The sequence below is a fragment of the Bradyrhizobium sp. SZCCT0148 genome, assembly GCF_018129985.1.
Classification (GTDB): domain Bacteria; phylum Pseudomonadota; class Alphaproteobacteria; order Rhizobiales; family Xanthobacteraceae; genus Bradyrhizobium; species Bradyrhizobium japonicum_H.
Genome location: NZ_JAFCKT010000014.1, coordinates 56,358 through 114,028, shown reverse-complemented (window position 1 = coordinate 114,028; position 57,671 = coordinate 56,358). Strand labels below are relative to the sequence as shown.

General features: G+C 60.1%; 45 protein-coding genes and 1 pseudogene (2 of these 46 cut by a window edge). 13 read left to right on the top strand and 33 right to left on the bottom strand.

What is annotated here, in order from left to right:
* From JQ580_RS28850 to JQ580_RS28770, 17 genes are all read right to left on the bottom strand, one after another.
* Positions 1-1,494: the 5' portion of an SDR family NAD(P)-dependent oxidoreductase gene (locus JQ580_RS28850; protein ID WP_212283995.1), read on the bottom strand. Its footprint begins 420 nt before the window's first position; the window shows 1,494 of its 1,914 coding nt (coding positions 1-1,494); the start codon lies at positions 1,492-1,494; its stop codon lies beyond the left edge, outside the window.
* A 377-nt stretch (positions 1,495-1,871) separates the two neighbouring features.
* Positions 1,872-3,344, bottom strand: a complete 1,473-nt coding sequence (locus JQ580_RS28845; protein ID WP_212283993.1) for an aminotransferase class I/II-fold pyridoxal phosphate-dependent enzyme — start codon at positions 3,342-3,344, stop codon at positions 1,872-1,874.
* Positions 3,345-3,354: 10 nt separating this feature from the next.
* A complete protein-coding gene (locus JQ580_RS28840; protein WP_212283991.1) occupies positions 3,355-3,978 on the bottom strand; it encodes an acetyltransferase in 624 nt (207 codons plus the stop codon).
* Positions 3,968-5,104 (bottom strand): UDP-N-acetylglucosamine 2-epimerase, encoded by a 1,137-nt coding sequence (gene neuC, locus JQ580_RS28835; protein ID WP_212283989.1) that lies wholly within the window; start codon positions 5,102-5,104, stop codon positions 3,968-3,970. The genes JQ580_RS28840 and neuC overlap by 11 nt, the downstream gene beginning before the upstream one ends.
* A complete protein-coding gene (gene neuB, locus JQ580_RS28830; RefSeq protein ID WP_212283987.1) occupies positions 5,101-6,132 on the bottom strand; it encodes an N-acetylneuraminate synthase in 1,032 nt (343 codons plus the stop codon). The genes neuC and neuB overlap by 4 nt, the downstream gene beginning before the upstream one ends.
* Complete coding sequence (locus JQ580_RS28825; protein WP_212283985.1) at positions 6,129-6,830, bottom strand: acylneuraminate cytidylyltransferase family protein; 702 nt, start codon at positions 6,828-6,830, stop codon at positions 6,129-6,131. The genes neuB and JQ580_RS28825 overlap by 4 nt, the downstream gene beginning before the upstream one ends.
* A gap of 12 nt (positions 6,831-6,842) precedes the next feature.
* Positions 6,843-7,490, bottom strand: coding sequence for an imidazole glycerol phosphate synthase subunit HisH (gene hisH / locus JQ580_RS28820; protein WP_212283983.1), 648 nt, complete (start codon positions 7,488-7,490; stop codon positions 6,843-6,845).
* Positions 7,490-8,251, bottom strand: a complete 762-nt coding sequence (hisF, locus tag JQ580_RS28815) for an imidazole glycerol phosphate synthase subunit HisF (RefSeq protein WP_212283981.1) — start codon at positions 8,249-8,251, stop codon at positions 7,490-7,492. Before hisF ends, hisH (JQ580_RS28820) begins: the two co-directional genes overlap by 1 nt.
* A gap of 25 nt (positions 8,252-8,276) precedes the next feature.
* Positions 8,277-9,593 (bottom strand): N-acetyl sugar amidotransferase, encoded by a 1,317-nt coding sequence (locus JQ580_RS28810; protein ID WP_212283979.1) that lies wholly within the window; start codon positions 9,591-9,593, stop codon positions 8,277-8,279.
* A gap of 164 nt (positions 9,594-9,757) precedes the next feature.
* A complete protein-coding gene (locus tag JQ580_RS28805; protein WP_212283977.1) occupies positions 9,758-10,996 on the bottom strand; it encodes a glycosyltransferase family 4 protein in 1,239 nt (412 codons plus the stop codon).
* A 105-nt stretch (positions 10,997-11,101) separates the two neighbouring features.
* On the bottom strand, positions 11,102-12,244 hold the full coding sequence (locus JQ580_RS28800) for an N-acetyl sugar amidotransferase (protein ID WP_212283975.1): 1,143 nt from the start codon (positions 12,242-12,244) through the stop codon (positions 11,102-11,104).
* A 109-nt stretch (positions 12,245-12,353) separates the two neighbouring features.
* Complete coding sequence (locus tag JQ580_RS28795; RefSeq protein WP_212283973.1) at positions 12,354-13,115, bottom strand: AglZ/HisF2 family acetamidino modification protein; 762 nt, start codon at positions 13,113-13,115, stop codon at positions 12,354-12,356.
* A complete protein-coding gene (gene hisH, locus JQ580_RS28790) occupies positions 13,109-13,726 on the bottom strand; it encodes an imidazole glycerol phosphate synthase subunit HisH (protein WP_212283971.1) in 618 nt (205 codons plus the stop codon). Before hisH (JQ580_RS28790) ends, JQ580_RS28795 begins: the two co-directional genes overlap by 7 nt.
* On the bottom strand, positions 13,723-15,168 hold the full coding sequence (locus JQ580_RS28785) for a hypothetical protein (protein ID WP_212283969.1): 1,446 nt from the start codon (positions 15,166-15,168) through the stop codon (positions 13,723-13,725). Before JQ580_RS28785 ends, hisH (JQ580_RS28790) begins: the two co-directional genes overlap by 4 nt.
* The gene (locus JQ580_RS28780) at positions 15,169-16,107 is read right to left on the bottom strand and encodes a Gfo/Idh/MocA family protein (RefSeq protein ID WP_212283967.1); all 939 of its coding nucleotides are present in this window, start codon (positions 16,105-16,107) and stop codon (positions 15,169-15,171) included.
* A 23-nt stretch (positions 16,108-16,130) separates the two neighbouring features.
* A complete protein-coding gene (locus tag JQ580_RS28775) occupies positions 16,131-17,144 on the bottom strand; it encodes a Gfo/Idh/MocA family protein (RefSeq protein ID WP_212283965.1) in 1,014 nt (337 codons plus the stop codon).
* Positions 17,145-17,867: 723 nt separating this feature from the next.
* Positions 17,868-19,760 carry an ABC transporter ATP-binding protein gene (locus tag JQ580_RS28770; RefSeq protein WP_283814005.1) on the bottom strand — a complete coding sequence of 631 codons (1,893 nt, stop codon included), beginning with the start codon at positions 19,758-19,760 and terminating at the stop codon, positions 17,868-17,870.
* Positions 19,761-19,921: 161 nt separating this feature from the next.
* Between JQ580_RS28770 and JQ580_RS28765 the strand changes: the two genes are divergently transcribed.
* Complete coding sequence (locus tag JQ580_RS28765) at positions 19,922-21,922, top strand: acyltransferase family protein (protein ID WP_212283961.1); 2,001 nt, start codon at positions 19,922-19,924, stop codon at positions 21,920-21,922.
* 279 nt (positions 21,923-22,201) lie between these two features.
* Here the strand turns inward: JQ580_RS28765 and JQ580_RS28760 are convergent, their stop codons facing one another.
* The 4 genes and pseudogenes from JQ580_RS28760 to JQ580_RS34005 form a co-directional block, all read right to left on the bottom strand.
* Positions 22,202-23,299, bottom strand: a complete 1,098-nt coding sequence (locus tag JQ580_RS28760) for a DegT/DnrJ/EryC1/StrS family aminotransferase (protein ID WP_212283958.1) — start codon at positions 23,297-23,299, stop codon at positions 22,202-22,204.
* Positions 23,296-23,760 (bottom strand): acyltransferase, encoded by a 465-nt coding sequence (locus tag JQ580_RS28755; protein ID WP_212283956.1) that lies wholly within the window; start codon positions 23,758-23,760, stop codon positions 23,296-23,298. The genes JQ580_RS28760 and JQ580_RS28755 overlap by 4 nt, the downstream gene beginning before the upstream one ends.
* Complete coding sequence (locus JQ580_RS28750; RefSeq protein ID WP_212283954.1) at positions 23,736-25,694, bottom strand: hypothetical protein; 1,959 nt, start codon at positions 25,692-25,694, stop codon at positions 23,736-23,738. Before JQ580_RS28750 ends, JQ580_RS28755 begins: the two co-directional genes overlap by 25 nt.
* A gap of 913 nt (positions 25,695-26,607) precedes the next feature.
* Positions 26,608-27,876 (bottom strand): annotated as a pseudogene (locus JQ580_RS34005) (M10 family metallopeptidase); the annotation flags it as partial.
* A 257-nt stretch (positions 27,877-28,133) separates the two neighbouring features.
* On the opposite strand from JQ580_RS34005, the gene JQ580_RS28740 reads away from it, so the two are divergent.
* The 3 genes from JQ580_RS28740 (at position 28,134) to JQ580_RS28730 (ending at position 31,267) form a co-directional block, all read left to right on the top strand.
* A complete protein-coding gene (locus JQ580_RS28740; RefSeq protein ID WP_249134504.1) occupies positions 28,134-28,346 on the top strand; it encodes a hypothetical protein in 213 nt (70 codons plus the stop codon).
* Between the two features lie 800 nt (positions 28,347-29,146).
* On the top strand, positions 29,147-30,340 hold the full coding sequence (locus JQ580_RS28735; RefSeq protein WP_212283952.1) for a CaiB/BaiF CoA transferase family protein: 1,194 nt from the start codon (positions 29,147-29,149) through the stop codon (positions 30,338-30,340).
* Positions 30,341-30,781: 441 nt separating this feature from the next.
* Positions 30,782-31,267 carry a hypothetical protein gene (locus tag JQ580_RS28730; RefSeq protein ID WP_212283950.1) on the top strand — a complete coding sequence of 162 codons (486 nt, stop codon included), beginning with the start codon at positions 30,782-30,784 and terminating at the stop codon, positions 31,265-31,267.
* A gap of 1,155 nt (positions 31,268-32,422) precedes the next feature.
* Here the strand turns inward: JQ580_RS28730 and JQ580_RS28725 are convergent.
* From JQ580_RS28725 to JQ580_RS28710, 4 genes are all read right to left on the bottom strand, one after another.
* Complete coding sequence (locus tag JQ580_RS28725; protein ID WP_212283948.1) at positions 32,423-33,289, bottom strand: outer membrane protein; 867 nt, start codon at positions 33,287-33,289, stop codon at positions 32,423-32,425.
* 158 nt (positions 33,290-33,447) lie between these two features.
* Positions 33,448-34,965 carry a tripartite tricarboxylate transporter permease gene (locus tag JQ580_RS28720; RefSeq protein WP_212283946.1) on the bottom strand — a complete coding sequence of 506 codons (1,518 nt, stop codon included), beginning with the start codon at positions 34,963-34,965 and terminating at the stop codon, positions 33,448-33,450.
* Positions 34,966-34,976: 11 nt separating this feature from the next.
* A complete protein-coding gene (locus tag JQ580_RS28715) occupies positions 34,977-35,519 on the bottom strand; it encodes a tripartite tricarboxylate transporter TctB family protein (protein ID WP_212283944.1) in 543 nt (180 codons plus the stop codon).
* A 150-nt stretch (positions 35,520-35,669) separates the two neighbouring features.
* On the bottom strand, positions 35,670-36,656 hold the full coding sequence (locus JQ580_RS28710) for a Bug family tripartite tricarboxylate transporter substrate binding protein (protein WP_212283942.1): 987 nt from the start codon (positions 36,654-36,656) through the stop codon (positions 35,670-35,672).
* Positions 36,657-36,940: 284 nt separating this feature from the next.
* On the opposite strand from JQ580_RS28710, the gene JQ580_RS28705 reads away from it, so the two are divergent.
* Positions 36,941-37,294 (top strand): hypothetical protein, encoded by a 354-nt coding sequence (locus tag JQ580_RS28705; protein ID WP_212283940.1) that lies wholly within the window; start codon positions 36,941-36,943, stop codon positions 37,292-37,294.
* Positions 37,295-37,548: 254 nt separating this feature from the next.
* Positions 37,549-38,049, top strand: a complete 501-nt coding sequence (locus tag JQ580_RS28700; protein WP_212283938.1) for a hypothetical protein — start codon at positions 37,549-37,551, stop codon at positions 38,047-38,049.
* 452 nt (positions 38,050-38,501) lie between these two features.
* On the opposite strand, the gene JQ580_RS28695 is transcribed toward JQ580_RS28700, so the two are convergent.
* Positions 38,502-39,299, bottom strand: a complete 798-nt coding sequence (locus JQ580_RS28695) for an enoyl-CoA hydratase/isomerase family protein (RefSeq protein ID WP_212283937.1) — start codon at positions 39,297-39,299, stop codon at positions 38,502-38,504.
* Between the two features lie 60 nt (positions 39,300-39,359).
* Complete coding sequence (locus JQ580_RS28690) at positions 39,360-40,559, bottom strand: pyridoxal-phosphate-dependent aminotransferase family protein (protein WP_212283935.1); 1,200 nt, start codon at positions 40,557-40,559, stop codon at positions 39,360-39,362.
* A gap of 206 nt (positions 40,560-40,765) precedes the next feature.
* On the opposite strand from JQ580_RS28690, the gene JQ580_RS28685 reads away from it, so the two are divergent.
* The gene (locus JQ580_RS28685) at positions 40,766-43,774 is read left to right on the top strand and encodes an FAD-binding and (Fe-S)-binding domain-containing protein (RefSeq protein WP_212283933.1); all 3,009 of its coding nucleotides are present in this window, start codon (positions 40,766-40,768) and stop codon (positions 43,772-43,774) included.
* Positions 43,767-44,195: a GlcG/HbpS family heme-binding protein gene (locus tag JQ580_RS28680; protein ID WP_094972570.1), complete on the top strand. Its 429-nt coding sequence runs from the start codon at positions 43,767-43,769 to the stop codon at positions 44,193-44,195. Before JQ580_RS28685 ends, JQ580_RS28680 begins: the two co-directional genes overlap by 8 nt.
* A 133-nt stretch (positions 44,196-44,328) precedes the next feature.
* On the opposite strand, the gene JQ580_RS28675 is transcribed toward JQ580_RS28680, so the two are convergent.
* The gene (locus tag JQ580_RS28675; RefSeq protein WP_212283931.1) at positions 44,329-45,111 is read right to left on the bottom strand and encodes an enoyl-CoA hydratase/isomerase family protein; all 783 of its coding nucleotides are present in this window, start codon (positions 45,109-45,111) and stop codon (positions 44,329-44,331) included.
* A gap of 168 nt (positions 45,112-45,279) precedes the next feature.
* On the opposite strand from JQ580_RS28675, the gene JQ580_RS28670 reads away from it, so the two are divergent.
* Positions 45,280-46,650: a caspase family protein gene (locus JQ580_RS28670; protein ID WP_212283928.1), complete on the top strand. Its 1,371-nt coding sequence runs from the start codon at positions 45,280-45,282 to the stop codon at positions 46,648-46,650.
* Here JQ580_RS28670 and JQ580_RS28665 read toward each other — a convergent pair.
* The gene (locus JQ580_RS28665; protein ID WP_212283926.1) at positions 46,647-48,749 is read right to left on the bottom strand and encodes a molybdopterin oxidoreductase family protein; all 2,103 of its coding nucleotides are present in this window, start codon (positions 48,747-48,749) and stop codon (positions 46,647-46,649) included. The two genes, JQ580_RS28670 and JQ580_RS28665, sit on opposite strands and share 4 nt — an antisense overlap.
* Before the next feature lie 234 nt (positions 48,750-48,983).
* Between JQ580_RS28665 and JQ580_RS28660 the strand changes: the two genes are divergently transcribed.
* The 4 genes from JQ580_RS28660 to JQ580_RS28645 are packed head-to-tail and all read left to right on the top strand — an operon-like array spanning position 48,984 to position 53,265.
* Positions 48,984-49,958: a tripartite tricarboxylate transporter substrate binding protein gene (locus JQ580_RS28660; protein ID WP_212283924.1), complete on the top strand. Its 975-nt coding sequence runs from the start codon at positions 48,984-48,986 to the stop codon at positions 49,956-49,958.
* Between the two features lie 12 nt (positions 49,959-49,970).
* Positions 49,971-50,441: a (2Fe-2S)-binding protein gene (locus JQ580_RS28655; protein ID WP_212283922.1), complete on the top strand. Its 471-nt coding sequence runs from the start codon at positions 49,971-49,973 to the stop codon at positions 50,439-50,441.
* The gene (locus JQ580_RS28650; RefSeq protein WP_212283920.1) at positions 50,438-52,570 is read left to right on the top strand and encodes a xanthine dehydrogenase family protein molybdopterin-binding subunit; all 2,133 of its coding nucleotides are present in this window, start codon (positions 50,438-50,440) and stop codon (positions 52,568-52,570) included. The genes JQ580_RS28655 and JQ580_RS28650 overlap by 4 nt, the downstream gene beginning before the upstream one ends.
* Entirely contained in the window at positions 52,567-53,265 is a 699-nt protein-coding gene (locus JQ580_RS28645; protein WP_212283918.1) for a molybdate ABC transporter substrate-binding protein, read from the top strand. The genes JQ580_RS28650 and JQ580_RS28645 overlap by 4 nt, the downstream gene beginning before the upstream one ends.
* A gap of 139 nt (positions 53,266-53,404) precedes the next feature.
* Here the strand turns inward: JQ580_RS28645 and JQ580_RS28640 are convergent, their stop codons facing one another.
* The 4 genes from JQ580_RS28640 to JQ580_RS28625 all read right to left on the bottom strand — a co-directional run.
* Positions 53,405-54,664 (bottom strand): hypothetical protein, encoded by a 1,260-nt coding sequence (locus JQ580_RS28640; RefSeq protein WP_212283916.1) that lies wholly within the window; start codon positions 54,662-54,664, stop codon positions 53,405-53,407.
* Between the two features lie 391 nt (positions 54,665-55,055).
* Complete coding sequence (locus tag JQ580_RS28635; protein ID WP_212283914.1) at positions 55,056-55,862, bottom strand: SDR family NAD(P)-dependent oxidoreductase; 807 nt, start codon at positions 55,860-55,862, stop codon at positions 55,056-55,058.
* A gap of 21 nt (positions 55,863-55,883) precedes the next feature.
* Entirely contained in the window at positions 55,884-57,176 is a 1,293-nt protein-coding gene (locus JQ580_RS28630) for a TRAP transporter large permease (RefSeq protein WP_212283912.1), read from the bottom strand.
* On the bottom strand, positions 57,167-57,671 hold the 3' portion of the coding sequence (locus tag JQ580_RS28625) for a TRAP transporter small permease (protein WP_212283910.1). Its footprint extends 47 nt past the window's final position; 505 of the gene's 552 nt are visible here — the last part of the coding sequence; the start codon falls outside the window, past its right edge — the gene reads right to left on this strand; its stop codon occupies positions 57,167-57,169. The genes JQ580_RS28630 and JQ580_RS28625 overlap by 10 nt, the downstream gene beginning before the upstream one ends.

Below are 57,671 nucleotides of genomic sequence, written 5' to 3'. Positions count from 1 at the left end.
GCGGACCATGTCGGGATGCGTCACCGTGACCGGCCCGCCGGCCTCGATCTGGGCCTTGAACTTCGGGACCACCGAGCCGTTCGAGGCCAGCACGTTGCCGAACCGGACCGAGATCAGGCGCATCGGCGGCTTGGCGCCGTGCGACCCGGCAGCGAGATCGTGATCCAGCGCCTGGCAGTACATCTCGGCAAAACGCTTGGTCAGGCCGAGCATCGACACCGGCTCGATCGCCTTGTCGGTCGAGATCATCACCATGGCCTCGGCGCCGGCGGCAACGGCGGCATCCGCGACGTTGATCGAGCCGAAGATGTTGGTCTTGACGCCTTCACTCCAGTCGCGCTCGAGGATCGGCACGTGCTTGAGCGCGGCAGCGTGGAATACGATGTCCGGCTTGAATTCGGTCATCAGGCGCGTGATGCGCTCGCGGTCGCGAATGTCGGCAATCCGCCCTTCGATCTCGGCGGACGCGCCCCGCGCGGCGAGCGCTTCGGTGATCGCGTAGAGCGCCGGCTCAGAGTTCTCCACGATCAGGAGCCGCGCGGCGCCGAAGGCGACGACGCGCTCGCAGATCTCCGACCCGATCGAGCCGCCGCCGCCGGTGACGATCACCGCCTTGCCGTTGATCAGCGCTTCGAGGCGCGCATAGTCGATCGTCTCGCTCGGCCGCAGCAGGAGGTCCTCGACCGCGACGGCCGTGAGCCGCGGTGCATCGCCGCTCTCGAGCGAGGGCATCCGGTTGACGATCACTCCGAGCTTGCGCGCCCGCATCAGGATTGATTCCGGACGCGCTTCCGGCTCGAATGCCGAGGGCGTCATGACGAGGCGGGCGATGGGCTTGTTGCGCCTTATTAAGTCGGCGATGACGTCCTCGACGTCGTCCACACCGCCCAACACCGGCACGTTGCGGATGAACTGGCCGCGATCCGCGATCGACGGCGACAGCACGCCGACCGGCCAGATGCGCTTGATTGCTCCGCTCTCGATGCCGCGCAGGAGCACCTCGGCATCCGCGGCGCGACCGATGAGCAGCGTCGGTGCCGCTTCTCCGTCTCGCGCATGACGTCGCACTCGCGTATAGCGGAAGTAGCGGTAGGCCATGCGCAACGCGCTGAGGAAGGAGATCTCAAGGAACCAGTAGAGAACGATCGTCGCTTTGCCAAGGAAGAAGGCGCCGCGGACGTTGGGGGCAACGAAGATGTAGTCGAGCACCAGCAGGGCGACCGTCAGCACGGTCGCGACGCGGATGATGTTCAGCGCGTCAGGCAGCGAGATGAAGCGCCATTTCGTCGTGGTCAGGTTGAAGATGAAGAACACGACCACGCTGAAGGCGAGGAAGTAGGGCAGGATCTGGAACAGCAGCGGCAGTCGGTCGAAGAAGCCATCGCCGCCCTCGAATCGCAGATAGAAGGCGGCAAAAAGCGCCGCTGCGGTCGCCAGCAGGTCGTGGAGCGCAATCAGGAGATTGCGCGAGGTAAGGTGCGAAAAACGCGTCATCCGCCGACCGATGAAAACCCAGTTAGATGCAAGCTGCCCTGGGCTGATAGCCCATCTGCGCTAAACTTGCCAGCGGCCGCTCAAGAACCAGCTTCCCGATCTTCTCCGCCTTTTGAGCCACGCTGACGAAGTCGACCCACCACTACTCAAAAGCTGACGGCTTTACCAGTCCGGCCTCGGTAGCGGCCTAGCTTGCCACCCTCCACTCCGCATAATTGTCACCCATAAACCTGCTCAGGGTATGGTCGTCGACCTCCTTACCAACCACGCTCGCGTAAATCGATCGCCTGGCTCAACTGAGCCGTCGCGGCAAAATGCTCAACATCGTGCGCCTCTGCACACCGGGGAGAAGCGACGCAGAACGGCAGCCAAGAGGCCTACGCCAAACGTCTACCAATCTTCAACACCGCATCGGCGACTCTATCGATCTGTTGCATGGTGAGGTTGGAACCTGACGGAAGGCAAATTCCACGCTCAAAGATGTCATTTGATATATTGGTATTACCATGGCCGAAGAAGACACACGACGCGAAAACCGGCTGGAGATGCATCGGTTTCCAAATTGGACGCGCCTCGATGAATTCATCTGACAAATGTCGGACTAGTGACTGGCCAGTTAACCGTGAACCCGGGGCCAAGCACGCTGCCGAAATCCAATGCGTGGAATAACTCCATTCCGGCTCAGGCATAAGTTCAATCCAGCTTTCATTCGCGAATGCCTCGCGGTACCGCCGGAAGATGTTGCGACGCGCTTGAACGCGCTCATCGAGCACCTTGAGTTGACCTCTTCCGACACCCGCAAGAATGTTGCTCATCCGATAATTGTAGCCGATTACGCTATGCTGATAATGGGGAGCGGGGTCGCGTGCCTGTGTCGCAAGAAAACGAGCTCGATTGGCCAACTCCTTTTCGGATGTGACCAGCATACCTCCACCTGAGGTCGTAATGATCTTGTTGCCGTTGAATGAATAGATACCAAGCCTTCCGAAAGTACCTGAATGCCTGCCCCGATATTTTGCGCCGAGCGACTCCGCGGCGTCCTCCACCATCGGCACCCTATACTTTTCACAAAGCGCCACTATGGGCTCCATGTCTGCGCTTTGACCGTAAAGATTGACTACGATGACCGCCTTTGGCAGCCGACCATTTTTGCGCGCGTTCTCTAGCGCTCGTTCAAGCGCGATGGGCGACATATTCCAACTATTTGGTTCGGAATCGATCAGCACAGGTTCCGCGTTTTGATAAACAATCGGATTTACGCTCGCCGCAAAAGTCAGCGAAGAGCAGAAAACGCAGTCTCTGGCACCGACGCCCAAGAGCACAAGAGCAAGATGGATCGCGGCGGTGCCCGAGCTAAGCGCAACGGCACTATTCGCCCCAACCAACTCCGCAAGCTCCGCCTCAAAGGCATCGACGTTCGGCCCCAGAGGAGCAATCCAATTCGTTCGGAACGCCTCTTCCACATAATTTCGTTCAGCCTCTCCCATGTGCGGTGTTGAAAGCAGTATTTGCTCGTCAATGCCTCGGCGCTCTATAAGATCGACGACCCGGCCTGAAACATCCACCACAGGAAGATGATCTATGGTGTGCTTCTGCATCAGTTCGAGCGCAGCTCGTCGGGTTCGATTTTCTTGAACAACGATGGACTGGCGCTCCGATATGCTTACGAGCGTCTGCTCGAGCGAAGCGCCCTCGAGTAGGAGCCTACGCAGATCGCCATCCGTCACCGTACGCTCGAATTTGCGGTCATTCTCGACCAGGAGCAAGACGCCAAGACCGCTGCGATCAAGCATGTCGAGCGCATTGCGCAGGGTAGATTGGCGTGTAATGCAAATTCCCGAAATATCCATGAAACAGTCCTCAGCGGATTTTGCGGGCTGGCACACCCGCATAAGTTGTGCCAGGGGGAACATCTACCGTAACGACGGCACCGGCGCCAATTGTTGCGTCGTCGCCAATCGTGATGCCCGGAAGTATATTTGCTCCCGCGCCAATGAAAACTCGCAATCCAAGCCGCACATTGCCAGCCAGTGTTGCACCTGGAGCAACATGGCAGTGACTCCGAATTTGGCATTCATGATCGATGATCGCGGAATGGTTGATTATCACACCTTCAGCGACAGTCGCTGCGGGCGCAATAACGGCTCGAGCGGCCACGAACGCACCGTCTGCGAGGTCAACGTCTCGGGCGATCGTCGCGCTCGGATGGACAATGGTCGATGGCAATCCACCGCGCGCTTTCAACGCCTCGAAGATTCTAGCTCGAACGTCGTTGCGGCCGATCGAAACATGAAAGCGCTGTGCGGTCCTGTTGATGGTCGCATCTAAACGTTCGATGGTTAGCCCCAGAAACCTCTTGCCTACCCGGCTGGCGGCTTCGTCTGCTACGCAAACATTGATCTGCGGCTCGCGACACTGCAGTGCATCGAGAACCACCATGCCGTGGCCGCCCGCTCCAACCAGAAGATAACGCTCAATAGACATTGGTCTTCGCCGAAGAAGCGCCGGCAAGATCGATTCCGGCAAGCAGATTGATAATGCGTTCGCCCGCTTGACCATCGCCATAGACATTGGTCCCGTCGAACCGCGGTGATGAGAGCGCGGCCTCGATTGCACGATCGAGATCGTTGCGATCACTAGTGCAGTCGAAGACATTCGAGTTGCGTTGACGCAGGTTCTGCCGTGATCCGACGTTGACGACAGGCGTTCCAAAACTCGCGGCCTCGATGATGCCGGCACTTGAATTACCCGCCATCAGATTCGTCTTGGCTAACCAAGACAAGAACTCATTTCTAGGCAAATTGGTCGCCAGATAAATTTCGCCTGCGGCGGCACGGTTCTCTAGCATCCGCCTCACCCCTGCGCTTCCTGCATCCGAATTGGGCCTTAGCGCAACGACCTGAAGGTTCTTGGCCAGCATGGCATCAACGATATTCCTCGCATGTTCTTCGGAAGAGGCGGCCTCCTGCAGCACGGGGTGGTAGACGAAGAGGCCGACCAGGCCGTGTGGATCGAAACCGACGCGCCGGCAGAGGTCCTCGCGCCTGACCAGAATAATATTGTTCACATCGTCCAGTCCAGGCGCACCGACGACAGAAACGCGATCGGCAGCCTCGCCCATGCGGACCAGCCGCTCCCTGCTCTCCTCAGTTGCGACAAAATGAAAATGGGCTAGCTTCGAAATTGCGTGTCGTACCGGCTCGTCAACAGTGCCAGATCGCTCTCCGCCATGAATATGGGCGACGGGGATGTCGAGATGCATCGCAGCTAGCGCTCCGGCCAGCATTTCCCCGCGGTCCCCTAGTACAAGAACCACGTCCGGTTGAATCGCCTGGAGTGCACTGACGAAACCGATCAGCATACGTCCTATGTTGCTGGCCATGAGTGCGCCGGACGGTACACCTGTCTCAACTGTTACGCGTGCCACGATCGGCAGAGTCGCCTCCTCGATCTGCCTAACGGTGAAGCCATGTTCCACCATCAGGTGCATTCCGGTAACGATAATCGATAGCTCAAAGGTGTCTGAAGCGTGGATACGCTGCAAGGTCGACTGCATCAGGCCGAAATCCGCGCGAGTGCCTGTGATGTAGCAAACTTTGCGAGGTCTCATGCGAGGTCCGACCAGACTAGCGTCTCTCCCGCCGCGATCGCGCGCGCCGTTCTCATCCCAATTACCTTGTCGAGGCCGATCGGCGGGATACCGGTCCCTGGCCGCATTAGGGCAACGTCTTGTCGGACAATTGGGACGCCCGCATCGAGCGCACGGATGGCGGTGACACTCCGGCGCACCAGATCCCGCACCGGCAATTCGGAGGGCGTCGGGGCCTTAATAGCGGAACCCAGAGCTTGCTCGATATCGCGGATTTGCCGCACCAACGCTGCAAGGTGATTGGGCTCGAGGGAGGCCTTGTGGTCGGGGCCGGGTAGCCCGGAGTCAAGCGTAAAATGCTTTTCGATGACACTCGCACCCAGCGCGACGGCGCCAGTCGAGACCGCAAGGCCCAGCGTGTGATCGGAGTATCCCACCGGCAGGCCGGTGGCTCGCGCCATGGTGTTCATGGCCCGCAAATTGACGTCGGCGCTTTCGGCCGGATAGTTTGAGGTGCAATGCAGAAGGGTCACGATGTCGCCGATCCGCTCGGCGAAACCACGGCTCTCCCGCACCGCGCGGATGATCTCGATAGCGGTGACAACTTCCTCGAGTTCAGCCATCCCGGTAGAAACGATCAGCGGCAAACCCTTGGACGCCATGTGCCGGAGCAGCGGCGCGTTGGTAATTTCGCCGGAGGGGACCTTGATGCGCTTGATGCCGAGCGCGACCAAAAAATCGAGCGATTCGTCATCGAATGCCGTGGACATGAACTCGATACCGAGTTCGGTACAGCGTGCGAACAAGCGCCGGTGCAGACCCTCCGACATCTCAAGCGCCTTGAGCATGCTATGCTGGTCGCCGTCGCCGGTCGCCTGTTTCTGATACTCGGCCTTTTCGGCGCCCTTGCGCGTCAGCTTGTCGGCGGAAAAGGTCTGGAACTTGACCGCATCGGCGCCGCTTTTGGCGGCGGCTTCGACCAATTCCACGGCCATTTTCTCGTCGCCGTTATGATTGACGCCGGCCTCGGCGATGATAAAGGTCTTCATGGCGATTTGCCGTAATGTTTTGCCAGGGCCTCAGCGGCGACCCAGTCTGCCTCGGTATCGATATCGACCGCCTCGCAAGGCTGGTCGCAGAGCACTCCGACCGTGCGGGGAGGGAAAAAACCTCCCTGCGCTTCTAGCACAGTCGAGCGGATCAGGTACATGTTGCCGGCGATATAGACCACAGGCGGAAGTTCCTGCGACCGCAAGGTGATTTGTTTGCCTTCGGCGAACGGTCGCAGTTTGCCGCCCTGCTCCCAATGGAACGCATGATTCGGATGGGGATGGGCCGGCGCCACGCCGATCACAGCATCGGCGACGCCGCGATCGATATGGGCGAAAGCTTCAGTCCAGCGTGGCGGCTCGCGGACCGGCGAGGTCGGTTGCAGCAACGCGACCAGATCGAAGCTGTTTCCGATTTGCCGCTCCCGGGCCAGGATGTCGAGCGCCACCGCCGCGGAGGTCGCCGTGTCGGTGGCAAGGGCCGCCGGCCGCAGGTATGGTACATCGACGCCTTCGGCCCGGCTCGCATCAGCGATCTCTTCGGCGTCGGTGGAGACGATGACCTTGTCGAACCGCTGCTGCCGTTGGGCAAAGCGGATAGACCAGGCAATCAGCGGCACGCCGAGAAAGCTCTTCGTGTTCTTGCCAGGCAAGCGTTTTGAACCACCGCGAGCCGGGATGATAGCCAGCGTCTTCACGTGCGAACCACGCTACCGTGAGAGGAATTCCTTCAGCATTCGCAACCCGACCGTTCCGCTGCGCTCGGGATGAAATTGAGTCGCGGTGACATTGTCGCGTTTGACCATCGCGCTGATGCGGTGACCGCCATAGTTGCAATCGGCAAGCCGGTCATCGTCGTTCGCGGGCTGGGCGGCGAACGAATGCACGAAATACACCGCCGGGCTTTCGGTTCCGAAGGGCTCAAGCAGGGTTTTTTCCCAGCTGCGGCCGGCCTGCGGCTCGATCAGATAATTCCAGCCGATATGCGGTACGCGCTGCGAGACGCCATCGGTATCGGTGTTGGGAATCATCCGCACGCGTCCGGGCAGAATACCGAGGCCCGGCGTCTCGCCGAACTCCTCACTGGCCTCGAACAGGATCTGCATGCCGACGCAGATGCCGAGCATCGGACGCCCGGACCTGACGAATTGATGGATGGCTTCGCCGTGGCCGAGACGGTTGACCGCACGCATGCATTCGGAGAAGGCCCCGACCCCGGGAACCACCAGCCGCTCGGCGGCCACGGCATCCCTAGGGTCTTCGGTAACATGGACGTCGGCGCCCGCGTGCTCCAGCGCGCGGGCGACGTTCAGCATGTTGCACATGCCATAGTCGAGCAATGTGATCTTCTTGGCCATTAAACCTGCCTGACAGCCAATCCGGCCTTTAACGCGGCAGCCCGGATGTCACCCAATTGCACGCGCTTATAGTGCAAGGTATCGGCCATGGAAATCCCGTCGGGCCGGGCCGATTCGGCCAGTTTCAGGAAGTCCACGATGCTGCCCATTCCACCGCTGGCGATCACGGGAACCGTCGCCAGCCTGCTGACCTGGCTGATCAAATCGATGTCGAACCCCTTTCGGGTGCCTTCCCTGTCAACCGAGGTCAACAAAATCTCGCCGGCCCCCATTTCCACGCCACGCTGGACCCATTGCAGGACGTCTAGCCCGGTCCGCTCTCGGCCATTGTCGGTGTAGGCTTCCCATTTGCCAGGCGCGACCTGCTTAGCCTCAATCGACAAAACCATCGCCTGGGAGCCGAAATGGCGCGCAACTTCACCAATCAGCTCCGGACGGGCAATGGCCGCCGTATTGATGGCAACCTTGTCAGCCCCCGACCGCAGGATGTGCCTGGCATCATCGACCGAGCGAATCCCGCCGCCGACGGTTATGGGAATAAAGACCTGATCGGCGGCGCGCCGGATGATGTCGCTCAGGTTGTTCCGCCCGTATAGGCTGGCGACGATGTCCATGTAGACCAGTTCGTCTGCGCCGGCACGGTAATAGTCGAGCGCGAACTCCTGCGGGTCTCCCATGACGCGCAAGCCCTCGAGCTGGACGCCCTTGATGAGGTTTTTCCCCTTGATGTCCAGCCGAGGAATGATTCTGAGGTTGCTCACGTCGGATTACCCGCCAGATCCGGACTTATTCTTCCCACACCGCATGACGCAATTGCCAGTTGTTGCCGACCCACTTCCACAGATTGGGGGAACGGAAACTGTCGGCAAGGCGGGCAAAATACTGTTCGGTCATGATCGGATGCTCGAACATCTTACTCGCCTCCGGGAACTCCTTCTCGGGAATGCTCAGATAACGGAAGATCTCCTCGGCAAAACGTGACGGATATTCGTGGTCGAAACGCTTGACCAGTGCGACGCCCTCCTCTCGGTCGATGTCGCCGGATCGAATTTCCTGCGATGCGTCGTAGCTCGCGCGGCCGATGCCGAACTTCACCCCGGTGGTGTAGTAGTGGAAGTCATCGATGCGGTCGTCGATGCTGTTGTACTTGCTATAGGTGCCCGGCGTTCGCTCCGGCGAGGCCTGGAAACCGCCGTGCTCGACCGCGTAGTAGTAACAACTCTGCGGATGCCACTTTAGATAATAGCCGAGATAATGCACCTCGACCTTCTGCCGCTCGATCTCGTTGGGATCGGCGGGCAGATAGGGCAGCAAGTCCTGATGCTCCACCCCGAACTGGTTTTTCAGGTCGGCGATCGAAACCCCGCCGAGATAGATTTTCGATTGGTCGTCGGAGGTGAAATAGGACCAGTCGCGCTTGGCCGTATCGGTATCGCCGATCGGATTGCCGTACTCGGCTTCGTTCTCGCCGTAGATCACCAAGGGTATCTTGTGCAGCAGCGCCATCTTGGGCGCCAGTGACTTCTGTCCGAACATGAAGGCTTGGAACGGATGGAACAGGAGATCGACCGCCAGCCGCGTCAGCAGCCGGTGCACGCGGCCGTTGGGCGTCATCAGCATGTTGTCGTGGCCGGCGTGAATCCAGCTCTGGAAGTTCTTCCAGCCCCATTCGGTATAGATATGCGGCGCCCAGGTGACCGTGAGCGGGTGCATGCCGTATTTGGTGCGCAGGATGTGGGAGGCATAAAAGCTGTCCTTTCCTCCCGATCCCGGCAGGATGCAATCATACTTGCCGTCGCGGCTGCGATGCTGATCGAGCAGATCGCGCAACTGGCGCTCGCGCTCATCCCAATCGATTGTCGCATTCTTCTTCTCGGCAAAGCGGCAGGCGTCGCAGATACCTTCGGCGTCAAAAAAGATGGTTTTCTTCTGAGTGTCCTTGGTGTGGGCGTACTCGACCGCCGAATTTGGCCGTTGGTTGGAAATGACACACCGCTTGCAAAACACGACTTTCTTCGGAAGGCCGAATCGGGTGGTCAGATTTGTCGCGTCCGGCGCAAAGAGCGACTTGTCTATTTCTTTTGGGGCCTGAATCTTTTCCATTCGGGAAACCTCTAACTCGCCAGCATCGTGGCCGTCTGTCCGCAGCCAACAACCGCGCCGGTCGCAAGCTACCAGATTTCGGGATTGCGCCGCTTCTTAAGCTATTGGAGGCGGAAAAACCAATGGATTATTGCAGAGCAAAATAGCCGATTTTGTCCAATGATCTAGGACTTTAGGCGGCCTTTCGGTCGGCAGGCGAGAGACGCCCCGGTCACCCGCTGATAGACCTCCAGGAGCTTGGCGGCGTTCTTGACGGCTTGGAAATTGGATACGGCCATCTCATAGGCCGCCTCGCCCATCCGCGCCGCCAGCGCACGGTCGGACGCGACCGTGGCGATGCCATCCGCCAGGGCCTGAGCATCATGCGGTGGAACCGCCAACCCGGTCACGCCGTGGACCAACGTGTCCGCCAGCGGCTTCCTGACCGCGGCAATGCTGGGAACCCGGAGGAAGGCGGCCTCGAAGATCGGGCGACCCGGAGCATCGTAGTGCGACGGAAAGCACAGAACGTCCATGCAGGCATAGGCCCGTGCAATGTTTGCCATAAAGCCGACCATGTGGACGCGATCGGCCAATCCATATTCCTCGATCTTGGCTTTTACCTCGGTACCCACGTCCTGTCCGATCCCCAGCCGGTTCAGGATACGGGCCTTCAGCGTATTGGAGCCGCTTGCATCACCGCCGACGATGACGAACTCGACATTGAGGCCGCGGTCCCGCGTCAGGCGCGCAGCCTCAATCAGTTCGAAAATGCCTTTCACACGCAACAGATTGCCGACAAATCCAACCTTGAACGACTCCGGTTTCAGCCTGAGCTGGTCGGCCAGCGTGGCAGCCGACTTCTCCGGAGGATCCAGTGACAGCGAGTTGTGAATGACATCGACCGGCAGATCCGGCGGCAGGCTGGCCCGCACGTTTTCATCGATGGCAATGACCGCGCTCGCCCGATCTCGCAACATCCGGGAGATCCAGCGGGTTCGAAGGGATTCCCGGTCATCCCTGACGACCGAACGCACATGCACGACGACCGGCACCTTAAACAGGCGCGTGGCAAGGAGCCACGGCAGCAAGCCGGTGATCTCGTTGATGTGGATCAGATCGACCGACTTCCACTGGCGGTGGGCCCGCAACAGCCCCGCGATCGTCGACGGCACCAAAGCGATTTCACGAAGCAGCACCAGCCAGCGCAGTCCGCGATAATAGCCGTACCGCGTGTTGTCGAACTGGCTGATCCCGGCCGTCTCGATCATGTCTCCAAGCCTGGACAGGAAGGCATGAATGCTGCCGCGCGGCGCCACGAATACCGGCTCAACGGCGCCCGCGGGCAACGCGCGCACGACCTCATAAAGGCTGCGGCAACCGCCAGCAAAAGCGCCCGTCATGTGAATGTAGAGGACCCTCATGACACGTTCTTCAGTGCCGCCATACTGCGCGCAGACAGATAGCGGTATGCGGCACGATCAGCGCATCGTTTCGCAAACCCGAACTGGCTCTGGAAGTCTTTCATGTCATCCGATCAATCGCCGCGACGAATTTACCAGCCGCTTGGCGAATGCAAACACGTCGCGGTTGTTTTTATAGTCCAGGAAAGTCTTGCGCGGCAGGGTCATGATCGCTTCGAACTGCTGCGCATCCAGATTGAACTTCTTGATGACGTATTGACGGTCTTCCTCCAGAAGATCGGCGGGATAAACCGGCGCCTTCATGGCCTCGACCGCGTCGGGCCGCGTCATCTGGCCGGACAGCACGAGATTCGAATAATGCGCCTTGCGCTTGTCGATATCGAATTTACGCGGCAGCAGATAGGCCTGATAAAACCGCGTATAGATCGATTCATAGTGCTTGCCGCCGTAATAGACCCAGCCTAGTTCGTTCTGCAGAATATTCATCGCCTGGTTCTTGTTGTAGTCGATGAAATTGAGCACCGAGACCATCCGGATGCGGCGGAGAAAAACGTAGTAAAACAGATCCAGCAAAGAGAAATGAGGATAGGTCGAAAGCCTCGCAGATCCAAAACGGCGGTGAACATCCTTCACGTAGGACCAGTCGAAATATCCATAGCCCCATTTCTCCGGAAGGATCGCCTCTGATATCACGTTGGTGCCGGTGATGACGTGCTTGAGCCCGTGTTTCGCGGCGATCTTGTACAGGAGCGCGAAAATCGCATGATCCGTCGGCACCTCGCCGTCAGGGGTCGAAGCCTTCAGGAATGAAATCTGAAGATCCCGAAATTCTTCCCAATCGATGACATGGGTATAGAGATCGATACCGAGCTTGTTGAGCGTCTTCTCGATATTGGCGACGGCAAGTTCGGAATTCCAGCCATTATCGAGATGGACCGCCAGCGGTCGCAATCCTAGATCCTTCACCACCCACGCCACATAGGTGCTGTCGACGCCGCCACTGACCCCGATGACACAGTCGTACGGCTTTCCCTCGCCCGCCCGTTTCACTTCGGCAACCAGTTGCGCGAGACGCTCCTGGCGCTGGGCCGGCGGGATGATCCGCTGACGGGCAACACCCTCATAGCGGTGGCAATGATTGCAGACACCCGCCGCATCGAACGAGATGTCCGGATCGGTCGTATCCATGATGCATCTCGTGCAGACTGTCACGCTCTCGGTCCCTCTTGAACACAACGCCGGATTCATGGCGGCTTACCCTAATTAAAGCAATCGGGCACTTGGAGAAATACTGATCTTTTGGCCTGCCTGGCGCAGATCGGACTCATCGGGCGCGCAAGTCTTGCGCCGGTCCGTTTCAACCGAGGACCGCCGACAGTTCGGCATGTGAGGGATAGGTGATGAGCACGGCGCGGTGAGGGCCGTGAAACACGAACATCGCTCCCGCCGCGACCGCAGCGGCGCCACCTTGTTTCGACGCGACGCCCAAATCGGCGATCGTGCCCGCGCCGCCGGAGGCGATCACGGGAATGCCGACCGCCGACGCGACCTTCGACACCAGTTCGATGTCGTAACCTTTCATGGTCCCGTCGCGATCGATCGCGGTAAGCAGAATTTCACCGGCGCCAAGCTCGGCCATCATCCGAGCATAGGCCACCGGCTGGTGCCCTGTGGACCTCGTTCCGCTGTCGCCATAGACCTCATAGCGGCCCAGCAGCTTGCGTTTCACATCCATCGATACCACGATCGCTTGGCTGCCGAATTCATCAGCCGCAGCGCGCACGAATTGCGGATCGGCCAGCGCGGCGGCATTGATGACGACCTTCTCGACACCCAGGCCCAGTATCCTGCGCACCTGCTCGATGGTAGTTATTCCCCCGCCGTAGGCGACCGGCATGAAACATTCGCTGGCGATGCTTTCGATGGTGCTGAATGCGGGTCCCCTGCCGGTGCGAGACGCTGCAATATCGAGCAGCACGAGTTCGTCGACTTCCTTTTCGTTGAATATCCGGATCGCATTGATGGGATCGCCAACGTAGACCGGATTTTTGAACGCGGTCGTCTTCACGAGGCCGGCACCACGCAGCAGCAGCGCGGGAATGACGCGGGTCTTCAGCATCGCTCTACAAAATTCCTAAGGAACGCCATTCCGAAGCGGTGGCTCTTTTCCGGGTGAAACTGCGCTCCGAACAAATTGCCGCGCTCGAATGCCGCCGTGAATGTACCGGCGCCATAGGACACCTCGAGCAGGACGTCTTCCGTCACTTTGCACTTCACGTGATACGAATGGGCAAAATAAAACCGCGCATCGGCGGGAAAATTCGCGGTGAGCGCGGAAGCCTTGGCGGGAACAACTTCGTTCCAGCCCATATGCGGGACCTTAAGACCGGGATCCCCGTTCTGATTGAACCGGACGGCTTCGGCCTCGATCCAGCCGAGACCGGACAGCACGCCCTCCTCGCTGCTCCGCGTCATCAATTGCATCCCGAGGCAGACCCCAAGGGTCGGAATCCGGTCGACCAGCGCCTTTTGATTCAGCACCGGGATCATACCGGATTCCCGCAATTTGCCCATGCCCGCATCGAACGAACCAACCCCGGGCACGATGATCTTGCTGGCCCCGTCGAGATCGTCCGGCGATGCCGCGATCCTGGAGGCTGCGCCAATCTTCTTGAGCATGTTTTGCATCGATCCCAGGTTGCTAGTCCCATAATCGACGATCGTAATCATTTGCTCTTCCCTATGTCGCCGCATTCGGCAAGAAGCGCCCTGATGTTCTCGATGTGGCCGCGACGGAAATATTGGTCCGAAACGCGGTTCGACACCGTGGGCCAAGCACGGTTCTCGACCATCATGGCCAGCGCGGCGGGATTGTCCACCAAGGCGGCGTCGTTGCGTCTCACCAGGTCGAGCACCAGTTCGTGTCCGGGCAACGCCAGAACCCCGGTCGGCGTGCCGATCCCCAGCGCTTCGTAATGGCACGCCGAGGAAACACTTAGGTGCAGGTCGGACATGGCGATCATCTCGAACGTATCCGGCCTGGAGTTGCCAGGCCACAGCTTTACCCGGTCATCTGCGGAAAATCTGCTTTCATAGTGGTTTGTACCGATCTCATAGCCCGGATGTAGCCGGATATTGAATTGCAGGGGGGCCGGATAGAGTTTGAGGAACGCTGCGACGAAATCAGCCAATTGCTCCACGCCAGTTCCCTGTGACGTCAGTGTCACAACCGGCCGGTCCGGATCGGTCGAGAATTGACGCTGGCGCAGCGCCCGGGCGGACTCGATCCATGAAGCGCCCACCTCGCGAATCCGACCAAGCCGGCCCAGCGCCGAATCCTTCAACAGGTCGCCCCACCACGAACCATAGACCGTCAGGAAGTCCGGCAACAGCATCGCACCTTGATCGAATTCGAGCGCCTCGGCGGGAAGTGAATCCGGATGGTTTTCGCTGAAGATACCGTGCTGCATTTCGACAAAGGGAATGCCGAGCGCGCGCGCCGCCAGAAACAGTGCGAACTGCCCGGAGTTCGGGATCATGACGCAACCGGGCCGGAGCCGCCGCAGAACGATGCGATAGAGCCAGCTCCGCCAGATCAGGACGCTGTATTTGCGGCGAATTCGTTCTGCCGTAAATTCGGGCAGGCCGAGATCGTTGACGATGGTTCGTGACAGCGTCTGGAAAACATCGTCATGGCCGCGCACCCCGAAGATGCGCCCCAGAACGGCACTCAGCGCCACCACCGAGGTGTCGTTGAAGACCGGCTGACGAACTGCGCCCTTGGCATGTTGCTCAAAGCCGGGCGCATCGACATACAGCATCTTTCCGCCACCACCGATCCCATCGATGATGGGATCAAAGTAGATATCGCGCCAGCCACGTCCATCGAACGTGCGCAGCGCCGAACTCATGGTGGCTCCGAGATATTGAATGCCGCGCGGCGCAAAGAATAATTGTCTGACGGCGGAAAACATGCTCGCCAGTATTTCGCGCTTGGAAGCCATCGGGCGCGACAGCCCGAGATTTTGCAAGGTGAAGGAAATCTCGAACCGGAGAATCCGCCACAGCGATATCCCTCTGATCGTCAGCCCGAACACCCGGTGACGCCGCTCAAACTCCTCCAGAACAGCGGCGACCTCAGCTTCCGACCGGGGTGACGGGGATGACGCCATTCATCTCAGGCCGAAGATATCCGCGACCAGCTTCATGGAGTGCCAGGAATCCCCAATGGTGGCCAGGTTGGCCGGTTGGCCGCGCGTCGCTGCGATCGCTTGCACGGCCTGATAACGCAATCCCGGCTTGTAGGCGGTATCGTCGGCGTCGATATCCGGGGCGGTGACGGCCCGGGTACCTCGCAGCTGGACGGAAACCCGCTCCAGCGGTCGCAGCTCGATGCGTTGCTCCGGCGTGTTGACGGTGACGATCCAGGGTCCGGGACCGTTCCAGATTCCCTCATAGAGCCCGACGTCGCCGCTGCTAAAGTTGATTTTCGCCAAAACCAGTCCAGGCCGTTCCGGCTTCCAGGGCACGATTGGCTCGACGCTCGCGACTTCGCCGCGGCCCAGAACGCGGAAGTAGTCGATCAAATGGATCGAGTTGGCGAACATGTAGTTCCGCGCCACAAGTTCGGGCTGCTTGTTCACCAGCATGGCGGATTGCTGGTCCTGCTGATCGATAACCTTGATGAACCTCTCCGACGAGCTGCCCTTGAGCAGCTCGAGCGCCTGCCGCGTGCTGGAGTAGGCCCTGCGATTGAAGGCCACGAATGCGCGACGCCCGTTGCGATCGGCTGCGTCCCGAATCCGAGTGGCATCGGCAAGATCGTAGCCGGCAGGCTTCTCGAGCAGCACGGTCCATGGATGCTCGAAACAGGCGGCCGCGACCTCCGCCATCGAGAGTTCGATGACCGTCACGACGACCAGGTCCGCCTGCGTCTTGCTGTAGAGATCGGAAACGGACTCGTAGACTTTGGTGCCATGAACGGCCGCGAGCTTCTCGGCGCGTTCGCGGGTACGGCTGTAGACACCGGCAATGGTCACGTCGGGCAGACCGGCGAAGGCCCGCATGTGCTCCTCGGCCATATAACCCGCGCCGACGAAGGCGACTTTCAATCCGGAAGCCAAATCCAGTCTCCTCAGGCCCACATGAATTTGCGTTCGATCGGCAATCCGTTTCCGAGAACAACCGTGCGGCCGCCGCTTTCACCCGAAAGGTTTGCGGCCACCAGCACAGCAATGGCATGCCGCCCGTTCTCGCCGGTGGGGTATAGGTCACCCGAAAGCATCGCGCGCCAAAGGTCTTCCGTCGGCTTGGTCACGTCCGCCTGGGCGATCTTGCGTTGAAATTCCTTTGCTGGCATTCCGTACCTGGTGGTCGGAAGGTCGCGGTATTCGGGCAACCGATGGATGCCGCGAACGAATCCAGCCAGCTCGTCAACCAGGATTTGCCCATTTCGGCATCCGTAAATAACCTCGATGCCGTGCCCGAGGTCGGCCCCAAGCTCGATGATCAGCCGTCCCCCAGACGCCGTAATGCCGCGCAATTGCCCGGAGCGGTCGACATACTGCGGTCCTCTGGGATTGGGGACCGCGTTCGGGTCAAACCAGCAAGATATTTCCGTCACCTCTTCGTTGGTCAGGTAGCGAAAGGCCTCGAAGTAATGACAACCGTTCATAGCGAGACCGAAATTGCTCGCGGTGACGACCATGGACCGCAATCCGCCGAATTCCGGCGTCTCCGTCAGCGCCTTGATATCGATGTATTGCTCCATGAACCGCATCTGGTGGTTGATCGCCAGCTTTGCCCCAGCCCCGCGGCACGCCGCGATCATGCGGTCGCACTCTTCCAACGAGGACGCCATCGGCTTCTCGCAAAGGATGTATTGTACCCCTGCCGCTACTGACGCCAAGACATAATCGCAATGGCTCGGCGCAGTCGTTGACACCACAACCGCGTCGGGGGCCACGGTATCGAGCATCATCTGCACATCTGCAAAAACCAAAGACTCTTCAACGTTACACTCGTTTATGGTCGCTAAAAGTGCCTCGGGTGAACTGTCGAAAATCCCGGCCAGACTGAAGCCAACCTTACGAGCTGCAAATATGTGCCGGCGGCCCATGCGCCCTGCGCCAATCACACATAGTTTCATCTAATTCTCCTGATCAGGACACGCACTTCAGTGCGGGACGCAGCAAAACGAGAGTAACAGAAATTTCCCTATTACGCGCCTCGTTATGCCGTGCGTTTGATGTTTGCCGTCTGACGTGTTTCATTGCAATATCGCTGGCTCAGCGGGAACAAAAGAAATTCCACCGGGTCGCACAGCCCCTTACGGTCCCTGGAGAGCGCTAGCCGCGGGGGGCCTACGAAGCCGACGCGCCATGATGCTAAGCTAGCAGACTGCCGTCCAAGACAGTGCCTGCTTAATATCGGCCCTTCAAAATGCAACGAAAAACTGAGGCTAATGCAGAGTAGCGCCTCCGCATCGCTCTCATCAAACTCGAAGGTTTACAACTCCGTCGCGCCCATCCCATGTTTAGTGCGATCTTGTGACAACCGCAGACATGTCAGTTCGAGGGTCTAAGCGACGAGCGCGGTTTAGCGTAGTACAATCAGACAATCAACGCCCCGGAACGAGTAAATTCAAGAGTTGCGAGTAGAGCTGCGGCAGGAAACAGTAGTAAGCGCCTCGCTTTCTTGCACCTAACACTTCCACGATGATGCAACTAGCGTGGCAGCGCCAAATAAGAGTGCCCTGCTGGACAAACGACCGTCGCCCGTTCGATCGCGATTGGCATTAAGCTAACGCGGCTTGGTACATCAGACGACAAATAATAAACCTGCTTTTATCGATCGTCGCTTGGCCAGCTGGCTACTCTGCTTGGTCATGTTCAAAGGACTGGGACTCTATCATCTTCGAGTAAAGGCCTTTTAGCTCCAGAAGAGCGTGGTGATTCCCCGTTTCGGCAACACGTCCATTCTCTAGGACCACGATAGTATCCGCCCGTTTCACAGTCGAAAGACGATGGGCAATAACGATAATGGTTTTACGCTCCTTCGATAGATTTTGTAGTTGTTTTTGAATTGCCTGTTCGGTCAGCGTATCCAACGCGCTTGTGGCTTCATCTAATAGCAGGACCTCAGGGGCCCGAAGAAACGCCCGAGCCAAGGCAACACGCTGCCGCTGCCCTCCGGAAAGACGAGTCCCTCTATCGCCCATGCGGGTGTTGTAACCCTCTGGCAAGCTGTCAATCCAGTCGTCGATAGCCGCCAGTCGTGCGGCAGCTTGTAACTCCTGGTCTGAAACCTCTCCCCGAAGTCCAAAACAAAGATTGGCTTTGATTGTATCGCTGGTCACCAACGTTTCCTGAGTGACAACGCCTAGTAGGCGCCGCCACGATTCGATGGCCAGACTGTTTAGATCGGTTCCATCGATCTTCACACTGCCTGAATCAGGCCGATAGAGTCGGGTCAGTAAGTTTACGATTGTCGTTTTCCCAGCTCCGGACGGCCCGACGATAGCGACCAGCTGCCCCTTGGGTACGACGAAGCTCACCTGCTCAAGAGCATTGCCCTGTTGCCCCTTTCCATATGCGAAGCTAACGCGATCGAAGCGTATCTCCTTCGCGAAGTTCTCGATCTGAGCATGCCCATCAATTTCGCGCTCCTGCTCGGCCCTCGCAAGAAAAGCGTCGAAATTCCGAAACGCATCCAAATGGATAATAATGTTGTTGCGTGAGATGTTTATTATGCTGAGAGGCGAAAGGATGCGCAGCAGCAAGACGAAGAAGATGACGACCACTCCAATTTCTTGGGCGGCGCTCTCTGCTCTCAGCGTACCTATCAACATCACGATTGCACAGATGAGGAGGCCACCCACCGTGCTGAAAAACGGAATGGTCATGTTTTCCACCGCGACAACTTTGTCGCGCGCACGCTCAAGCTGAAGTAGTGACTTTTCCAATCCACGCAACACTTCGGGAGTAGCGCCCGCGAGGCGGATCAATTTTCCTCCGTTTATTGTTTCATACAAAATCTGACCAAAGCGAGCGTTGGCCTCGGACACGTCGCGACCGACACTATGAACTAAGTTAGTTGTCAGCCCCCTGAAAAGCAGCGATGCCAACGCGACGTAGACGACAGCGGTGACCAAAAGAATGGGAGACACTAGGGTCAGAACCAAGATATAGCTCAACAATACCGCAATGTTGGCAACCAAGGTCGCAACAAAACGTAGAGCGATCCCAATTCGTGCAGGTTGATTGGTGGTTAGGTTCGAAACCTCGCCGGCACCCACCTCGTCGGCGAACTTCATGCTCGTTCTGACGAAGATTGAGTAAGCGCGAAGGCGGAGCGCGAAGTCGACACGATGCGGGATTACGTATCCAACAAACTCTTGCGCGAATTGCACCACGCCTCGCAAGAGCACGATTATTAGCATCAGCCCGCCAGCCCATAGCAGCCGCTTGTCGACGGGCAAGACATCAAAGATGCGAGAAAGCCATCCCAGGAGGGGAACGTTAGCAAAAACGTTCTCTTTTCCCATCGTTTGAAGCAGTGGTATAAGCAAAAAAACGCCAACGCTCTCGGTCAACGTTCCAAACACAGCGAGCAATACGAATAGTGACAATAAGCCAAAATGCCCAGCAGCATGGCGCCGAATAAGCGAAAAGACTTCGCCGTACTTCCGAACTCGTGAAGCTATTCTAGCTCTCAAACTGCCACTCCATCGAATCCCCCCAAATCCATGAATGCCCCGTTCCATTGAAGCGAAAGGAACAATTGACTGACGCCTGCCAATGCGTCAACTACCATCTAGCGCACGATCAGGTGGACCTAGAGTGACGGCAAGTGGCGAGTCCGTAGACGAAGCAATCTTCGTGGCACGTTAGGTTAAGGTGCCCAAGCCCACTCTCAGCAAACAATATGACCGGTATTGCAAAGAAAGCCGGGCTTCCTTTCAGTGAAGCTCGTTACAGGCCTGAAATTGACGGATTGCGCGCCATCGCTGTCCTCGCAGTGATCATTCATCACGGCCATTTTAGCCTCTTCGGCGCGCCAGCAGTACGAAACGGCTACCTTGGGGTGGATATCTTTTTTGTTATATCGGGATATCTAATTGGCAGGTTCGTCTTCGCTGAATTGGAAAAGGGCACTTTCTCGCTTCTTGACTTCTGGCTAAGGCGAGCGAAAAGAATTTTGCCTGCGTTGTTTGGAACGCTAGCCGGAAGCCTTGTCTTCGCCGTAGCCCTGCTCCCCCCTCAAGCCTTGATAGACTTTGCGGAAAGCTTACGGGCATGTGTTTTCTTTGTTGCCAACATCTTCTTTTATCGTAGAACCGACTACTTTGCGGAGCCGGGCGACTTGACACCCCTTCTCCATCTGTGGTCGCTATCGGTAGAAGAACAGTTTTATCTCATCTTCCCACTTAGCTTAGCGGTCACATGGCGATACTCTCGGAGAGCTATCCCATGGCTCTTGGGGGTAGCAGCCGCTGCTTCACTCTTCCTCGCTATACGAGCCAAAGGCGTCGATCCGGCAGCCGCATTTTACCTGTTTCCATACAGAGCATGGGAACTGCTTGTCGGCGCAATTCTCGCATACCTCGAGTCGAAGTTCGGCCGACCACGTAGCAGACTTAGAGCTGTTGCGCCCCTCTTCGGAATGCTTGCGATATTTACGTGCTTCTTCCTCGGGTGGAGTCTCAACACTGGATCTATCGTTGCTGTTGTGGGAGCAGTGCTTATCATCTCCGGTCGTGACGGACCGGTGTCTTACATACTCGGTCATAGAGCTTTGACCGGCGTCGGTGCGATTTCATATTCGCTATATTTGCTGCACCAACCACTTTTTGCCTTTGCGAGAAATTATTCACTCAACAATCCTGGCGAAGGCACGTTTCTTCTGCTCTCGATGTTGGCGATCCTAGCAGCAGCTCTCAGTTGGCGATATGTTGAGCAACCTTGGAGAACCGGCTCCGTTTCGTCAAAAAGATTTGCCTCTGTCGCAACAATTGCGGGATTGGCGCTCACGTGTGTCGCCGGAGTGGTCGTTTACAAAGACGGGCTGCCTGGCCGGTTCGACGCAGAACAGCTCGCCTTGCTGGAGCTGCGCCCGGAGCGGGGTCTCATGTCGATCAATGGTCGCACCTGTACGAGGCGGAGCGTCGCAGACGCCTGCAAAATCGGAGATTCAAACGTATCGCCTTCATTTGCGATTCTTGGCGATAGCCACGCCGAGACACTAACAATTCCGCTTGATCGCTTGCTTAGGCAACAATCAGCGTCCGCACTGATGTACACAAACGCCGGATGCCCGTTCATCAAAAACGTCGCAGAGCAAAACGGCAATTCCAGTTGCAGCCAGTTTGTCGAGGAAGCACTCGCTGCCATACGGAAACAGAAGATCTCTCGTGTCATTATAAACGACCGGAGCACGGCCTACATCCTCGGGACGCGGTTCAACAACCTGGAAGGCGGCGTCGAACCGGGCGATCCTTTCCCAGTTGCTCCATTGGGCTTCACTGGAAGTAATGATGAACGAATTCAAGAAGTCGTTGCGCAATTGAGGCGAACAATTCGGCAGCTCTTAGCCAACGGAATTACGATATACTATATTTTGCCCGTTCCTGAAGTCGGATGGCACGTACCCAAGACGCTCGCCAAGCTTGTTGCGCGAGGAGGAGCCCCCTTAACGACTTCTCTATCAGTATACTTGGAACGACACAGACTTGTCCTTGATTTGGCAAAAGAACTTAGTCCAGATCGCATGTTCATCCCCATCTATCCCCACCTTGTTTTTTGCCATGGAGACAGGTGTGTCACTCACGAAGGCGACGTGGTCTACTACACCGATACTGACCATCTTAGTCTACAAGGAGCCGACAAGCTAATTTCCAGCGCCAAGAAAATTGTCTTCCCGCAATAGAGCTAACCCTAACCACTGAAGCTTTGGGCGAGGATATCCGTGTAACGAAGGCATCGCCGCCCCCGAGGCGTCGGCCTAAAACGAAGAGCCAGCGGATAGACCTACCGATTGTCCTGCTGTCGGATTGGTGCAGACGCCAGTCCTGCGAACCAGGATTGACTTTTGTTCGACACAAAACTCGCTGCTGATCTTTTTCGAATGCACGATTGGCCAACATGCCCTTTTTCTCGCTTAACCTATGAGCGGCAGTCTTAGCAAGGACCTGCCGGATTCAATCTCTTACTTGAAAAAATTGCGTACGGCCGCCACGACAATATCAACGTCGTCCATTGTCATGTGCTCTCCGATCGGAAGGCTTAGCAATTGCGCGTCGCTGCGGTTGACAAACATATCCTCGTCTGCCTGGCCGGATGTTGCGTAAGCCTGAAGCTTTGGCAATGCAATCGGATAATGAATTCCGGTCTGGACTCCCATCGCTTGCAAATGCGCCGCCAGCCCATCGCGTTGTTCCGTTCGCACAACGAATAGATGATAAACTTGCCTCGCCCAGATCTTGCGTACGGGGAGTGTGAGTCCGGAAATGTCACGCAGACGGTCGAGATAACGATCTGCAATCGCGATCCGATGCTCCGTCCAGCGATTGAGATGTCGCAGCTTGACATTCAAGATTGCGGCTTGGAGCCCGTCGAGACGCGAACTGCGACCTTCGAACTGATGGTCATACTTCGCGATCCGCCCATGATTGGCAATCATCCGCATCTTCCGCGCCAGCACCTCGTCGTTTGTTACAATCGCCCCGGCATCTCCGTAGGCCCCGAGATTCTTTCCAGGATAAAAGCTAAAAGTCCCGACGTCGCCGATCGTGCCGACCCGGCGACCGTCGAATTCGGCTCCGTGGGCCTGTGCACAATCTTCGACAATCCTTAACCCGCGTTCCAGCGCGATCTGCTTTAGCGAAGCCATGTCGCAGGGATGCCCGTACAAATGGACCGGAATGATAGCGGCTGTTCGCGCCGTCAGCTTCGCGAGGACGCTTTCCGCATCGAGCGTATAACAATCCGGATCGACGTCGGCGAAGATCACGCGGTGACCGCAGCGGCTAACCGCCTCCGAGGTTGCAATAAAGCTGTTTCCCGGCACAATGATTTCGGAACCTGCTGGCAGACCCAAGGCTTCGATTGCAATTTCCAGTGCATCGGTACCGTTGCCAACGCCAATGCAATATGGCGCCTTAGTCCATTTCGCGAAGTCCTGTTCGAATGCTCGGACGTACGGGCCTCCGACGAAAGCTGCATTTTGAATGACGTCCGCAACCGCAGCGTCAAGCTCGCCTTTGATAGACAGATATTGCGCCTGGAGATCGAGAAACTTTATCACGAGATGTTCCGGATTTTGCGAGCGGGATTTCCGGCAAAAATTCCCCGTTCGGTGATATCACGTGCAACAACTGCGCCTGCGCCGATCACGGCGCCATCGCAAATCTTTACCGGAAGGATGGTGGCGTTCGAACCAATCGAGACATTGTTACCGATGCTGGTCTGCTTCCAGAGCGACCTGTCGCCTCGAGCTGGTCCGCCGCTGCTGAAATCGTCGTTGATGAACATAACACCATGGCCGATGAAACAATCTTCGCCGATGGTAACGAGTTCACATATAAACGAATGCGACTGAATACGCGATCGCGCGCCAATGAGCACTTGCCTCTGAATTTCCACGAAGGGGCCGACGAAAACGTCGTCACCAAGCGTGCAGCCATAAAGATTGCAAGGCTCAGTCACCACGACCCGTGCGCCAAACGTCGTATCCAGGATTTCTACTCGACGGATCTCAAGTCCCATCGCCTTTCCTCATCGGGTTTGATACGGCCGGCACCAGCAATCGCGGCTAAGACCAAAGCTGACAGCCGTCGCCCGGCCCCATCATCCAATTGCCCCCAGTAGTTCATGACGCCACGCTGTCGCACCTTCAGATCCGCCGCGAATTTCTCGTCGTCGATGAAACGCTGCAGCAGAGACCGAAATTCTCTTACATCCTCTACACCAAGAACCCCTGCAGCGGAGTCGTAATCGGCGTAACGATAGCGATATGTGTCGTAATTTATAACAGGAACGCCACACGCGATGGCCCACCGAATTGTCGCAGATATCGACGCGACGTAAAGGTCGCAGATTGGAATCAATTCAGCTGTGGGTTGAAGCAATACTCTGACGTTCGGACCCTCCAAGGCCGAGAGACGCTTCAAGGGAATACGCGGATGCGGCCTGACCAGAATGTTGGCCCGATCACCGACAAGTCCAAAGCTTGTCATCCAAGCCTCAACGAGTGCATCATAATCGGGAAATTCAAATCTACTTGTATCGGTGCCTTGATACTGATCGGGCGGAAAGCCGCAAAGAATCAGGGGCCGATCCGATGGCCATCCATACCTTGAGCAAATTTCTTCAGCAAACTGCTGCTTGTGACTTCGAACGCGATGAAACATCGCCCCGTTCATGTCACCGATGACTTTAAGCTGTTCGACGGGAAATCCCAGCTTTATATAAAGGTCACGTTGCGCCTCGCTATCAAGAGCTATGCTGACCGCATAACCACGATTCAAAACCCATGGAGCAGGAGACGACAATCCAAGAAACTCCTGACATGATGCCTTGATGGCGGGTTGACGAAGTAAATCCCTGCCCTCGTGATAGAATCGCCATTTGGGATGCCGCCGGACGAGCCGCCGTGCAATTGGCCCACGCGCTTGATACAGGGGATTATCATGATAGTAGCGTGCTGGCTCGAGCGGGTTCGGAATGGTGAATGGAATGATCATACTGGGAATATTTAGTCGTCGACCTTTTGCTACAAAGATCGTTGACAGCGTTTCGACATTATCCTCCGGCAGCACGATCAAATCCGGCTGTACGACTTCGAGAAACTTTTCTACGCCTCTCGCAGCCAGAAGCAGACGCATCAGTTGCTGAAACGACTGCCCCACTTTGGTCTTCAGCAACAGTCCAGACAACACATCTCGCAGCCCAGATTGTGCGCGTTGCACCGTTCTTTGAATAGATCCCACCCCCCCGCGCAGAAAGAGAATAAGGAACACGAGCATTGAGTGCAGCAGGCCACGGCACGCCACATAGGACGATGCAATGCGCGGATCTCCGGATGGCTTCCAGAATGCCTTCCTTCCGTGGAATTGCTGGTGCAGTCGGCGTTTCGCATTCTGGGCGAGTACGAGGGCTCGAAAAGTTATCATGAATAAAAACAGCCCCGGCAACCGGACGACCTGAAAGCCTCCTAAGTGTATCCGCATTTTTCTGAGCGCCGACTGCAGCGATAGGCTCCTCCGCAAGTTGCGTGGACGGCTTGCGAAACCTCCGCCTGGTTTTTCCATTGGCCAGACCCGAGCAAATGCACGACCGACCCTGAATAGACTTGAATGGTCATAGATTTGGTATTCTTTCATTGCTTCATCGAGATACTTGCCTGCATCCACGATCATGAATGTAATATCTACCGGAAGCTGCTCTCTCATCAGCTCGGCAGCGGTTAAGCAGTGTGCCTGCATTGCGCTGGAATCTACGTAGAATAGGATCTTAAGACGTCGCGCCTGGCCGTGAGAATTAAAATCGTTGGTTGTCATATTTTGTCTCAGGAACTTTGCGGCCTTCAACGGGCTTAGCAGGTCAACTGCGGCGTGAATCGCAAGTTCGCTCTCTTGTGCACGGTTAGCTCGCAAAATTAAGGCTCTTGCGCCTGAATTGCCGCCAAACCTTGCGCTCACGATAGCCCTTGGAATTCTCGCCTAGCCGCGATTTCCAGCTTGCCTCCTTGAGCGCGTTACTTTGGGCTGTTTCGCATCGTTGGACCAGATGGGCGCGTCGGATTTAGCGCGATGGGCAATTTCCTGATAACCGTGAGGGACTTCGATCATAGAGCTGTCCGACGTCACCCCGAACCGCCACAAAATCGACGCTTGCCTTGCGCCCCCGATTGTAGGCCGGCTGGACCTTACAGCTCTCGCGCCCGACGGCTCTCAGCTGTTTTAGCAGTTTAGAGGGAACCGCGATTCACTCAGTCTGCCCTCGACTTCGCCCGTTTCGTCCCACAGTGCACACAGGACGTCCGATGATGCCGCACAAAGACTGCATCGCCGAACAATCAGTACTCGCTGGCGTATAACCAAAGATTCTAACCTGCAATCATGGGCTCGACCGGAGCGTTCAGACATATACGATGACGCCCGCGTGAGCAATGCTCACCAGATGCCCGTCAGCCGCATAGTTATACACCGTCGTATCCGCTCCTGAATACTTGGTGTAGGCTGATGTCCCATCGTATTTTTCGACAGTGACGTATTCAAGTTGTCCAATTGCGTTATAGCCGGAGATGGCGTCTTTCCAGCTCCGCACATGCTGCGGATCATAGGTGGTCACGAAAAGTGAATGATTTGCATCATCGCTGGGATAGATCGACACCGATGTCAGATGATCTGAGCTGTCGTACTGCGACACCGCCATTCTGAAGTTATGCATCTGGGCAGAGTTGTAGTCTGTAACGGTCGAAGTCCCGTTATCGTTCTTTACGGTGAGGTGGTTTAGTCGATCTTCGAAATCGTAGCCAAAGACCTGATAAGTCCATGCATGGCTACCATTGGTATCGTAGATCAATACCTCGCGGTCCGGATTAACTTGGGCCGCTAATGTGTCGCTTGAGATACGGCTATCGGCAAACTGAAAATTCTCTATGCCTGTTACAGTGTCGATGCCGTCGGGTCCTCCGGATCCTTGATCGGCGATGGTGAACGTTTGGGTCGCCAAATTATACGCGACAGAATAGTTGGCCCGGTTGCCCGAATACACCGCGGTGTCGGTGCCCGGGCCGCCGATGATGATGTCGTTGCCCGCCCCGCCGGTGATAGTGTCGTTGCCGCCGCCGCCGTTCAGCGTGTTGGCGATGGCGTTGCCGACGATGGCGTCATTGCCGGATCCTCCGATGGCGTTGTCGATATAGGCGCGGGCGTCGCCGTTGTAGAGATAGGCGTTGTAGACGTTGCCGGACGCGTAATGGCCGTCGCCGAGATATGCCAACTGCGTCGATGAAAAGACCGACGCGGCGCCGGGTTTGAGGTTGATGCTCAGGCTCGTCGTGTAGTTCGACAGGTCATAAGTATCAAAGCCGCCGCCGTCCCAGATCGTCTCGTAGATGCGGTTGGCCGAACCGCCGACGCCGCCGCCCGGCGCGAGTTGCTCGACGCCGTTGATGAACTCCTGCCCAGTGGTCGGATTCCATGTATAGACAGTGCTGCCGTTCTGAGTTGTGAAGTCAGCGCCGTACATCGTCTGCAGCGCGAGGATATCGTTGGCCATATAGGTCTGCGAATATCCGTAGGCTTCGTTGGTGTAGCCGGACGTGGTCGAGCCGCCGACATAGCTGCGATAGCTCATGACGGTGTATTCGCTGTCGTCATGCACGGTCGGCACCGCGACATTGGCCGGGCCTCCGGCCTCCTGGCTGTGCTTGAGGCCGAGGGCGTGGCCGAGCTCGTGCAGCGCGGTGGTGAAGTAATAGTTGCCGAGCTTGGCCAGCGAGAAATTGTACTGGGTGCCGAACCAGATGTCGCCGCCGGGCGCGTAATTCCCAGGATAGTAGGCGTAGGCGGTCGGATTGGCCGCCGGCGACTGCGCGACCATGATGTCGGCGCCGTTCGTGCCCGCGTACTGGATGTCGGCGTTGGTGTAACTGAGGATCAGCCCGATCGCGTAATTGATCGCCGCCTGGATCTGCGTGGGCGCCGCGGAGAAGCCGGACGTCGTCGGCTCGCCGTCGCCGCCGCTATAGGGATTGGCGTAGTCGCTCGTTGCGTCGGGAAAACTGTAAGTGATGGTGCCAGACCATTTGGCGCCCGACAGCAGACCGTCAATCTCGGCGTTGTTGGTGGCACTGACGTTAACAGCGGTAGCCAAAGGACTCTCCAGAGCAACGCATCGCGCGTGATTCGCCGCGACGGCACATATTTCTAGCTTGAGAGTTGAACGTTTGGTTTAAATTGGGCAGCGGCTCCCGCGTTCTTCTATATAAGGCTTCGTTAGCCATCCAATCCCATAGTCACACTGGCAAGGGGCCTTTGCCGCAACTTGCAGGAGTTTCATGTGCCAGCCTTTTTGGCACCCTGCTTGCGCTTGCCGGACCATCCCACCAACCCTCCGGAGGACTGGCTGCTATGATGAATAAGGCAAACGCGGAAGACAGCTTCAAGGCAGAGCGCGGGCCCGCCATACCGTTGGCCCGGGATCCTGAAATTGCCGTGGCCGAGGAATACGAGGCCGCTCGAAGGAAGGGTACGCGGGAGGCGCTCGAGCTCTTCATCGCGCGCCACGGCGATAATTCTTCGGCGCAGCATGCCCGCGTGCAACTAAAGCGGCTTTCAAGGTGAGTAGCACCGCGCAAATTCGCAGTAGCGTTCTTATGACCACTCGAACGTTTGGTGACTGGAAGGGAACCCGTTACCTACGGTCGCCCAAGCATTCTGGCACCTATGGTTGCGGAAAGCACAACCCATAACGAGCGTGGAAGTCAAAACCTTGAGGACACACCGCCGAGCCCGCCCGGTTCCAACGAGGAGGGATGCCATGCCGGGGCCCACCAGAATAGTAATTTCCGCCGTAGCGACGAGGAGCGTAATCCCGAGCAACACAGAGACCTTGATAGGCATCGAAGTCAAAACCCTCGGGACAAACTGCTGATCCCTGGTAGTTCCAGCGCGGCGGCACCGCCTGAGCAGTGGCTTCCGTTGCGAGAACTACGCCAACGAGGGCGACAAGGAACAACTTTAACAAAGCAACCTCTCCTATCTGGATGATTAGGATGACATTTTCCTGCTTAACGTTCGCTGAACAACCTTGCCCCAAGCCGCTGCCAAGTGGTTAACTAGGGACAGCGCTCATTCCGATCAACTTACATTTTCTGTGAGGAGCCAACTACCGAAGCGAAATGGTTCCTCATAGATAACGCCGTTTCGACTTCGCCTCCTCCCCAACTCAGTTGCGTCGAGATTCATGGCTCATAGCCGCTTAGGAGCCTGAGAGACGAGTCGTACAATAGGCCAAATCGATTGCGTGCTCCTGACGTGTGCTCTTCGCTTCACCAGATCAGGACACAGTCCTGCGCAGCTCAGCTTTTCTTGGCCGTCAACCTCTATACTACACTGACTGAGAAATTTTGGAGTTTGTCAGAATGTCCTTCCCGCATGCCTCGGAAGCCCTGTCGCGCTTCACCGTGCTCGATCTGACCCGCGTCCGCTCCGGACCCACCTGCGTGAGGCAGCTGGCAGACTGGGGGGCCAATGTCGTCAAGATCGACGCGCTGACCGAGGATGCCGGCGGCGAGCAGCCCGGCGGACCTCGCCGGGGTTCCGACTTCCAGAATTTGCACCGCAACAAGCGGGCCATGACCTTGAACCTGAAGGACGAGCGCGGGCTCGCCTTGTTCAAGCGCCTCGCCGCCAAGGCCGACGTCGTGGTCGAGAATTTCCGGCCAGACGTGAAGAAGAAGCTCGGCATCGACTATGACAGCCTTGCCGCGGTCAACCCGCGTATCGTCTATGGCAGCATCTCCGGCTTCGGCCAGGACGGCCCCTATCACAAGCGGCCCGGCTTCGATCAGATCGCGCAAGGCATGGGTGGGCTGATGTCGATCACCGGGGCGCCGGGCGAAGGCCCGATGCGGGTCGGCATTCCCGTCGCGGACCTCACGGCGGGCCTGTTCTGCGCCATGGGCATCCTGACCGCGCTGCTCGAGCGCGAGGTTTCGGGCAAGGGACAGTGGGTGCAGACTTCGCTGCTCCAGGCCCAGATCTTCATGCTCGACTTCCAGGCCGCGCGCTGGCTGATGGAGAAGGAGGTCGCCAAGCAGGCCGGCAACAACCACCCGACCAGCATTCCGACCGGCGTGTTCAGGACGTCAGACGGTTACATCAACATCGCCACCACGGGCGGACGGATCTGGGAGCGCTGCGCCCAGGCGATCGGCGCGCCCGAGCTCTATAGCCATCCGGACTATGCGACGGCACCGGCCCGCTCCAAGAATCGCGACGCGCTCAACGCGGAGATCGAGAAGCGCACCTTGACGAAGTCGACCGATAGCTGGGTCCGCGAACTCAACGAGGCCGGCGTGCCCTGTGGGCCGATCTATGCCATCGACCAGATGTTTGAGGACGCGCAGGTCAAACATCTCGGCATCGCCCAGGATGTGCCGAACGACGAGGACCGCCACATCCGCCTGGTCGGCCAGCCTGTGACGCTGTCGCGCACGCCGAGTAGAATGGTGGCGCGGCCGCCGGATTTCGGCGAGCAGACCGAAGAGGTGCTGAAAGAGTTCGGCTTCGATGTGGACGAGATTGCAGGGCTCAGGAACGCCAAAGTGGTATGATTAAGAGGGAATACTCCCAGCCCCGTTCTGACTTGACGCATCAGGCTCTCGCTGCTCTTAAAGGCGAGCATCAAACGAGGACACGGTCGAGATGATCCAAAACTGGCTCTTGGCCATCTTTAGTGGCTTGATGATTGTCGGATGCTTCTTCGCAGCTATTTTCTTCGATAATCACTCTGCGAGGATAAGGGAACGACGTTCCCTCGTCGCTGCCTCCCGTCGCGACACCGGCGGAACTCCAACAGCGCTTCGTTGAAACAGGGTCGGTTTCGATCAAGGCCGATCGTCAGCCTATCTCTTCTAACACCCTCTTTTGCCGCGGTGGACCGAGAACGGTGCTCTTGGGCCAAACCACAGCAACCTGAGAGGACAACGATGTGATGAAGGGGATAATTACGATCATTCCTAATGCAAAGCGTCCCGGCAGAATAAGATAATCAGATGATTTTGTGCACGCATGCAATCGTCGGCGGCGCTGTAGCCAGCCTACTTCCATCTCACCCGGCAGCCGCGGCAATCGCCGGGTTCGCGAGCCATTTTGCCATCGATGCAATTCCGCATTGGGATTATCCACTTCGCTCAATAAGCCTGGGCAAAGGTGCTAGCAATCGCCGTCTGTCCTTCAGCACCGCGACTCTAACCGACTTTGCAATCATCAGCTTTGATGCGTGCGCTGGACTCGGCCTAGCACTTTGGATCTTTGCAATTGAGGGATCATTTTGGACGATTGCGATCGGCGCTTTCACCGCGATGTTGCCAGACGCCTTGCAATTCGCTCACACGCTTTACCCGCGTGGCTTACTTCATGCCCTCCAACGCTTTCATTGGTGGATACACTCAAAACGCGCGTTGACGGGGTTATTTGGTGTAGGTTCGCAGTTCGCATTTGCCGGAATGATTGCGGCACTTGCGAGAAGTTTCCATTGATTTCGGGCAGCACCGTCAACCGCACTTTTCGGTTTGTCATTCAATAAGGAATGGGAGTCTCTCTTCGGGTCCAAACGGACAACCAACTATTTCATCTACCCTTCCGTTTTGGCCCAAAGCAGACCCGTGAGTTCGAGCCCTGGAGAACTGCAAACTCATCGGGGAGGAGACGCGTTGTTTTGCAGATAACGATGCTCGCTGGATGTACCGGACAGGTTGCTGAACCAGGACCGTCTACGACCACCTCGGTCCGCCGACTCCTTGGGGCAATTCTTGGGAAATAGCCAAGTCGGCGGACTTTCGGGCGGAACTGGGAGTTGCGCTCTCCAATGCTATTCAACCAAGGCCGTATATGTCAAACAGCGCGATATTCAGATGAACAAGCGGGGGAACGGTAAGGTAGTTGGGATGCACTCATGGCTGATCATGATCGCTGAAAGCATGTCGGAGTAAGCCAAGGACCTTTAACCTCGATCCCCTTCTGCTGCAGGCAAACTATAATGCACACAGCCGGCGGGGGCGATGTTTCAACGAAACCACGGATGATCGGCTGTTAGACCGGATGATCAACCGAACAGCGGCGAAACTGCCTCCTACTGGCATCCCGATAGCCTGCCAAACCACTTTCTAGTCAGAGCACAGGGCAACATGGCCAGGCGCAATAGCTCTCATATGGTCTGCCCCGTGTGCCGGTCCGTTTACTTGCGTTCTATGAGAACCTCCGCCAAGCCGGAGACGGGGCACCTCTCATGTAGCATTTGTGGCGAGATCATCGCGCCATGGCATACGTCGTAGGTGCCCATCTACACAATGAGCGACCAAGCGATCTTATCGCCGAGCTAGCCTGTCGAGCCCCCTCGTAACACGAAGATGGCTCTTGTGGAGGCTATAGCAACCGAGAACAGAACCACCGATTCTTTCTCGACCTCGCGCACCAATTTGCGGAAGGCCGATCTTCTTGACGACGTAGCCAGCCCCTCCGAAGCCGAGTACGCCATGTGTCGAAAATCGCGCTCTGAATCGCGTGGGCGCCAATAGCGCAAGGCCCCATGAGCATCGGCGCCGCCCGCCCGATGCTCTGGCGAGGTGGCGAGGAAACGACAAAGCCCGACGCGAGGCCGGGCTTTGCTTCCTTGTTTGACGCCTTTGTTAAGTTCAGTACCTGGCGACCACCGGGCCGCCGAACTGGTAGTTGATGCCTGCGCGCAGGATGTGATCGGTGAAGCGCGAGGACGCATTGGCCGCGATCGTGGGGGACGGCGCCAGCGAGAACGGTCCTGAGGAAAAGCGGCCGAGATCCATGTAGAGATATTCGAGCTTAGCGCTCCAATTCTGAGTGATCTTGCCTTCCACTCCCGCACCCACCGTCCAGCCGACGCGCGTGTCCGATGTCGAGCTGGTCGAGGCGACCGCGACACCGGCGGGCGTGAAGCCGGCGATGGTACCGGTGGTCTTGATCTCGCCGAAAGCCACACCGCCCGTGCCATAGAAAAGCACCTTCGGCGTCGCCAGGATGCCGACACGGCCGCGAACAGTGCCGAACCACTGAAGATGCTGATCGATCGCGAGCGTGGTACCGGCAGCAGCGCCGGCGGGCAGGAAAGTCAGGCCGGGAACACAGGCCCCGCCTGCAAGTCCGGCGGGGGCGCAATTAAAGCCGGCGCGGCCCTTCTCGTCAGACCAATTCAAGTCGCCCTCGACGCCAAACACCCAGTTGGCGCTCTGCCAATTATAGCCGGCTTGGCCACCGGCAACGGCACCGTTCATGTCAAATGAGCCGCTGGTGACAGAGCCGGCTGGCGGCACGATTACCGCGCCAGTGACCGTATTGTTGTAGGTGACATCCGTGCGTGAGCGGCCCCAGCTGTATCCGGCATTGGCTCCGACGTACCAGCCGGTCCAGCTCCAGACCGGGTCCATCACCGGTGCCTTGACATAGGGACGCGCTGCGAGATCGGCAGCCAGTGCACCTGTCGCGAACAGCGACATCGCCGCCGCCATTCCAATCACGATCCGCTTCATGGGTAACCCCTCCGCACGATTTTGTGATTGGAAACATACGCCAGCTTCGGCCCCAAAGCTGTGCTGCGGCAGCAACATCCCGCAACAATCGCGGCGTGTGGCAGCCCGGACCACAACGACACCGCGGCGCTATGTCATTGAAATTAAATGATTTATGCCTACGGCGACATGACCTTTGTCCGTTGCGTCCATCCGACGCGGGACAGCACGCCGTCGACCACCGGCCAGAACAGCAGCACGATCGCCAGTGTCGAAATCGAGCCGACCAGACCGTTCGACCAGAACACCTTGAGATCGCCGCCGGAGCCGATCATCGACAGACGGAAGGCATCTTCGGCGCGATTGCCGAGCACAAGCGCCAGCGTGAACGGCGCCAATGGAATGCCGATCTTCTTGAAGATGTAGCCGACGACGCCGAAACCCAGCATCAGCCAGATGTCGAACATCGCGTTCTGGATCGCATAGGCACCGATCGCGCAGGACACCACGATCATCGGCGCCACCGCGGCGAACGGCACACGCAGGATCGAGGCGAAGATCGGCACCGTCGTCAGCACCAGCACGAGGCCGACGACATTGCCGAGATACATCGAGGCGATCAGGCCCCAGACGAAGTCCTTGTGCTCGACGAACAGCAGCGGACCGGGATTGAGACCCCACACCATCAGGCCCCCGAGCAGGATCGCCGCGGTGCCGGAGCCTGGAATGCCGAGCGCCAGCATCGGCAGCAGCGCCGCGGTGCCGGAGGCATGCGCCGCCGTCTCGGGCGCGAACACGCCCTCGATGCGGCCCTTGCCGAAGCTCTCGGGATCCTTTGAGAAGCGCTTGGCGAGGTTGTAGCCCATGAAGGACGCCGCGATCGCGCCGCCCGGGGTGATGCCGAGCCAGCAGCCGATGAAGGAGGAGCGCAGCAGCGTCGCCCAGTATTTCGGCAGGTCCTTCCAGACGCCGAGCACGACGCGCAGCGAAATGCTTGCGGCGTGTCCGCGCAGCGCCAGCCGCTCCTCCATCGTCAGCAGGATCTCGCTGATGCCGAACAGGCCGATGACGGCGACCAGGAAGTTGATGCCGCGGAGCAACTCCGCCGAACCGAAGGTCATGCGCAGATTGCCCGACACCGTATCCATGCCGATGCCGGCGAGCAGAAGCCCCAGCGACATCGAGATGACGGTCTTGTGCTTGGCCTCACGGCCGAGGCCGACAAAGGAGCAGAAGGTGAGCAGATACACCGCGAAGAACTCGGGCGGGCCGAATTTCAGCGCAAAGGACGAGATCATCGGGGCGAGGAAGGTGATCAAGAGCACCGCAACCAACGAGCCGATGAAGGAGGACGTGAACGCCGCGGTCAACGCCTCCGCCGCCCTGCCCTGCTGCGCCATTGGATAGCCGTCGAAAGTGGTCGCCACCGACCAGGCTTCGCCGGGAATGTTGAACAGGATCGAGGTGATCGCACCGCCGAACAGCGCGCCCCAATAGATGCAGGACAGCATCACGATCGCCGAGGTCGGATCCATCGTGAAGGTGAGCGGCAACAGGATCGCGACGCCGTTGGGCCCGCCGAGGCCGGGCAGCACGCCGACGAAGATGCCGAGCACCAGCCCGAACATCATCAGCACGAGCGTCTTCCACGTCAGCAGGACGGCGAAGCCGTGGAGCAGGAGACCGAAAGCTTCCATCGCGAAACCGCCTAGCGACCGAAGGCCGCTTCGAGCGGCCCTTTCGGCATGATGACGTCGAAGGCGACATCGAAGGTGACGAACATGATCGCCGTGAACAGGAAGGCTGTCAGCAGCGACTTCCACAGCGCGATCTTGCCGACGAGGCGCATGAAGCATGAGATCAGCAGGAAGCTCGCGACATAGAGGCCGAGGAACTGCGTCACGAGACAGAACAGCAGCGTCGGCACGAACACCGCCAGCACGCGGCGGGCCTGCGCACGCGTGACGAAGGTCCCGGACGCCGCACGCCGCGCCGGCAGCGCCATGATCAAGCCGTAGAGGCTGCCGCCGCCGAGGATGACCGACAGGTAAAACGGGAAATAGCCAGGTTCGGGCCCAGTCGAATCCCAGGACGCACCGGTGCGCCAATTGTCGTAGCCGAGCGTGGCGGCCAGCGCGAGCAGCAGCAGACAGACGACAATCTCGATCGTGCCGGACGAAACGACGGAAGGCGAGTCGTCTTCAGGCGCGGTCGGATCGTCGACGACGATTTCGAGATCGGTTTGGGACATGGGCTGCCAAATCAAGTGCGACGTCATCATCCGCCAAGTGCGCAATTGCACACTGGAGCGGATGATCCAGTACGAAGTGCAGAAGCCGTATTTGGGCTTCGTACGATACTGGATGCTCCGCCTTCGCGGGGCATGACGCGTAGGATGTGCTTATTTTGCGACGAATCCGGCTTCGGTCATCAGCGACTTGTTGACGGCATCATCCTCCTCGAGGAACTGCACCATGTCCTTGCCGGTGAGGAAGATCGGCTTCAGCGCCTGCTTCTCCATGTAGTCCTTGTACTCGGCGGTCTGCGTCACCTTGTGGAACAGCTCGACGTAGAACGCCTGCTGCTCAGGCGTCACCTTGCCCGGCAGGAACATCGCGCGCAGCATCAGGTATTGCACGTCGACGCCCTCCTCCTTGCAGGTGGGGATGTCGGCCCACGACTGGGTGTCGGTCACCTTGGTGGTGTAGGAGATGCGCTCCTTGTCGAACACGCAGAGCGGACGCACCTGGCCGGCGCGCCAGACTTCCAAATTTTCGCTAGGGTTGTTGACGTTGGCCTCGGTGTGGTTGCCAACCAGCTGGGTCGCCGCCTCGCCGCCGGACTTGTAGGGCAGATAGGAGAACTTCGCGCCGGTCTTCTGCTCGAGGAAGACCGTCAGCACGTGATCCTCGCGCTTGGAGCCGGTGCCGCCCATCTTGAACGGCGCGCTCGCAGCCTTCGCGGCCGCGACGAACTCCTTCACCGTCTTGGGGCCTGCGCTGTTGTCCCACAGTACGAACTGGTCGAGCGCGATCACCGAGACCGGTGTCAGCTCGCGCCAGTTGAACGGGATCTTGGCCGACAGCGGCAGCATGTAGATCAGCGAATAGGCGATCAGCACCTTGTTCGGATCGCCCTCGCTCGATTTCATGTACATCAGCGCTTCCGCGCCCGAGGCGCCGCCCTTGAGCGAGACGACGATCGGCTGCTTCATCAGATTGTTCTTCTGGATCGCGGCCTGCATCATCCGCGCCATCTGGTCGGAGGCGCCGCCCGCGCCGGCCGCCACTACGATCTCGACGGGCTTTGCCGGCTCCCAGCCGGCAAATGCCGGCGTGCCGCAAAGCGCGACTGTCAGCGCAATCGCGGCCTTCGTTCCATGTCCCACGGGCGTCTTCCCTATCTTCTTGTTCGGATTTGGAAATTCGGAGATGAATTCAGCGGCCATTGTGCTGGCGAATTCGGCCAAGTTCAAGCCATCCGACGTCATCCCCGTTATGACTTTGGAATGAGACAAGCCTTGCTCAATTGGGCTAAAAGCAGCTGCTAGCCTCATAAGGGCCCGGATCGAAGGATCGATCTTTAGGTGTCTTGATGAGGTATGCAAATCGTTCAAAGCAGCGCTCGATTCGAATAATTAGAATTTTTGATGACGTGAAGTGTAGGAATGTGATGTCGCGACTTCTTTACATCAACGAGAAATTTGGCCACGACGCGACAATCATCCTGGACAGCGGAGACGCCTGCTGGATTTCCGTGGGCAAGAAAGGCGTCTTGATGCGTTCGCACAAGCACAATTTTTGGGGCGGACTGCTTGGAAGCGTCCTTGGTCCGAAGCTCTACCAAGAGCGGAATATCTACCAGGCACTAAATGTTGCGCAGGCCCTTGCGGTCATATTTCGGCCGGTTCCGCAAATCAGGTGCAAAGACATGATGCTGAGAGCATTTTGTACGGCAGCCTGGCAGTGCCCGTCACCAGAGCGTGTCAAGGCCGTCCTAAATGATCCGGAATTGCTCGCCGCGTAGTTGCGACGCTTCACAGAGCCCATTTTGTACAATGCCGCGCTTGCAATTTTCTGATTCAACCATATTCGTGAAGTATGAATACGCGTAAAAAAGTAAGTTTAGACCTCGACCACGAGCGGCGAAGAACGCGGTGGAAAGTCCAGTGGGGAGTTCCCGCGCGAGCCGCTGGCGGCGTTGCAAGGGCGGCCGCCCTATCAGGTGACGAGCGCAGGGAAATAGCTCGGAAAGCTGCCAAGGCCCGCTGGGCGAGACACTTGCCGCAAGTAACGCTTGAGGGCGTCCTCAGATTCGGAGTCATCGAGATTGAGGTTGCGGTCCTCGACAATGGGCAGCGCGTGATCACTCAGAACGGCCTCATGGTGGGCCTAGGCCACATGCGGCCACCCAAGGGACGTCAGTATTACAGGAGCGGCGTCAGTCTCCCCGCTTTTTTGACAGTGCAGAGTCTCGAGCCCTTTATCGGCGACGACCTTGTTGCGATCGCTAACCAGATCGAGTTCCGTACCAGGCAGGGCGTCAAGGCGTTCGGTTACGCGCCGAATTTCCTCCCAAAGGTCTGTGATGTCTTTGCGCGCGCGCAAATTGCTGGAGTCCTAAAAGCTACTCAGCACAAAATCGCCCACCGCGCCCAAATTATCGCCGAGCAGCTCGAACGCTCATGCACGATGAGTCTCATAGATGAAGCGACGAATTACCAGGAAATTCGCGAGACGCAGACGCAGCTGAATACTTATCGACGCGAGGAATGTATCTAAAGCTCCCCACACGTTCGGTTCTGCGCTGTCAATCTAGGACAAAACTCAACAGCGCCGAGCCATCGTTTGAGTAGGCAAGATTGAAGAGCGAGATAGTTAGCGGCAGATTTTCGTGCCGCGTCGCCATCCGATGATATTGCTTGATCTTGTTGAAGAACGGCTCGATCGCCACCGCTCTAAGGACTACACATGAGCTTCCTTCAGGGTGTCCTGGTTGTCTTGATGCTGGTCGGTGATAATCCATTTGTGTTCGCGAAGGGCGTGCCGCAGGACCCAAAACCTGAACGGGAATGCCTCGTGAAGGCATCCGAACTGCCGCCGGGGACACCAGAGGTCGTGTGTCCAACTGGGAGCTCACCGGGAGGCTTTTGCGTCTGCCCCAGATTCACCAAGGACGGCAAGGCAGACGGATACTTTGTTGGGACGGCAAGATAGGCAACCGCATCCCTAAGTTACCTGCCCTTCCAGACCGGCGTGCGCTTGTTGAGGAAGGCGTCCATGCCCTCGCGGAAATCTTCGCTCATATAGGCCTTCAGGATCAGGTCCTCGCCCTCTTCACGCGACAGCGTGCGGCGGATGCGGCGTACCGCTTCCTTGGTCGCTTCCAGCGTGAGCGGCGCGTGACTGGCGACCAGCTTTGCGGTCTCGTCGGCGCGGCGCTGCAGCGTCTCGACGTCGGGCACGACCTCGTTGAGCAGGCCAAGCGCCAGTGCTTCCGGTGCCTCGACGAGCCGCGCCTTGAAGATCATGTCCTTGGTGCGGGCCGGACCGACCAGCGCGACGACACGGCTGATGTTGGACATCGACAGGCAATTGCCGAGCGTGCGCGCGATCGGGAAACCCATCCGCGTCGTCTCGGTGCCGATGCGCAGGTCGCAGCAGGCCGCGATGCCGGCGCCACCGCCGGTGCAGGCGCCGGCGATTGCAGCGATCACGGGCACGCGGCACTGCTCAAGCGTGCCGAGCACGCGGTCGATCCGCGCCTCGTAGTCGAGCGCGTCCTGAGCGGTCTTGAAAGCGCGGAATTGCGAGATGTCGGTACCGGAGGCGAACGCCTTGTCGCCGGCGCCGGTGAGGATCAGCGCCTTGATCGAACGATCGGCATTGATCTCGGTGCAGATCTCCGCCATGCGGTCATACATGGCGAAAGTCATGGCGTTGCGCGCCTGCGGGCGGTTGAAGGTGATCCGCGCGATGCCGTCCGTGACGGAGTAAAGCAGGTCTTCGTTGGCAGTCATCGGTGCGTTCATCGCGCGCTCACTTCACTCTTGTTGATCTTGGGCCGGCCGGCCTTCACGCCACCCGAGCCTCTAAGCGACCTGGGCTTTGGTCATCGGCACCACGTCGCGTCCCTTCAGAACGTCCATGGCTGCCAACACGCCGCCGCTCCGGTGCGGGATCTTTGCAAGATCCAGGCCCATCTCGACGCCGGCGAGCGTGCCCATCAGCATCAGATCGTTGAAGTGGCCGATATGGCCGATGCGGAACACCTTGCCCTTGACCTTGTTCAGCCCGGTGCCGAGCGACATGTCGAAGTTCTCCAGCACGACCTTGCGGAACGCGTCGGCGTCGTGGCCGTCAGGCACGCGCACGCCGGTCAGCGCCGGCGAGTGAGCGGCGGGATCGGCGCACTGCGTCTCCAGGCCCCAGACCTTGATCGCGGCGCGAGTCGCAGCGCTGTGGCGCTTGTGACGGGACCACACGTTCTCCAGGCCCTCCTCCTCCAGCATCTTCACGGCTTCACGCAGGCCATACAGGAGATTGGTGGCGGGGGTGTAGGGGAAGGTGCCGAGCTTGTTGAAGTTGATGACTTCCTGCCAGTCCCAGTAGGAGCGCATGCCGGGGTTGGCCTTGGCCACGGCCAGCGCCTTCTCCGAAACGGCGTTGAAGCCGAGGCCGGGCGGCAGCATCAGTCCCTTCTGCGAGCCGGCGACAGAGACGTCGATGCCCCAGGCATCATGCTCATATTCCATCGAGCCGAGCCCGGAGATGGTATCGACCATCAGCAGCGCCGGATGCTTGACGCGGTCGAGCAACTTGCGCACCTCCAGCGGCGGCGTCACGCAACCGGTCGAGGTCTCGTTGTGCACGACGCAGACCGCCTTGATCGCGTGCTGCTTGTCGGCGACGAGGCGCTTCTCGATCTCGGCGAGGTCGGCACCATGGCGCCAGTCGCTTGGGATGAAGTCGACGTCGAACTTGAACTTGTCGGCGATGCCGCGCCACAGCACGGCGAACTGGCCAGTCTCGCACATCAGGAGCTTGTCGCCCGGCTTGAACACGTTGACCATCGCCGCCTCCCAGGCGCCGGTGCCGGACGAGGGGAAGATGATCACGGGCTGCTTGGTACGGAATACCCGCTGCATCGCGGCAAGAACCGCAAAACCGAGTTCGGCGAATTCCGGACCGCGATGGTCCAGCGTCGGCATGTCCATCGCCCGCAGCACCCGGTCGGGCACGTTGGTCGGTCCTGGAATCTGTAGGAAATGCCTTCCACTGTGCACGGTCATCGGCGTCCTTCCCGGTCTTTGAGGCTTGTCTCGACGTGAGCGTCGGGAGGCCCGGATTCGGGGCTCCCGCGAGCCGCTCGCATATCACTATTCGCCGGGCTTGTCCCTCGCCCGACGAGGTCCGTCAATGCACAGGAAGCAGGGCTCGCTTGCCAAGGGCCGTGACGGGAGGCAAGACGGTGCCTGCGAACAGGCGAAAGCGGATCATGGCGGCGGAAGTGGCTGGAAATTCACCGGAATCGGCCCAAAAGGACGGCCTGGCGGCGCGTCTGGCCCGGGAAATCACCGGCGACGTCCTGTTCGACAGCTTCAGCCGTGGTCGCTACGCCACCGACGCCTCGTTCTACCAGATCGTGCCGGCAGGCGTCGTCGTCCCGAAGACCATGGACGAGGCCCTGCGGGCGCTGGCGATTGCCCGCGACGCAGGCCGCAAGGTCACCCCGCGCGGCGGCGGCACCTCGCAATGCGGCCAGACCGTCAATGACGGGATCGTTGTCGATCTGTCGAAGCACCTGAACCGCATCCTGTCGCTCGACGTCGAGGGCCGCACATGCGTGGTCGAGCCCGGCATCGTGCTCGACGACCTCAACCGCCAGCTTAGAAAGCATGGCCTCTGGTTCCCGGTCGACGTCTCGACGGCCTCGCGCGCCACGATCGGCGGCATGGCCGGAAACAATTCCTGCGGCGGGCGCTCCTTGCGCTACGGCACCATGCGCGACAACACGCTGTCGATGGAAGCCGCGCTCGCCGACGGCACGCTGAGCCGTTACGGCGAGGTCCCGCGCGATCTCACCGATCTCGACGCCGGCAACAGCGCACGCGCCCTGTTCCGCGACATGCTTGATCTCGGCGCGCGCGAAGCCGATGAGATCGCCGCGCGATTTCCCAAAGTGCAGCGCCGCGTCGGCGGCTATAATCTCGATGCGCTGGTGCCGCGCAATACGCGGAACAACATGGCGCATCTTCTGGTCGGCTCGGAGGGCACGCTGGCCTTCACCACCAAGGTCGAGCTGAAGCTGTGGCCAGTGATCCGCAACAAGGCGCTCGGCGTCTGCCATTTCGGCAGCTTCTACGAAGCCATGGACGCGGCCCAGCACCTCGTCAAGCTCAAGCCGATCGCCGTCGAGCTGGTCGATCGCACCATGCTCGCGCTTGGGCGGGACATCGCGATGTTCAAGCCGATCATCAATGCCGCCATCAAGGGCGATCCGGATGCCGTGCTGGTGGTCGAATTCGCCGAAGAGGACCAGGCGGACAACCTCGTGCGACTGAAGCAGCTCTCCGACCTGATGGGCGATCTCGGCTTTGGCTGGACCAACGACAAGCGCAAATGGGGCGGCGTGGTCGAGATCACCGAGCCTGCATTGCAGAGCGGCATCGCCGATTTCCGCGCAGCCGGTCTCAACGTCATGATGTCGATGAAGCAGGAGGGCAAGCCGGTCTCCTTCGTGGAGGACTGCGCCGTGCCGCTGCCGCACCTCGCCGACTACACCGCACGGCTGAACGAAGTGTTCGCCAGGCACGGCACCAGCGGCACGATGTACGCGCACGCCTCCGAAGGCTGCCTGCATGTGCGCCCGGTGCTGAATCTGAAGCTGGAGAAGGACGTCAAGGCGATGCGCGCTATCGCCGAAGAGGCCTTCGCGCTGGTGCGCGAATACAAGGGCTCGCATTCCGGCGAGCATGGCGACGGCCTGGTGCGTTCGGAATTCCACGAGACCATGTTCGGCGAACGCCTCGTCGCCGACTTTCGCGAGGTGAAGCACCGCTTCGACCCCGACGGGGTGCTCAATCCCGGCAAGATCGTCGATGCGCCCAGAATGGACGACCGCTCGCTGTTCCGTTTCAAGCCCGACTATCGTGTCGGCGAGCTCAAGACCAAGCTCGACTGGTCTGCCTGGCCCGGTGCCGGCGGCGGCTTCCAGGGCGCGGTCGAAATGTGCAACAACAACGGCGCCTGTCGCAAGCTCGAGGGCGGCGTGATGTGCCCGTCCTATCGCGCCACGCGCAACGAGAAGGACGTCACGCGCGGGCGCGCGAACACGCTGCGGCTCGCGATCTCCGGCCAGTTCGGTCCCGGCGCGCTCTCCTCCGACGAAATGATGGAGACGCTGAAACTCTGCGTGTCCTGCAAGGCCTGCCGGCATGAGTGCCCGACCGGTGTCGACATGGCCAAGATGAAGATCGAGGTGCTGGCCGCGCGCGCCGCTTCGCATGGCCTGACATTGCGCGACCGCCTCGTCGGCTATCTCCCGCGCTATGCCGGCCTCGCATCCCGGCTAGCGCCGCTCGCCAATCTGCGCAACCGCAGCCCGCTGTTGCGAAAGCTGTTCGAACGCTTTGCCGGCATCAGCGCACGCCGCGCCCTGCCCGCTTTCCGCAGCGACGTGTTTGCGCCGGCCGCCGAGGTGGTCGGGCCTGTTGATGGCCGCGAGGTCGTGCTGTTCGCCGACACCTTCAATCGCATCTATGAGCGCGAGAACCTCGACGCAGCGCTGCGCGTGCTCGCGGCCGGCGGTTATCGCGTGCATCTGCCGAAGCCGTCGAGCGGCAGCCGCCCGCTGTGCTGCGGCCGCACCTTCCTCTCCGCCGGACTCGTCGATGAGGCCAGGGTCGAGCTCGACCGTCTCGTGGCCGCGTTTGCGCCCTTTGCCGCGCGCGGCGTGCCGATCGTAGGCCTCGAGCCGAGCTGCCTGCTGACGCTGCGCGACGAGCTTTCTTCGCTGCGCAAGGACGACGACGCCAAGGCGGTCGGCGCGCACGCGCTGACTTTCGAGGAATTCCTGGTGCGCGACGCCGAGGCCGGAAGGCTGCAACTGCCCCTCGGCACCATCGCCCACAAGGCCGTCGTCCACGGCCATTGCCATCAAAAATCCTTCGGCGCCTTCAAGCCGGTCGAGCAGGTGCTGCGGCTGGTGCCGGGACTTGCGGTCGAGACCATCGAGTCGAGTTGCTGCGGCATGGCGGGCGCCTTCGGCTATGGCGCGGACACCTATGATGCCTCGATCGAGATGGCCGAGCTGTCGCTGCTGCCCGCCGTGCGGCGCGCGGACCAGACGACGCTGGTCGTTGCCGACGGCACCTCCTGCCGCCACCAGATCCAGGACGGCACGAAGCGTGAGGCGCTTCACGTCGCGCGCGTGCTGGCGATGAGCCTCGACCGTTCCGAAATCAATTCCACCTCAACTGCTGCAAAGGAAACCAGCCATGGCTGATCTCACCCTCGACACTGCCCGCAAGATACTCGACGCCGCCTTCGCGAAGGCCGGCGAACTCAAGCTCAAGCCGCTGGTCGTCACCATCCTCGACGCGCGCGGCGTGCTCAAGCTCGCGGCTGCCCAGGACGGCACCAGCCTGATGCGTGGAGAGATCGCGCACGGCAAGGCCTATGGCGCGCTCGCGATGGGCATGGGCTCGCGCGCTCTGTTCCAGCGCGCCCAGGAGCAGGCCTATTTCATCGATGCCGTGAACACCATCGCCAAGGGCGCGCTGGTGCCGGTGCCCGGCGGCGTTCTGATCATGGACGGCACGACCCTGCTCGGCGCCGTCGGCGTTTCCGGCGACACCTCCGACAATGACGAGGCCTGCGCGGTGGCGGGCATCCAGGCTGCCGGGCTGAAAGCCAACGCCGGGTAAGATTCCCACGGCGCGGCGCTGCAGAGCCTGGACTCGTCGCACACCTATTCCTGCCGCCCTCTGGCTCCCGGCTCTGCGCCGCAGCGCCAATGCGCTGCAGCGCGTCCGGGACATGAGAGCAGCGCCACTCCCTCTACCGTCCCGTCCAAACCGGCTTTCGCTTCTCGCTGAAGGCCTTCAGCCCTTCCTTCGCGTCCTCGGTCATCGCGAGCAGCGCGATCTGGCTTTCGGTGTAGGCGATGCTCTCGTCGAACGACATCGAGGCGATGGCACGCATGGCGTATTTGCCGCGGCGGATCGCGGTCGGGGATTTGTCGACGATACGGCCAATCAGCCAGTCGACCTTGGCATCCAACTCGGCCGTGGGCACGACGTAGTTGAGCAGGCCGGCAGCCTGGGCCGTCTTGGCATCGAACGGCTCGCCGGTGAGCGCCCATTCGTTGACGAGGCGCGGCGGTGCGATGGACTGCAGCAGGCTGAGCACCTGCATCGGAAACACGCCGACCTTCACCTCCGGAAGGCCGAACACGACGTGATCGGCCGCAACCGCCATGTCGGTCATGCAGAGCAGGCCCATGCCGCCGGCCATGCAGACGCCGCCGACCCGCGCAATCGCCGGTTTGGTGGCGTTCTGTGACAAACGTAACAGATCGGCATAGTCGACATTTGGTTTGGAATGATCCATCGCGAAAGCCGCGCCGGAATTCTGCAGATCGGCGCCCGCGCAGAACGCCTTGTCGCCCGCACCCGTCAGCACGATGACGCGGACGTCCTTGTCGTCATGCGCGTCGCGATAGCCTTGGGTGATGCCGGCGATGACCTCGCCGTTCAGTGCGTTGCGTTTCTCCAGCCGATTGATGGTGATCCAGAACGCCTGCCCGCGCTTCTCGGTAACGACTGCTGTGGTGTCGGTCATGGTCCGCTCGCTTCCTTGTCATCCGTTTTGCAGCCATTTGCGGCAGGACGGGCGGAACGCGCAAGGCCATTCTGCAACGCCGTGTCACCATAGCGTGTGGGCGCAAATTCGCCCGGCGATTGAATTACGGACGACGGCCGCTATCCTGACTGGGGATTTTGATCACCGATGAGCCATTTCATGCGCGCCGCGACGATGTTGTTGCTGACAGGCCTGCTCGTGCTGGGCGCAAGCCGCGCGGCCGATGCGGCCAAGCTGGCGCTGGTGATCGGCAACGCCAGATATCCCGACAACGAATTCGTGCCGAACGACGTCGCCAACGACACCCAGGATGTCGCCGAAGAATTGAAGCGCGACGGCTTCGTCGTCGACCGCCAGAGCAATCTCACGGCCGACGCCATGCGGCAGGTGCTGGATCGCTTCTATGCCCGCATCGAGCGCGGCGCGGTGGCGCTGATTTTCTTCGATGGTTTTGCGATCCAATCCAACCGGCAGACCTACCTTCTGCCGGTCGACGCGCAGATCTGGACCGAGCCGGATGTGGCGCGCGACGGCTTCAGCCTCGACACCATCCTCGCCGAGATGAACACGCGCGGTGCCGCGATCAAGATCGCGCTGATCGACGCCTCGCGCCGCAACCCGTTCGAACGGCGCTTCCGCCGCTATTCGGCGGGCCTTGCACCGGCGATCGCGCCGAGCAATTCGCTCGTGCTCTACTCCGCCGCGCTCGGAGCGGTCGCAGCCAGCGGCAAGACCGACCACGGCCTGTTCGTCGCCGAACTGCTGCGCGAGATGCGCACGCCGAACATCAGTGCCGAGCAGGCGCTGACCAACACCAAGAACGGCGTCGTCGCCGCCACCCGGCGCGAGCAGGTGCCGTGGCTGTCGTCGTCGCTGACCACGGAATTCTCGTTCGCGGGCCCGGTGACGCAGCCGCCCGATAACAAGGGCGACGCGACGCCGGCGAAACCCGGGCCGCAAAAACCGGCCTGCGAGACGCCGCAGGCAGAGCCGCCTCCGAGTGCCGACGATCTCGCCCGGGATCCCGTCATCGCCGATCTCAGCCGCAAGATCGCGGCGAACGCCAATGACGTCGTCTCGCGCTACAAGCGCGGCCAGGTCTATGCGATCAAGCGCGCGCACGCACTCGCCATGCAGGATTTCGACGTGGTGATCCGCAGGGATCCCAGGGATGCGCAGGCGCTGAACAACCGCTGCTGGACGCGTGCTGCGACCGGCGACCTGCAGGGCGCGCTGACCGACTGCAATCTGGCCCTGCAGATCAATCCCGGCTTGAGCGACGCGCTCGACAGCCGCGGTCTCGTCAACCTCAAGCTCGGCCGCAATGCGGAAGCGATCAAGGACTATACCGACGCGATCCAGCGCAACCCACGCTCCTCGTCGTCGCTGTTCGGTCGCGGCATCGCCACCCGCAAGAGTGGCGGCGACGGCGCCACCGACATCGCGTCGGCAAAGTCGATGAACCCTGATATTGCGAAGGAGTTCGCAGGCTACGGCGTCTCGGAGTGCGTGCCTTAAACGGTGAGCGCCTTTTTGATCCAGACCTTGTTGTCGTGGAACGCGGCGCCGCCGATCGGTGCCACGGTTTCCGCTCCGGTCAGCATGTTGATGCCGCGGCCGCCGATGTGATCCTTGTTGGGATGAACAGACTCCGCAATCAGCACGCCGCGCTGCACGCCGTCAAACAGCCTTGCCAACAGCGTGGTCTCGCCGCGGGTATTGCCGAGCGTCACCGCATCGCCGTCGGCGATGTCGAGCGCGGCCGCATCCAGTGGATGGATCATCACGCTCGCCTTGCCCTCGCGCGCCTGCGAGGACGGTGTTTCGTTGAAGGTGGTGTTGAGGAAGCTGCGCGACGGACTGGTCGCGAGCCGGAATGGATGCGCCGGATCGGCCTGCTCGATCACGGCCCAATGGTCCGGCAGATCAGGCATGTTGTCGACATCGCCCATGGTCACGCCGAACGGCGGAGGCGCCCAGTCGGCCCTGAAGTGAAACTTGCCGTCGGCATGGGCAAAGCCGTCGAGATAGTGCGAGGTGCGAAAATCCGGCTGCAGGTCGCGCCAGAGGTCGGCTTCGAGGCCGGCGATGTCGCCGTGGTTGCTGAGCTTCAGCGTCGCGTCAATCAATTCGCGCGGCGTCATCTCGAAACCCGGATGCCTGGCACCGAGCCGCGGCGCCAGCGCCTGCAGCACCTGATGGTTGGAGCGGCATTCGCCGGGCGGGTCTATCAGCTTCGGCCCGACCGAGATGTGCTGGTGGCCGCCGCCGTAATAGAGATCGTCATGCTCCATGAACATGGTCGCGGGCAACACAATGTCGGCCATCTGCGCCGTCTCGGTCATGAACTGCTCGTGCACCGCGACAAACAGATCCTCGCGCGCAAAGCCCTGCCTCACCAAAGCCTGCTCCGGCGCCACCGTCATCGGATTGGTGTTCTGGATCAGCAACGCCTTGACCGGGCCTTTGCCTTGCAGAGCTTTGGCATCGCCGGTGAGGATGCGGCCGATCTGGGACTGGTCGAGCGCACGGATGCTCGGATCGATGGCGTCGTGGCCCTCAATGATGGATTCGTTGAAATGCCAGAGTGCGTAGTTGTTGAAGAAGGCGCCGCCGCCTTCATACTGCCAGGCGCCGGTCACCGCGGGAATGCAATTGGCCGCGTGCATCTGCGTGGCGCCGTTGCGGCTCCGCGTAAAACCGTAGCCGAAGCGGAAGAAGGCGCGCTTGGTCTCGCCGACCGCCCTGGCGAAGGCCTCGATCTCGGAAACCGGTACGCCGCAGATCGCGGACGCCCATTCCGGCGTGCGCGTCGTCAGATGCGCTTCGAGCTCGGCGGGGCAGTCGGTGTATTTGTCCATGTAGGCGCGGTCGGCGTAACCGTCACGGAACAGGACATGCATGACGCCGCAGGCGAAGGCGCCGTCGGTGCCGGGCCGCAGGATGATCTTGATGTCAGCCTGCTTCATGGTGTCGTTGTCGTAGATATCGACCGCCGCGATCTTCGCGCCGCGCTCCTTGCGGGCACGGGCAGCGTGCGTCATCACGTTGACCTGGGTGTTGACGGGATTGGTGCCCCAGATCACGACCAGATCAGACAACGCCATCTCGCGCGGATCGACGCCGGCGATCCTGCCGGTGCCGATCGCGAATCCGATACGCGCAACGTTGGCGCAGATGGTCTGATAGAAGCGCGAATACTTTTTGACATGCGTGAGGCGGTTGAGGCCGTCGCGCATCACGAGGCCCATGGTGCCGGCGTAGTAATACGGCCAGATCGATTCTGCGCCGAACTCGCGCTCGGCCTGATTGAAGCGATGCCCGATTTCGTCCAGCGCCTCGTCCCAGGAGATGCGCGCGAATTGCCCCGAGCCCTTCGCGCCCGTCCGGCGCATCGGATACATCAGCCGCTCGGGATGATGAATGCGTTCGGCGTAGCGTGCGACCTTGGCGCAGACCACGCCGGCGGTGTAGGTCTGCTTCTTCGAACCGCGGACACGGCCGATGCTGCGGCCTTCGACCACCTCGACGTCGAGGGCACAGGCCGATGGGCAATCGTGCGGGCAGGTCGAATGGCGGATTTCGATCTTGCTTTCGATCTTGGCGTGCGGGTTCATAACCCAGTTCGTAACACCAAAATACCGGCCAGCCGAGGGCATTTATCCGGCAATGCCCATGCGATTTGCTCAAACCGTGCGCGCCGCCGGTTCCTGCTGCAAGCGCGAAGGGCGGCGCGGACACACCGAAAGCCACCCGATATTCCGATCTTAATCGCCCTCGTGAGCCGTCGACAGTTTGTAGTCCCTGCCGCTACATTGCCGGACAACAAAAACGATATCTGGGAGGTGGGCATGATCGCCCGAAGATCCGTGCTGGCTTTGACGGCCGGCCTGCTTGCCGCAATCTCCGCAGCGCCCTCCTTCGCACAGGATTATCCCAACCACGCGGTCCGGATTATCGTCCCCTTCGGGGCCGGCGGACCGGCCGACGTCGCGGCCCGGCTGATCGGCAATGTGCTGCAGGAGAGTCTTGGCCAGCCTTTCGTCGTCGAGAACCGCACCGGTGCCGGCGGTGTCATCGGCACGATCGAGGCGGCGAAGTCGCCGGCCGACGGCTACACGCTGCTGATGATGTCCAACACCCAGACCGCGAACGAATCGCTGCTGACGGCGGACAAGCGCAAATACGAACTGATGCGCGACCTCGCGCCGATCGCGCCGGTGAACTATTCCGATCTCGTCATCGTGGTGAACCCGCAAGTCCCGGCGAAGACGTTGCCCGAGTTCATCGCACTCGCCAAGGCGCAGCTGGGCAAGCTGAACTACGCCTCCTCCGGTCAGGGCACGCCCTACCACATGGCCGGCGAGCTGTTCAAAGCCATGGCCGGCATCGACATCGTCCACGTTCCCTATCGCAACAGCGGCGAGGCGCGCAGCGGCGTGATCGGCGGACAGGTGCAGATGATGATCGACGCGGTGCCGGCGATGGCACCGAACATCGCCGAGAACCAGGTGCGCGCGCTCGCCACCACCGGCAAGCAGCGCTCGACCGTGTTGCCGAACGTGCCGACGGCGATCGAGGCCGGTGTCGCAGGCTATGAAGCGACGATATGGCTCGGCCTGATGGCGCCGGCCGGCACGCCAAAGCCAGTCATCGACAAGCTCAATGCCGCCGTCAACGCAATGGTGAAGCGGCCCGACATCGTCAAGCTCTGGATGGAACAGGGCGCCGCGCCCATGTCGATGACGCCGGAGGAATTCGACAAATTCCTGCGCGGCGACATCGAGAAATGGGCCGACGTCGTCAAGAAGTTCGACAAGTCCTGAGGCGTATCGGAAATGCCAGCCATTCAGTTTCAGCTCAACGGCGCAGCGACGGCCGTGGATGTCGAGCCCGACCAGACGCTGCTCGACGTGCTGCGCGGCCGGCTCGGTGTCACGAGCGCGCATTTCGGTTGCGGCGCCGGTGAGTGCGGCGCCTGTTACGTCATGGTCGACCATCGCGCCATGGCATCCTGCGACATGCCGATGTGGTCGGTCGCCGACAGGGACATCGTCACTGTGGAAGGCCTCGGCACGGTGGGCGTACCGCATCCGTTGCAACGCGCCTTCATCGCCGAACAGGCGATGCAATGCGGCTATTGTGTATCTGGAATCCTGATCAGCGCGGCGGCGCTGCTGAAGCGCAATCCGTCCCCGACGGAAGCCGAGGTCAGGGCGGCGCTGGATCGCAATCTGTGCCGCTGCGGGTCGCACAACCGCATGGTCCGCGCCGTCCTGCGTGCGGCCGCAGAGATGGCGGCATCATGAACACCTTGTCCCCTGCCCCGAAGCTGCCGGTCAGCCTCGTCGCCAATCCCAAGCTGTCGTCCTGGGTCGGCTTCACCGACGACGGCCGCGTGGCGATCTCGATTGGCAAGGTCGAAATCGGCCAGGGCATCGTCACGGCGCTGGCGCAAATCGCGGCGGACGAACTCGATGTCGCAATCACCAGAATCGAGATGACCCGCGCCTCGACGGCGGCCAGCCCAAACGAGGGCGTGACCTCGGGCAGCCTCTCGATCCAGCAGTCCGGCCGCGCGCTACGCCAGGTCTGTGCCGAAGTACGCCAACGCTTCCTTCGCGCGGCCTCGGAACGTCTCGGCGTCGATGCGTCGCGCCTCGATATCGATGACGGCACCATCTCAGGCCCCGGCAATGTCAGGACAAGTTATTGGGAATTGATGGGCGAGGTCTCGCTCGACCACGACGCCACCGGAAGCCCGACAGCCAAGAGTGCCGCCGCGCGCACCGTCGCCGGACATTCGGTCCAGCGTGTCGACATTCCCGACAAGGTGTTTGCGCGGCCGCGTTTCATCCATGACCTCGCGCTTCCGGGACTGGTGCACGGACGCGTGCTGCGCCCGGATCTCCCGGACGCCAGATTGATCGCACTCAATGAGGCGGCCGCGCGCGCAGTCCCCGGCTTTATTGCCATCGTCCGCGACGGCGGCTTTGCCGGGGTGGTTGCCGACAACGAGACGGCGGCGGAAGCCGCGCTCAAAGCCTTGCGCAAGGGCGCGACTTGGTCGGACGGCGGGCCGTTGCCGGACGACGACGATCTGGCAGGCTTCCTGAAGAGCCAGCCGGTCGAGACCACCATCATCGATACCAGGATGGCGGAGCCGGCGCGCCATCCCGCCCAAACGCTCCGCCGGCAATACACCCGCCCCTACATCGCGCATGCCTCGATCGCGCCGTCCTGCGCCGTGGCGCAATGGGACGGTGATCGTGTTCATGTCTGGACGCACAGCCAGGGCGTCTATCTGCTCCGTGCGGATCTCGCGATCGTGCTCAAGCTGCCGGCCGAGAGCATCGTGGTGGAGCACATCGAGGGCGCCGGCTGTTACGGACACAACGCGGCCGACGACGTCGCGCTCGATGCCGTGCTGCTGGCGAAGGCGGCCGGCGGCCGCCCGGTTCGCGTGCAGTGGTCGCGCCACGACGAGATGTCTCATGCGCCGTTCGGCGCGGCGATGGCCATCGAGATCGAGGCCGATCTCGACTCGAACAACGAGATCACGGGCTGGCGCCACGCGATCTGGAGCAACGGTCATGCGGCACGGCCCGGACGCGCGGCGCAGCCGACGCTGCTGGCGGCGAGTGAGATCGCAAATCCCTACCCGCGCATGGTCTCGACCAACCCGCCGGCCGCCAATGGTGGTGGCGGCGATCGCAATTCCGTTCCGCTTTATGACTTCCCCGCCTGGACCATCACCAGCCACCGGCTGCTGACCATGCCGGTACGGACCTCGGCGCTGCGGACGCTGGGCGGGCAAGGCAACGTGTTCGCCATCGAATCCCTGCTCGACGAGATCGCAGAGCTGCGCGGCGAAGATCCGATCGCATTCCGCCTGCGGCACCTGCGCGACGAGCGGGCGCGCGACGTCATTCGCGCTGCGGCACGACGTGCACAGTGGAAGCCACAGAAGCAGCCCGGCATCGGCCACGGCCTCGGCTTTGCCCGCTACAAGAACACGGGGGCCTATTGTGCCGCGATTGCCGAGATCAAGGGCGCCGACGGCGTCCGCGTGAGGCGGCTGACGCTGGCCGTCGATGTCGGCGAGGCCATCAACCCGGACGGCGTCATCAACCAGATCGAGGGTGGCGCAATCCAGGCGGCCAGCTGGGTGCTGAAGGAACGCGTCCGCTTCGACAGGACGCGCATCACATCCACGTCATGGACCGACTATCCGATACTGACCTTCAGCGAGGTACCGGCCGTGGATGTCGAGATCATCCAGCGGCCGGAGATCGAGCCGGTCGGCGCCGGTGAGGCCGCACACGGCCCGGTGACGGCGGCGATCGCGAATGCGGTCTACGATTGCCTCGGCGTACGCGTGCGCGACCTGCCGATCACGCGGGACAGGATCATTGCAGCGATGGAGCGTGCGCCTTGACGACGGTGAACATTTTGAGCGGCGGCGCGGCGCAAGGTCTCGTACGCGGCCTCAGCGACGCCTTCAAGGCGCAGACCGGCCTCGGCATCGACGGCCAATTCGGCGCAGTCGGCATCATGGCCGACAAGCTGCGCGCGGGAACGCCGACCGATCTCGTGATCCTGACGCAGGCGCTGCTGGCGAAGCTTGCCGACGAAAATCTCGTCGTTGCCTCGTCAATCACGGATGTCGGCCGGGTCGAGACCGCGCTGGCGGTCCGCAGCCGCGATCCCAAGGTGACGGCGAAGACCGAGGCCGATCTGCGCGAGGTTCTGCGCAGCGCCGATGCCATCTACGTCCCCGACACCAAGGCCTCGACCGCGGGCCAGCATGTCGCAAAAGTGCTGGACCAGCTCGGCATCGCCTCTGAAGTTGCCCCGCGCCTCAAGATATTTCCAAACGGTGCAACGGCCATGCGCGAGCTCGCGGCATCGACGGCGGCAAGACCGATCGGATGCACGCAGGTGACCGAGATCATCGCCACAGGCGGCATTGAACTGTCAGGGGCGCTGCCGCCGGGCTGCGAACTCGTGACGATGTACACCGCCGGCGTGACCGCTGGGGCCGCGCATCCGAAGGAGGCAGCCGCGCTGGTCGCGTTGCTGACCCGCGCAGATCACAGGGAGCTGCGCCAGCGCGTCGGATTCGCCGGCTAGGGTATGTACTCATAAACGCCGGCTTCCAACGCAAAACGGAAGTCTGCAACCTTGAGCGTGATCGGCGGCTGATGACCCATAGCTGACCTGCGACCGAAGACGGTGACCGATTACGACCGCTCAACTTTAGTCGGCTCCCTCACAATTTTGCGAAGCTGCTCGCAAGTTCGTAGATTCGTAAAAAGATGATGTACTCGTCGCGCTCGAATGCGATGCTGTAGTTGGTGCCATACTTTGCGAGTTGTTCGCTGATCGCCTCGCCGTTGACCCGATTCGCATTGCGATACAGATATTTGGGAGGCCATTGCGGCGCGCCGTTGATCGAAACGATTGAGCTATCGCAAAAGGCAAAGCCCCGTAGTTCCGGCTTGATTTCAGCTGCCGAATAATCCAACCGTTCTTTTGCTCTCATTTCGGCTGCAAGTTCACCGGTAGGCTCCAGCCGATTAATCGAAAGATCTGTGTGGGCAGGGTAAACATCGCCTTCGACTTGGCGACTGAAGAAAATGACTGCGCCGGGTTCGCGTCTGGCCAGCCCATTCAAGCCCGGAGAGCCACTCTCTAAGAAATCTTGAAACCGGTTGCCGTCAATGAGCGGAGGCTTATTAGGTCCATAAGCGATATCCCAAAGCGATTGACGGGTCCGCTCATCCGGAAACCAATAACTCGGTTTACTGGGAGGCCAGCCAGATGTCACGACGGTGCGTACCGCGTCGGAGAGCTTCACTCTTGAAATGCTGAGGCACTGTGAGGCCATCACACGAAGCCCCGGCTTCCACCTAGGAAAATCCCACATATTTGCCGGGTTGATGCCCAACACCTCGTAGGTGATGAAATTCTTTCCCGCCTCGGTCTCACGCCACGCTTGCCATTCTTCGCGCGTTGCTCGAGCAATCGTAGAACCCAGGAATTTCAATTCGGAGCGCGGGTTGTTGTACGCATCCTCTGACGCATAGGCGACGCCAGACCAAGGCTCGTCAGCACGTTGATAGGTGACCACGAGCGGTAATAGCGTTTTGGGAACTCTGCCGTTCTGCGTGGTCTCGCCTTTACAAGCTTGGGGCACCTGTACTGCCACACCATGCTGATCTCTTGTCTTGAGCCCGAAGAGCGTGGGGACGACACCAACTTCGACTGTTCGGTCGTTATCCTTGTAGGTCGTTATCTTAACGCGGCAACCGACCACGATGTCGAAATCAAGCGGCTCGCCTTTGTAATCGTAGCTGGCCCTGAACCTGTAATAGTAACCCCGATCCTCCCCAGGTGTGGTGACCTTGACCGACTTTGTAAAACTCATAAGGGCGCCGAAGACGAGCCAAGGCTGCGAAAACAGCAGCATAAGCCCCAAGCCGAGCAAAACGACAACGCTCCCGAAGATCAAGCTGGGGAATGTCTTCATGCCAATTTATACGTTCGATTACGGTCGGACTGCTGTAGCAGTTGAACCTCTTAGCAAACAGAGGTTGTGGAAATAATCGGTGACCTGTCATCTTTTGCGGCTTCGTTTTTAGCAATCGTTGACCATCGTAATTGCGGAACTATGTGCGAAGGCAAGCGACAGCAGCCCGCAAGTTGGCTTTTGGCCCTTCGCGACTAGTGTTGGAGGTCTCGCTGAGGTCTCCTGTCGGAGGCAGAGCCGACTGGATTTGCTCACTGCAAGTATTACGGCTCGTGGGCCCTTAACGGACTAGCCAGAGCGAATTGGCCTGTGTCCGGTGTTGAAGAAACAACGGACACGGCCCCTTCGCGCGGGCCGGTCGAACTTATGAGTACACGCCCTGACGGCCCGCCTATTTGTGCAGCTGGGTGAGGCCTGTCGGCGGGCCGTCGACGGCGGTCCAGCCGCCATCGACGAACAGCGTGCTGCCGCTGACATAGCTCGCAGCGTCCGAGGCGAGATAGGCGACGGCGGTCGCGACCTCGTCGGCGCTGCTCCAGCGGTTGAACACGGTGTGGCCAGCGTAGAGATTGTAGATGTCGGGGCGCTGCTTGAACGGACCGGTCAGCGCAGTCTCCGCAATGCTTGGCGCGATTGCGTTGACGCGCACGCCGGCATGGCCGACCTCGGAGGCAAAGCCCTTCACCAGCAGGCCGATGGCCGCCTTGGTCGAGCCGTAGACGCCGAGGCCCGGCTCGATGGTCACCGCGCGCACCGACGAGCAGGCGATGATGCTGCCACCCTTTTGCGCGACCATGATGCGGCCGAAGGCCTGGAAGAACCACACCGTGCCCTTGACGTTGAGGTTGAGGACGCGGTCGAGATCCTCCTCGGTGTAGTCGAGGATCGTCTTGCGGATATTGAGCCCGGGCGTCGTCACGGCGATGTCGAGCCGGGGAAATTTCTGCATCACCGTCTTGGCCAGCGCACTGACGTCCGCAGCGCTTGCGGCATCACAGCCGGCTGCTTCCGCCCAGCCACCCTTGTCGCGAATGCCGGCGGCGGTCGCCTCCGCGGCGTCAAGCGCGCGATCGGCGCAGACGACGCGCGCCCCGAGCCCAGCCAGCGCCTCGGCCGACGATTTGCCGATGCCCGATGCGGCGCCGAGCACCACGGCCGTCTTGCCGGTGAGATCAAAGAGCTTGCGATAGTCGGTCACTGTTGGCTTCTCCTGTAGCTGCTAGCCCTTGTAGCCCATCAGCAGGCGGGGCAGCCACAGCGAGAATGCGGGGACGTAAGTCACGAACATCAGGGCTGCGATCAGCGCGGCGTAGAACGGCAGGATGGTGCGCATCACCGCGCCCACCGAGATGCCGCCGATCGCACAGCCTACGAACTGGGTGGTTCCGACCGGCGGGGTGTTGAGTCCGAGAGCGCAGTTGATCAGCATCAGCATGCCGAATTGGACCGGATCCATACCCGCCTTCATCGCGATCGGCAGGAAGATCGGGGTGCAGATCAGGATCGTCGCCGCCATGTCCATGAAGGTGCCGAGCACGAACAGGATGACGTTGATGAGCAGAAAGATGACCCAGGGCTGCGTCGAGACCTTTCCCATCAAATTGCCTGCGAGATCAGCCACCTCGTAGAGCCCCATCAGATACTGGAACATGGTGGAGACGCCGATCAGCAGCAGCACCACGCCCGTCGTCTTCACCGCCTTGGCGGCGGCACGCAGGAAGTTGCTCCAGGTCATGGTGCGGTAGATGAAGAACGTCAGCAGCATCGTGTAGGTGACCGCGACGGCTGCGGATTCAGTTGCCGTGAAGACGCCGGACAGGATGCCCGTCAGGATGATGCCGACGATCAGAAGGCCGGGGAGTGCCGCCGCCAGCGAGCGGAAAACCTCGGCCCAGCCCGGAAACTTGCCGGCCGGATAGCCGCGCTTCACCGCAACGCCGTAAGCGGCGACCAGCATGCACGCCATCAGCACGATCGCCGGCAAAAGGCCGGCGGCGATCAGCGCACCAATCGAGACCTTGCCGCCGGCGGCCAGGGCATAAATGATCATGTTGTGGCTGGTCGGCATCAAGGCGCCCACCAGCGAGGCGTGGGTGGTGACGTTGACGGCGTAGTCGGTGTCGAACCCCTCCTTTTTCATCATCGGGATCATCACCGCGCCCATCGCCGACACGTCGGCCACGGGCGAGCCGGATACGCCGCCGAACAGCGTGCAGGCGACCACGTTCGACATGCCGAGCCCGCCCCGGATGTGCCCGACGAGATTCTTGGCGAGCTGCACGATCTTGTCGGCGACCCCGCCATGCAGCATCAGCTCACCGCTGAGGACGAAGAACGGAATCGCAAGGAACGAGAAGATGTTCATCCCGGACATCATCTGCTGGAAGATGACGGCGACCGGCAGGCCCTCGTAGAGGATGGTGCAGAGCGCCGAGAGGCCGATGGCGAAGGCGACGGGGACGCCGAGGATCAGGAAGCCGAAGAAGGAAGCCCCGAGAATGATCAGTTCCATGAGGGGACGACCTCTTCGCCACGCAAGAGAGCAATGATGTGCTCGATGGAAAAGGAGACGATCAGGACGCCGGAGGCGATCAACGGGACGTAGCGGACGATCTCGGGGAGGCCGAGATTTGGGATCTTCACGGTTCCGACGGATGCGCCGAGGATCCACCCGTTATAGGCCATGGCGACACCAAACGCGGCCACCAGCACGTGGATGACGAGTTCGATCTTCTCTCGCGCGTGATCAGGCAGCATCACCAGCAGGCTGTCCATGCCGATGTGTCCGGCATCGCGCACGCCGACGGCAGCGCCGATCAGCGTGACATAAAGGATGAGAACCAGCGCAAGGTTCTCCGTCCAGGTCGGGCTGGAATTGAGCACGTATCGGCCGAACACCTGGTAGAACACGACGGTGACGATGAGGAGCAATCCGCTCACGGACAGATACATGCCCGCACGCGCGACGACGGCATTGACGCGCGACAGCAAGCCGGTCGCCGGGCGT

Excerpts from the sequence above, each read along its gene's own strand:
- JQ580_RS28845 (WP_212283993.1), bottom strand. The coding sequence starts at position 3,344 with ATGGATATTTCGGGAATTTGCATTACACGCCAATCTACCCTGCGCAAT.
- JQ580_RS28840 (WP_212283991.1), bottom strand. The coding sequence starts at position 3,978 with ATGTCTATTGAGCGTTATCTTCTGGTTGGAGCGGGCGGCCACGGCATG.
- neuC (WP_212283989.1), bottom strand. The coding sequence starts at position 5,104 with ATGAGACCTCGCAAAGTTTGCTACATCACAGGCACTCGCGCGGATTTC.
- neuB (WP_212283987.1), bottom strand. The coding sequence starts at position 6,132 with ATGAAGACCTTTATCATCGCCGAGGCCGGCGTCAATCATAACGGCGAC.
- hisH (WP_212283983.1), bottom strand. The coding sequence starts at position 7,490 with ATGGCCAAGAAGATCACATTGCTCGACTATGGCATGTGCAACATGCTG.
- JQ580_RS28810 (WP_212283979.1), bottom strand. The coding sequence starts at position 9,593 with ATGGAAAAGATTCAGGCCCCAAAAGAAATAGACAAGTCGCTCTTTGCG.
- JQ580_RS28805 (WP_212283977.1), bottom strand. The coding sequence starts at position 10,996 with ATGAGGGTCCTCTACATTCACATGACGGGCGCTTTTGCTGGCGGTTGC.
- JQ580_RS28800 (WP_212283975.1), bottom strand. The coding sequence starts at position 12,244 with ATGAATCCGGCGTTGTGTTCAAGAGGGACCGAGAGCGTGACAGTCTGC.
- JQ580_RS28795 (WP_212283973.1), bottom strand. The coding sequence starts at position 13,115 with ATGCTGAAGACCCGCGTCATTCCCGCGCTGCTGCTGCGTGGTGCCGGC.
- hisH (WP_212283971.1), bottom strand. The coding sequence starts at position 13,726 with ATGATTACGATCGTCGATTATGGGACTAGCAACCTGGGATCGATGCAA.
- JQ580_RS28785 (WP_212283969.1), bottom strand. The coding sequence starts at position 15,168 with ATGGCGTCATCCCCGTCACCCCGGTCGGAAGCTGAGGTCGCCGCTGTT.
- JQ580_RS28775 (WP_212283965.1), bottom strand. The coding sequence starts at position 17,144 with ATGAAACTATGTGTGATTGGCGCAGGGCGCATGGGCCGCCGGCACATA.
- JQ580_RS28770 (WP_283814005.1), bottom strand. The coding sequence starts at position 19,760 with ATGGAACGGGGCATTCATGGATTTGGGGGGATTCGATGGAGTGGCAGT.
- JQ580_RS28765 (WP_212283961.1), top strand. The coding sequence starts at position 19,922 with ATGACCGGTATTGCAAAGAAAGCCGGGCTTCCTTTCAGTGAAGCTCGT.
- JQ580_RS28755 (WP_212283956.1), bottom strand. The coding sequence starts at position 23,760 with ATGGGACTTGAGATCCGTCGAGTAGAAATCCTGGATACGACGTTTGGC.
- JQ580_RS28740 (WP_249134504.1), top strand. The coding sequence starts at position 28,134 with ATGATGAATAAGGCAAACGCGGAAGACAGCTTCAAGGCAGAGCGCGGG.
- JQ580_RS28735 (WP_212283952.1), top strand. The coding sequence starts at position 29,147 with ATGTCCTTCCCGCATGCCTCGGAAGCCCTGTCGCGCTTCACCGTGCTC.
- JQ580_RS28730 (WP_212283950.1), top strand. The coding sequence starts at position 30,782 with ATGATTTTGTGCACGCATGCAATCGTCGGCGGCGCTGTAGCCAGCCTA.
- JQ580_RS28725 (WP_212283948.1), bottom strand. The coding sequence starts at position 33,289 with ATGAAGCGGATCGTGATTGGAATGGCGGCGGCGATGTCGCTGTTCGCG.
- JQ580_RS28720 (WP_212283946.1), bottom strand. The coding sequence starts at position 34,965 with ATGGAAGCTTTCGGTCTCCTGCTCCACGGCTTCGCCGTCCTGCTGACG.
- JQ580_RS28715 (WP_212283944.1), bottom strand. The coding sequence starts at position 35,519 with ATGTCCCAAACCGATCTCGAAATCGTCGTCGACGATCCGACCGCGCCT.
- JQ580_RS28705 (WP_212283940.1), top strand. The coding sequence starts at position 36,941 with ATGTCGCGACTTCTTTACATCAACGAGAAATTTGGCCACGACGCGACA.
- JQ580_RS28695 (WP_212283937.1), bottom strand. The coding sequence starts at position 39,299 with ATGAACGCACCGATGACTGCCAACGAAGACCTGCTTTACTCCGTCACG.
- JQ580_RS28690 (WP_212283935.1), bottom strand. The coding sequence starts at position 40,559 with ATGACCGTGCACAGTGGAAGGCATTTCCTACAGATTCCAGGACCGACC.
- JQ580_RS28685 (WP_212283933.1), top strand. The coding sequence starts at position 40,766 with ATGGCGGCGGAAGTGGCTGGAAATTCACCGGAATCGGCCCAAAAGGAC.
- JQ580_RS28680 (WP_094972570.1), top strand. The coding sequence starts at position 43,767 with ATGGCTGATCTCACCCTCGACACTGCCCGCAAGATACTCGACGCCGCC.
- JQ580_RS28675 (WP_212283931.1), bottom strand. The coding sequence starts at position 45,111 with ATGACCGACACCACAGCAGTCGTTACCGAGAAGCGCGGGCAGGCGTTC.
- JQ580_RS28670 (WP_212283928.1), top strand. The coding sequence starts at position 45,280 with ATGAGCCATTTCATGCGCGCCGCGACGATGTTGTTGCTGACAGGCCTG.
- JQ580_RS28665 (WP_212283926.1), bottom strand. The coding sequence starts at position 48,749 with ATGAACCCGCACGCCAAGATCGAAAGCAAGATCGAAATCCGCCATTCG.
- JQ580_RS28660 (WP_212283924.1), top strand. The coding sequence starts at position 48,984 with ATGATCGCCCGAAGATCCGTGCTGGCTTTGACGGCCGGCCTGCTTGCC.
- JQ580_RS28655 (WP_212283922.1), top strand. The coding sequence starts at position 49,971 with ATGCCAGCCATTCAGTTTCAGCTCAACGGCGCAGCGACGGCCGTGGAT.
- JQ580_RS28650 (WP_212283920.1), top strand. The coding sequence starts at position 50,438 with ATGAACACCTTGTCCCCTGCCCCGAAGCTGCCGGTCAGCCTCGTCGCC.
- JQ580_RS28640 (WP_212283916.1), bottom strand. The coding sequence starts at position 54,664 with ATGAAGACATTCCCCAGCTTGATCTTCGGGAGCGTTGTCGTTTTGCTC.
- JQ580_RS28630 (WP_212283912.1), bottom strand. The coding sequence starts at position 57,176 with ATGGAACTGATCATTCTCGGGGCTTCCTTCTTCGGCTTCCTGATCCTC.